We start from the raw sequence: 56376 nt of genomic DNA on the forward strand, positions 1-56376 counted from the left end.
AAAAACCCCAAAAAACCAACATCACACACACCACCGCGGGGTGGAGCAGCCCGGTAGCTCGTCAGGCTCATAACCTGAAGGCCGCAGGTTCAAATCCTGCCCCCGCAACCAGTGTACCAACACTCTCGTGAGCATAGCTCCGGGAGTGTTTCTTTTTTCAGCCGCTCTAGTAAGCTGAAATCATGACAGCCCTCTCTCCAATTCAGTTAAAATCTCCAACCTCAAACCCTGAATAGCAGGACTATCTCGGTGGCGAGGTTGGGCCTCTTCAATCCGAAGGTCGGCAATCGCGCGTGCTGGACGAGGACTGAAGATAATGACGCGTGTAGCCAGAAGAAGGGCTTCTTCCACATCGTGAGTGACCATGAGCGCAGTAAAGCCTTGAGACTTCCAAAGGCGGTAAAGCTCCGCCTGCATGGCCAGACGTGTTAGGCTATCCAGCTTACCGAGGGGCTCGTCCAGAAGAAGAAGGCGCGGATTGTTGATCAGTGCGCGAGCGAGTGCGACGCGTTGAGCCATGCCGCCTGAGAGTTGTTGTGGCCATAGGCATTGCGTGCAGTTGATAGTTTTGTACTACCTGTTGTGTCGTATCCTAGGTTTCAAAGTTTCCTGTTGCTGGGGGAGTGGATAGTAGGGAAGTTCTTAAAAATCTGTCAGTATCATTGAATGCCTTTTACGCGACTTGATCAAAATTTTTGAAATAATCTCTAAACCTAAGATCTTACTTAATATTTTAAAAAACCAATCTTTGTGATTTTCTAGAAAGATATTTGTAGAATTTTAGGACTTATCGTCTCGCTAATATTGTCCTCTTGTTTCTTTCGGCCTGTGTCTGCATAATCCTATTTATTTTCGGACTCACATTTTCTGGAATCTGTATGAGTACTCTCCAATATTGTATTGATAGAATCGATTTTCAGAGAAAGGAAGGTGAGAATTCTGGGGTATGTCTTCATCTTGCGGGCTGGATTTATGATCCTGCTGCGACGATTGAGAAGGTTATGTTTTCCTGTGCTGGTGAAAACTATCCGATTGCCTCCTTTGGTCAGGCTAGTCCGGACGTCGGGAGTATCTTTGGGGCTGGGGCGGGAAACTGTCGCTTCGAAGAAGTGATTGAAACACGAGGCTTCCCTCGCCTTGGGGCTTTTTCTCGTGCGGTGCTCAGAGTTATGCGCTCCGATGGTACCTCTGTTGAAGCCAGCCTGGGCGGCCCTACACCACGGTCTTGGGCAGTCCCGCGCGGCGATTTCGCAAGCTTCAAGGCAAGGGTCGCCATTCTGGCTTCTGATCCAGAAGAATTGGAACAGCAGCTTGCCGCCATCGCTGATTTGTCCCTTTGGGCACAGGCGGGGGTCGTCGTGGGCGAGGGGCACCACGATGCCTTGGAAAAGATAGCTCACAAGTACAATTCGCCTTACATTTCCAAAAGAAGTGACTGTGTTGTTTCTGCAGGTGTGCTTGCAACATTTTATCTGCGCTATGTCATGGATAGTGACATTGTTCTTCTTCTTGATCGTGCTTTGCCACAGAGACAAAACTGGGATCAGAATTGGGTACTGGGTGCTCTGAGCTTCGGGTCTGTTGTGCATACTGAAACAGAAAACGCGCAGAGCCAGTCAGGAGCAGATGGCGCATGGTGGCGTCCATATCGTGTCGCGCCTTCTGTTATGACGTGTTGTCTGGCCTTTAGTCGAACCGATATTGATTATTATGGTCTGCCACAGATGCGGACGCGGGCTTTTGGGGCGACGTCTCAGGATAAGGAATTTGTTCCAGAAGTTTATGCTTTTAGTGAAAGTATTCTCTCATTAGGGACAGCTTCTCTTGATGTGTCTGGTGGAATAAAGGAATGCGGGAGTACTCTAAGTTCTGAGTGGCGCAATGAGATTCAGTCTGCGGTTCTGTCTGCTTCCTTGCCCGGAGAGATCTCTTTTCCTTTGCTAAATCCACCAGAAGATAAAATACTTTTTTCACGCTTTATCAGTTTTGGTGACAACTGCGAGTTTGGCTTGGTCCAACGGAAAATAGGGCTGGAAACTCTGGATCTTCTACGTTTTGGTGGAACCGGAGATAACCAGGAAGGTCTTCTGAGAGCTTTGCAGGAAGATTTTCGAGCTTTTGGTTCACCCGAAGACGTTCACATTTATGAAGTGGGCGGAGAGTGGATATCGGGAAGCCAACGCTATGGCGTGACTTTCCATACGCATCGTCATGTGAAGGATACAGAACGTGACGATGTGCAGACGAGCGAACAAACCAAACTAAAATATCTGGCGCGTAAACTTCTGGAAGACCTGGAAGACGGCGAGAAGATTATTGTCCGTAAGTCTAATCGAGGAATTACGGTCGATGAAATGCGTTCTTTGTTGCAAGGTGTACGGCGTTACGGTGATTGTCCGCTGCTGATCGTGAGTGAAGCGACTGACAATGTGGCTATCAACACAGTCAGAGCCTTAGGCAATGGACTTTTCCATGGAACCATCCGTCGACTGGCACCGTACGAAAATGCCGGGGGCGGTTCAGTTGAAGACTGGCGGCAGATCTGCTGCGCGATGATTGCTCAACTGGAAGAAAAGGGATTGAACTGATGCACGCCCCCAATCTTTTCTGGCTGCCGAGCCTCGGTGAGGATCTGGCGAGAGAGCAATGGAACGAGCGCTTCGCGCAGGTCGCGGATAAGCAGTCCGATTGGGAAGGGCTTATGGCTCTTGCCAATCATGATCTTGATTTTGTGCGCACCATGCGTCTGGATCGTCTTCTCGCGCGTAAGTTTCCTGAACCACCGTCCGGTCTTGCTGTCAAACCCGTACGCCTTGCTGTTCTTGGTTCTTCCACTCTCGATCATCTGACGGCTTCCATTCGCGTGGCTGCGCTCCGCCGTGGGATATGGGCTACGGTCCATGTCGGGGAGTATGGCAGTTACCTGCAGGACCTCAGCGAGGCAAACGACGCGCTTGAGACATTCGCGCCAACAGCATTTCTTCTCGTGCTCGATTCCCATCACATTGCGGGTTATCTTCCGCGCGACGCTGATCAAGCGACAGCCGAAAGAGCTCTTTCCGAGGTCGCGGAAGGGCTGTTGCCGCGCTGCTGGCAGGCGGTAAAAGAGCACTATGGGTGTCCGATTTTACAGACATCTTTCCTTCCTGTTCTGCCGCAATTGATGGGAAGTACGGAACGTCTTCTGCCGTCGTCGCCGGCAGGTTTCATTCAGAAACTGAATGCGACACTGCCTGCGTTGTGCGCAACATATGGTGCAATCCCAGTTGATCTTGCGGGTGCCGCCTCCCAGGCCGGTGTAGCGGCTTGGTACGATCCTTCTCTCTGGTTCCGCGCCAAACAGGAAGTTGCTCCCCGTGCAGCTCCGGCATTTGGAGAATTGGTTGGACGAAGCCTCGCGGGTATGACGGGCAGGACGTCTAAATGTCTGGTTCTTGATCTTGATAATACGCTTTGGGGCGGCGTTATCGGAGATGATGGTTTAAGCGGGATCGAGCTCGGTCAGGGAAGCGCTGTCGGAGAAGCTTATCTTGCCATTCAGGATTATGCTCTGCGCCTGAGTAAGCGTGGTGTTATTCTTGCCGTCTGCTCCAAAAATGATGAGGCCAATGCGCGTGAGCCTTTCCGTGATCACCCGGAAATGCTTTTGCGTGAAAAAGACATTGCCTGTTTTGTCGCGAACTGGAACGACAAGGCAGAAAATATCCGAACCATTGCAGAAAGCCTGAAAATCGGTCTCGACTCTCTGGTTTTTGCTGACGACAATCCGTTTGAGCGTGCGCGTGTTCGTGAGGCATTGCCCATGGTTAACGTGCCGGAATTGCCTGACGAACCTGCTCTTATTCCGGAAACATTGGCCGCTGCAGGGTATTTTGATCTGACGACATTAAGCGCGGAAGACTTTGCCCGTAGCGGTCAATATCAGGCTAATTTGCATCGACAGGTTCTGCAGGAAAGCGCAACGGATCTTGATAGCTATCTTGCAAATCTTGATATGAAGTTGGCCTATGGCCCATTTAACGCGGCCAATCTTCAGCGCATTACGCAACTCGTTAACAAGAGCAATCAGTTCAATCTGACGACCCGGCGTTATGCTCAGGAAGAGCTGGCGGCCATCATGCAGGATGATGCATCGGCCGGGATCTGGTTCCGACTGACTGATCGCTTCGGGGATAATGGCCTGATTGCTGTTGTCATTGTTCGTGACCTGCCAGATACTGCGCTGGAAATTGATACTTGGCTCATGAGCTGTCGTGTTCTGGGGCGTGGAGTAGAAGAAGCTACTCTTGAAGTGATTGTTGCCGAGGCTCAGAAGCGTGGGAAAACGTCTTTACGGGGTGTTTACAGGCCGTCTGCGAAAAATAATATGGTAGCGGATCTCTATGACCGGCTTGGTTTTAGCCTAGCTGAGCAAAAGGATAATGGCGAGAAAATTTATACCTTGTCCCTTGAGACGTGGCATAAAAAATCTGTTCATATCGAATATTTAAAGGAGACCTGAAAATTGAATAATACTGAAATTACAGATCGGCTGACGGGCATATTCCGTGAGGTTTTTGATGACCCAAAATTGGAACTCCATGATGCCATGACAGCAAGCGATATCGCTGGATGGGATTCCGTAGCGATGATCAATATCATTGTGGGTGTTGAAGAACGGTTTCAGATTCGTCTGCGAACGCGTGAGGTGGATGGCCTTAAAACGGTCGGTGATCTGATTACGCTGATTGCTGAAAAGACGGCCTGAAAGTTATTTTAGAGCTGGTAAATATATTCGCGCGTTGAAGGGGAAAGTTTATAGATCTTTATGGCTGGCAGGCCGGGATCTACACTTTTCCCTGATTGCCTGCTTGGTGTCAGGTAAAGAAAGTATCCAAGATTTGAACGGCTGATACTGTCAGCGTCTCTCTTGCAGTCTCCTTGCATCATCTTCTGATGTTAAGCTGTGAATACAGCTTTCATGGTGATCGTAAAGGTAAATGCAATGTCTGAAAATCATATGATTTTTGAATTCGAGCGGGATTTTGCAGGCTCTTTGCGATGTATTCCAATGATCGCACGGCAGAAGCTTGACCTTGTGGGAATCAAAATGACGCTCCGTCAGTGGAGCCGTTTGTTGCGCGAGGAAAGGAGCCGTCTGGTAGAAGCACTATGTGAAACGGCTCAGGAGCAGACCGCCTATCGCACTCTTGTCGAGGATCTGATTGACGTCCGAGCCGATGAGCCTGTCAGTTTCCTTCCGCCGCAGACATTTGAAGACTGGCGAGAGAAGGATCGGATGCCGGAGGCAGTTTCGTCTCAGGCTGAGGCAGACGGCGTTCCATTACCCACACCCGCACAATGGGCCGTGTTAACTCCGCTTCAGCGTTTTGCATTGATCAAGCTCGCCAGATCGAAACATGAGAACGAAAATTTTGTACCTGCGTTGAAGGAGTTTGGCGTCCTTCAAGGGGAGGGTTGATATCGTGAGCAAAGACAGAGAGTCCGAGTTTAAGCCTTATCATCACCCTGCAGGCGGTTGGGGAGCGGCCGGTGCAACCGCGAAGGTGCTGATGGAGCAGAGCGTTCTGGTCAAAGGGTCACGCGGTCTGCTTGCCATGAATCAGCCGGGTGGTTTCAAATGCCCCAGTTGTGCGTTTCCCGACCCGGATCACCGAAAGAAACTTGAATTCTGCGAGAATGGCGCAAAGGCCCTCGCGCATGAGGCTACCAAAGCCCGTGTGACACGAGAGTTCTTTGCAGAGCATACTGTCACGGAGCTCATGGAGTGTAGCGATTACTGGCTGGAAATGCAGGGACGCCTGACCGAGCCTATGCGCTATGATCCTGCGAGCGACAAATATGTGCCGATTGCCTGGAATGATGCCTATGCCCTGATTGGAAAGCACCTTCGGGCGCTGGAAAGCCCTCATCAGGCAGAGTTTTATACGTCCGGTAGAACGGCTAACGAAACCGCTTTTCTTTATTCCATCTTTGTGCGCGAGTTCGGGACCAACAATTTCCCCGATTGTTCGAACATGTGTCATGAGCCGACATCCCGCGGGCTGCCTTCGTCGATCGGGATTGGAAAAGGCACGATCGTCATGGCTGACTTTGACCATGCCGAAGCTATCTTTGTCATTGGGCAGAATACCGGAACCAATTCCCCCCGGATGATGACGAACCTTGTGGAGGCTCGTAAACGCGGCATTCCCATCGTTCTGATCAATCCGATGCCAGAACGGGCGCTGATCCGTTTTACGGAACCGCAGGATATCCTGCAGATGGGTACGTTTGGTTCGACAGCCATTTCCAGTGAATTCGTTCATGTACGGATTGGTGGCGATCTGGCAATCTTCAAGGGGATGATGCGCGCGCTGTTCGAAGCTGAAGATCGCGGCGAGTCAGTGTTGGATCATGCTTTTATTGCTGAGCATACAGTGGGGCTGGAAGCTCTGCGTGCTGACGTCATGTCAGTTTCCTGGGCAGATATCACTCGTATTTCTGGCATATCGGAAGAGCAGATCCGTCGGATTGCCGGGATTTATGCCAAATCCAACGCGACAATCATGTGTTACGGAATGGGAATAACGCAGCATCAGGAAGGGTCCCAACTTGTCCAGCAGGTTGCGAACCTTCTGTTGCTCAAGGGAAATTTCGGCAAGAAAGGCGCGGGCATTGCGCCGATCCGGGGACATTCCAATGTCCAGGGGGACCGCACGGTCGGCATCGATGAAAAGCCAACACAGGCTTATCTTGATCGCGTAAGGGATGTTTTCGGTTTCGAGCCGCCACGCGAGCACGGCCATCATGTGCTTGAGGCTGTTGAAGCGATGGAAGCCGGGACCGCCAAGGTTTTCTTCGGGATGGGCGGGAATTTTGTCCGCGCAATTCCTGATACCGAACGGTCTTATGCTGCCATGGCAAAGCTCGATCTTACGGTGGGGATCGCAACAAAGCTCAATCGCGGGCACCTGATCCATGGCAAGGAAGCCCTTATTCTGCCTGTTGTGGCCCGTTCTGAGATTATCCGTACGTCAGCGGGTGAACAGTTCGTGACCATTGAGGATGCAATGTCGAACGTTACGCCTTCGCGTGGCGTTTTCGAGCCGGTTAGCTCCGATTTGCGGCCTGAGACGGAAATCGTCTGTCGGGTGGCTATGGCCACTCTCCCAGAGTCAAAAATTCCGTGGGCAGACTATATCGAAGATTATACTTTAATCAGGGACAAGATTGCTGAGGTTTATCCGGCGATTTACACGGGGTTTTCGGAAAGAATGAAAGACCCTCACGGGTTTCATCTCGATATTCCGCCTCGTCGTCGTGTCTGGATGACCCCGAATGGAAAAGCGAATTTTCTTGTTTTGCCGGGGCTGACGGTGGACGACGTGATTGATGATCCGGCAATGCTTCGGCTGGCCACAATCCGTTCGCACGATCAGTACAACACGACAATCTACAGCAACAATGACCGGTATCGGGGTGTCTATAACACGCGCATGGTTATCTTCATGAACAAGGAAGATCGTGAAGCGCGGGGATTGGAAAACGGGGCTGTCGTGGGGCTGGAAACCTACAGTGACGATGGATATCGGCGCTATGTCGATGGGCTGACCATTCTGGATTATCCAATGTCTCGTGGATCTATTGCGGGTTATTACCCAGAGTTAAATCCTCTTCTACCGCTGGATTTTTTCGATGAAATCAGCGGTACGCCAGCGGCCAAGGCTATTCCAGTTAAAGTTGTGCCAAGCGTGACGTCCGCAGCCGCAATCCGGATTGCGGGTTAAGTGGGAGCCGTATCGGCAAGAAAGAGCTATGAGAGCATATACAAGCTTTTTCTTGCCGGGAGCGGGCGTTGCACTCCTGACAGGCAGTATCAGTGAGAAAGGCGTATGACGCCATTATTTCAAAGTCGAACGGCAACTCTCCTTAGTTGTCCAGAGGAAGAGATCGTTCTGAATATTGCCGATGAAGTTCCGGTCAGGCTCGTCTTCAATGGCATTGTTCCGCACGGGGTGATGATGATGACCCCGGATCACCTGACGGACTTTGCTTATGGCTACTGTCTCACTGAACAAATAATTACGAATAAGAATCAAATACGCTCAGTCTCGGTTCTGAATGATGAAGATGGTCTGACCTTGGACGTTACGATTTCAGGGGACCGTCTTTCAATTCTGCTACGACGCAGGCCCCGTGCCCAGACCGGGCATTCAGGTTGTGGTCTTTGCGGGACTGATACTGTGTTGTCTGTTGATGCCCATGAAGAGGTGCCTTTTTCCATCAATGCCAAGATTGCGCCGACTGCGATCCTGCATGCCCTGCATGATCTTGAAAAGTGGCAAACCCTGAATGCAACGACACGCATGGTTCATGGAGCAGCCTGGGCAGACCAGAATGGGAAAATCCTTTTAATCCGTGAGGATATCGGCCGTCATAATGCGCTTGATAAGCTGATTGGTGCATGGATGTGCGATGATCGTCTTTTTGAAAACGGATTTTGTCTTCTGACCAGTCGTTATTCATATGAGATGGCACTTAAAACTGTGCGCGCTGGTATGGCGACGGTGATCGCCGTTTCAGCTCCAACGGATCGCGCGTTTCGGTTGTCCCAGAAAATGAATCAGACACTGATTGCAATTGCACGACAGGACAGGCAGTTCGTTTTCTGCGGTGAGGCGCGATTGTCAGGCAGATAATAGTTGTAGGTGGGGCCTGCCACGATTGGCGGTCATGCTTTCACTGTTACTCGTAAAGAACAACTTTGAATCGCATGACCAAAAACTTGAAAAATTGTTTGTCAACGTGACTTAAAGGGAGGGGCGAGCCTCTAGAAGAGTCGCTTAAGTAAAGAGTTTAACCGGTTGATGGACCGACAATTCCGTCAGAGAAATGCGTTCAATAATGACCGCGGATTGTGAAGCTGAAGGTCCTGGGTTCGCCGAAAATCATACCATCGTAGAACCCGGCTTGCCGCACATAGGTCTTGTCCGTCAGGTTGGTGATATTGCCAGCGACATCGAGCCATTTGGTTAGGCGGTACCGAGCCATCAGGTTAATGAGTGTGTAGCCACCAACGCGCAGGTTGGAATTATCATACTTCCCATTGCCGAGCGGACGGCCAGGATTGGTAGCCCATTCGGTGTTCGTCTGGCTGGAAATGCCCCCTCCTATGGTCAGGTGATGTAGAGCGCCCGGGAATGTATAGCTTGTTGTCAGGCGCACGAGGTGGTGTGGATCCTGCCGGTAGCTCAGACCTTTTTCGTATAGGTAACTGTAGCCGAAGAAGACATTCCAGCCCGGCAGAAGTTCGCCAGAGGCATCGAGATCAATACCTTCTGTTTTGACGCCATTGATGGACCTGTAAATGGATTCACCCGTTGTGGTATTAGTGGCACCAGTTGCTTCCGCTACATTGCTCTGTCTGTTCAAATAAAAGGCAAGTGATGCATTCAGACGCTGTTTGAAGAAGGATCCCTTCAGGCCTGTCTCATAACTTTTTCCCATTACGGGGTTGAGGGGCTGGTTGTTCGCATCACGCAGATTGGATTGCGGCGTGTAGATATTGGTGTAGCTACCGTAAATGGACATGGTCTTGGTAAAATCATACACCATACCTGCATAAGGTGTCAGAACAGCGTTCTGACGTCCCGTACCGGTTGCGCCAGAGTACTGATTCTGCACATTGTAGGTTCCGCTATATGCCTCATAGGTACTGACACGGCCACCAAGGATCAGAGAAAGGCCCTTGGCAAGAATAAAGCGCCCGGATGTGTAGGCACCGTAATTGCGTGTAACATCGACTTCGCGTGCCTTTGTTCTGTGCGTAGTAAAATTCGGGTATGAACCATCCCAGGTCTGCCAATTGGCGATAGGGAGGCCTGCCGCACGATATTGACATCCGGAGTACGGCGTAACACCTGCGATGCTACAGTTTCCAAGCGCTTTACTAAATGTGTATTGTGTTAGCTCATCATTATAGCCGTTAAAGCCGAAGACAATCTGATGCTCATGTCCAAGAAAATGCATTGGGCCTGAAATATGAACATCGGCATTGTCGCGCGCGTCAGCATATTCTGCATGAAGGGCATTGAGGTAGGCGCCTGTACCGTCCTGATTCCAGAAACCGGCATAGCCCCCAACATTTCTTGCAGCATTGTTGATTTTGGCGACGCCAAGATTGTTGTAGGAACTACCCTGCGTCCTCATGTACCCGACTTTAAGGTGCCAGCCTGCAGAAAAGTCGTGATCGTAGTTGATGAAAGCCGTGTACTGGTCTCGGGTGGCCTGGCTCCAGTCGGTTGCTGGATTGGTGCTGCGGGACAGATGTGTTCTGGTTCCATCTGCATACCAGATGGGAACATTGGTACCCCATGACGCTCCGTCATTACGGGTTCGTTCATATTGAAAACCGAAATTCAGCGTATCCCGCGCAGAAAGGTCCGCAGCGAAATTGGCAAGGGCCCCTAGACGATTGACGTGTTCACGAACGCGGAATGTGTCTGTGTCATCCCATGTGAAAACATATCGACTACGGATCGTGCCGGAATGATTCAGAGGAGTATTGATATCCGCCATGACGCGGTGTTCATTCCAGTTTCCCAGCCGAAGCAGACCATTGGCTGCGAACTCTTTGGTTGGAGCCTTCCGCTGAAGATAGATGGTTGCGGACGGATCACCTGTCCCGCCCAAAAGACCATTGGCACCACGAACGATCTGCACATTCTCATACAGATCCATATTCATGGACGAACCAACACCCCCAAAACTGGTAGTGGCATCAATCTGCATGCCATCAATCTTGTAGTTGGTGATGTTGAAACCACGGGCACGATAGGTCGTGCGGCCGGCGTTATCGTTGGCGTAAGACGTGACACCGGGTGTTGTGTTGAGAACGTCATCCAGGCTGTTGATCTGCTGGTCGTCCATGACCTGGCGGGTCATGACGGTCACGGTCTGGGGGGTCTCACGCAGACTGAGGGGTAACCCGGTGGAGGCACTGGTTGAAGGCGCAGTATAACTTCCTCGTTCCCATTTCTGGGAATGGACGATGATGTTTTCGGCTGTAGGGGAGGCTTTTTCTTGCTCTGCTGACGTGGCCGTAACTTGGTCTTTTCGCGAGTGCGGTTTCAGCGTTGTTTTTTTTATTTTGGTATCGACACGTTTTTCGGTTTTTTCACGACTCAAAGATTGATCTTGCGTGTCCCCAGCGTGTGCAGAGGCAGGAACAACTGTTGCTAGAAATGTGGAAGCCAAGAGAGTGGTTATGGCGCAACGCGTTACAGGGCGTAGATTCACGTCAGCAATTCCAATTGTATGTTTCAAATGATAATCATTATCATTTATGCGAATAACTGATATCGAATGAGATGAAAAGAAACACAAAAATTACAAAAGATTTCCAAATTTGGTATGGGCGGCCTTTGGGAGAAAGGTTGAGGGGCGGATTTTTCCGTTTAAGAAGTAGGTGAAGGGGATCCGCCATGTTTTCTTTGTGGTTCACCGAATGCAGCGTGCTCAGTGGTCATAACAGCCGGGTGAAAAGGGAGGTTTTTGCGTATACCGACAACAAATAGTCACTCGGTATTGTCAATGCTTTTGGTGTAACCAGAACACTGATCTTCACCGAACCAGCAACAGCTCGACTGGGTTACGCAGAGAACGTTGCTGTGGGTATTTCATCATCTGGAACTTAGTGGCCTCATTGTAAGCCATGAGAGTGGCGAGGCGCTTGAGGCTCAGGCCCCATTGATTTGATTGTGCAATTTTGATTCAGGCTCTGCAAGGAGACTGAAGATGAGCGACTTGTATTGACTGACGGATGAACAGATAAAGTGTTTGCGACCGTTCTTTCCGGAGAGTCGCAGCAAATCGCGCGTTGATGACAGCCGTGTGTTGAACGTCATCATTTTTCTGAACGGCAATGGCCTGCGTTGGTGTGATACACCTCGGGAATACGATCCGCACAGGACGTTCTACAACCGTTGGAAGCATTGAGGCGACGTAGGTATTTTCATGCGGATGATGGATGGTCTGTCTGCTGCGAAGACCGAGCCTCGGGCCATCACGATTGATGCGACGTCTCTCAAGGCACACCGCACGGCTTCCAGCCTGCGGTTAAAAAAGGGGATCCAGGCCGCCGGCCAATCACCGATCAGAACGGACGATCGCTAAGCTTTTTCATGACTGCGGGACAGATCGTGATTATCCCGGTGCCGCTGGCCCTGCTGGACAATTTGACCATGGCACAATGGCTTCTGGTTGGTTCAGGGATGCCTTAGAGGAAAGAGGGATCAGGCCTTGCATTTCAGGACGGCGATCCCGCAGACAGCCGGTCAAATATAACAAGAGAAAATACAAACGGCGCAACCGCATCGAAATCATGTTCGGTCGCCTCAATTTTTCCAACACGGCGAAGGCTGTGAATGAAAGGCTCTCTGAATGAAGGCGGCTGTGTCACCAGTTCGTTTGAATGGCCCCGCAAGAATTGTAGGAGTTCCACCAATGGTCGCTTGTCGTTCTTCACACCAGTAATGATTTCAAGTACCTGGCATTTGATGCGCATGAATACCACTGTCCAGTGATGCCATTCTTAACGCGCGCCAGGGCAGCGGATTTATTACCGGGATGGAGTGTTTCGAGAAGGTGTTTACGCAGGATGCGAATATCCGACGGAATACGGATTTTCGGCTACCAACCGGAGCTTTAGCGGGTCACATAGGGTGTTGCCACGCAGTGTCTTCTCATGTGTCACGGCTATGTGCCACACGCCGAAAAATCTGCAAAAAATTGTTTGGAAAATAAATGACTTAAAGTCATGGCGTCCCATAGGGGATTCGAACCCCTGTTGCCGCCGTGAGAGGGCGGTGTCCTAGGCCTCTAGACGAATGGGACTAGGGCGAGGGGGTTAATAGAAGACCCCCTCAGGCTTGGCAAGCGTTATTTCAGGATTTTTTGGAGAGTAGCGGGCCGAGCGTTGTGCCGCCGAAAAGATGGACGTGGAAGTGCGGGACTTCCTGCCCGGAATTGGCGCCGGAATTGCTGATGAGACGGAAGCCTTCTTTCGTCAGGCCTTCATCTTCTGCGACCTTCGCGACCGCACGCCAGAAGCCGGTGATTTCATCAGCAGGCGCAGTAGCGCTGAAATCTGCGATGGAAACATACGGTCCTTTAGGGATGACTAATACATGGATTGGTGCCTGCGGTGCGATGTCGTGAAAGGCCAGCGCGTAGTCGTCTTCGTACACCGTGCGGGACGGGATTTCCTTGCGAAGAATACGGGCGAAAATATTGCTGTGATCATAGGTCATGCCAGCGCGTCCTTCAGCCGATTTTTTCTTTGGGGCGGGAAGCTTTTTCGGCAATTCCGCTGGTACCTTCGCGACGCTTCAATTCCGCCCAAACATCTTCCGGGGAAACGCCTGCGTCCACCCACATCACAATAAGATGGTACAGAACGTCAGCACTCTCGCCGATGAGTTCCTTGCGATTGCCATTCACGGCTTCAATCAGGCACTCAACGGCTTCTTCGCCAAATTTCTGGGCAATCTTGTTTCTTCCTCGCGCCATCAGACGTGCGGAATGGCTTAACGTCGGGTCCGTACCACGGCGGGACTGAACGGTTTCGAACAGGCGTTCCAGCACATGTTCTCTTGCCGGGGGGGCTTTACGCTCTTCCGGTTTTGCTGCCTTTGCCATTGCCTTATTCTCCAAGTCTGACCGGAAGGCCGGCCTCATTCAGTGCCTGTTTGACGTCCCCAACGCGGAACTGTCCAAAATGGAAAACGCTGGCAGCCAACAGGCCGCTTGCGCCAACCTGCGCCCCTTCAACAAAGTGATGGAGTTCGCCAACGCCGCCGGATGCAACAACAGGGATGGTCACTGTACCACAGACCGCTTTGAGCAGATCCAGATCGAAACCGGACTTCGTGCCATCACGGTCCATGCTGGTAAGCAGGATTTCGCCTGCACCCAGATCCTGCATCTTTTTGGCCCATTCCACCGCATCCAGTCCGGTAGGTTCGCGGCCGCCCTTGGCATAGACTTCCCAGCCCCCACGACCATTCGAGCGCGCGTCAATGGCGACGACTACGCATTGGCTACCAAAGCGCTGCGAGGCTTCGCGGATCAATTCCGGACGCGTGATCGCCGCAGAATTTACGGCGCATTTGTCAGCACCAGCCAAAAGCAGGCGCCGCATGTCTTCACAGGTGCGAACGCCCCCGCCCACCGTCAAAGGAAGGCAGATGGCTTCAGCCGTCCGGCGAACGACATCGAGAATGGTATCCCGGTTCTCGACGCTGGCCGTGATGTCCAGAAACGTCAGCTCGTCGGCACCAGCGGCGTCATAGAGTTTCGCCTGTTCAACCGGATCGCCTGCATCACGAAGGGAGACGAAGTTTACCCCTTTGACGACGCGGCCGTCCTTGACGTCCAGGCAGGGAATGACGCGGAGTTTCAGCATGAACCGAGAACTTCCAAGGCGTCTTTAAGGGCAATGCGGCCATCATAAAGCGCACGGCCGACGATAGCCCCCGAAATGCCAGGAACCGTGCGAGCAATTTCACGCAAGTCCTTCAGGTGATCCAGCGTGCCAACACCCCCACTCGCAATCACGGGAATGGAGAGGCGGCGGGCCATATCGGCGGTCTGTTCCAGATCCAGACCGGCCAGCATGCCGTCACGCGTGATTTCCGTGAAGATGATGGCGGCAACGCCTGCATCTTCCATGCGGAGAGCCAAGTCATTGGCTTCCAGTTCGGATACTTCCGCCCAGCCTTCCGTCGCGACACGGCCCTGACGGGCATCAATGCCGGCGACAATCTGTCCGGGGAATGCACGCGCTGCCTGGCGAACCAGTTCCGGGTCCTTGACGGCGACGGAACCGAGAATGATACGGGACACGCCAGCCTCCAGCCAGCGTTCGATCGCAGCCATATCCCGGATGCCACCACCAAGCTGCACGGGTAGGCTTGTGGCTTTCACGATGGATTCAATAGCGGGAATATTCGTGGATTTTCCAGCGAAAGCGCCGTTCAGATCCACAACATGAACGTGACGACAACCCGCTTCTTCAAACAGGCGTGCCTGTGCGGCCGGATCATCAGAATAATGCGTGGCATCTTCCATCTCACCACGACGCAGACGGACGCAGGCGCCGTCTTTGAGATCAATGGCGGGATAGAGCGTCAGGCCGTGTGTGGCTTTTACGGGCGCTTCGGACGGTGCAGGTGCGCCACCGGCGTCTGGCGCAGCAATGCTGGATTGCCAGCGCGCAGCTTCATGTTCACCGGCGAGAAGTTTGGAGAAGAAAAGTCCGCGCACCGTCTGACCTCCGATCCGTGCATAATAGGGGTGGGTTCCCCAGTGCTCGAAGTCGAGCGACCGGAACAGCCCGATAGCAGCGTCATGCGTCTCACGCACGTCGCAGTTAATAACCTTGCAGCCCATGGCTTTTGCACCCTGGATCATGGCGTTGGCCAGCGCGCGACCAAGGCCGCGACCACGCGCGTAGGGAGCTACGAAAAATCCCGTCAGATTGACGGTGGCGGCATGGGCTTCATAACTGGAGGGTGGTCGAGCCAACTGGCCCGCGCCACAGATCATGCCCTTGTCACGAACAACATAAAGACTGCGTTCCGGAACGAGGAGCATGCCTTCGAAGTAGCGTTCCAGTGCCTGAGAGCCGGGTGGTTGCAGCCACCCGAAGCCACCGCCATCGAGAATAGCGGCTGTTACGGCTTCACACAGGGCTTCCATGTCATCGGGAGACAGGGACGAGACGACGCGTTCACAGGTAACGGTCATGATGTCCACCGCAGGAAGTTGCCCATGATGGTGAGGCCGACAGCCTGACTTTTTTCAACATGAAACTGCGTCCCACAGCGGTTGCCGCGAGCGACGATAGCTGGGACCGAAGAACCATACTGCGCGGTTGCGACCAGTTCGTCAGGGTTGCCGTCATGCAGGGCAAAAGAATGGACGAAATAGCCATGCACGCCGGGTTCCAGCCCTTCTGTCAGAAGATGCGCGCCGGGCGTAAAGTCCAGAGTGTTCCAACCCATATGGGGCAGGCGCAGACCGGCATCGGCGGCTTCGTCCATGCGGCGGATATTACCGGAAATCCAGCCCAGACCTTCGGTGCGACCATGCTCCAGACCATATTCGCTCATGAGTTGCATGCCGACGCAGATGCCGAGAAAGGGTGTGCCGTTGGCGGTTGCTGTTTCCAGCGTATTGCGAAGGTCGGTGCCCAGTCCTTCGGCGCAATCCGCGAAAGCACCCTGACCCGGAAGGATAAGACGATCGGCATTCAGGATCGCATCCGCATCGCGGGTGATGGTGACGTCGGCGTCGATGCCACGAAGGGTGGCGGCCTTGCGGGCGGCCTGAGCGGCCGAGGCAAGATTGCCACCATTATAGTCAATTACGACGACGCGCATGGGAACTCCGGGGGTGAAACGGGAGAAGGCTGCCGATCCGCCCAGCGGAGCAGCGCGATATCCTTGCTGGGGGCAGCAATCGGCGCACCGATCTTGCGCCCGTTAAGGCGCATTTCCCATAGACGGATATCAGACGTGAAAGTGGCCAGAGCGGCATGCAGGCTGACGATGAGAGCCATTTCCCATCGAGCAGTCACCAGAAGATGGAGCAGGATTGAAGCAGCCGCTGCCATCATGGCGGAAATCCAGGTGCCGTAAGTCAGGAGGCCCAGCCAGCCGAAAAACAGAACCCGCCACGAAAACCCGTCCTGCACCATGACGGGCAGGCCGAGCGGTCGGGATGAATTCGGGTCAACGCAAGGTGTGAATAGCTTCACAGGACGCCCTTGGTGGACGGGATGGCCCCTGCCGCACGCGGGTCCATCGAAACAGCGATGCGCAGGGCGCGGGCTACGGCCTTGAAGCCGCTTTCCGCGATATGGTGTGCATTGGTGCCAGCCTTGCAGGTCAGGTGCAGGGCGATATGGGCGGACATCGCAAAAGCACGGAAGAACTCTTCGAACAGTTCCGTATCCATCGTGCCGATCTTCTCGCGCGGGAACGTGACGTTCCAGGCCAGATAGGGGCGGCCGGAAATATCCACTACGGCTTCACACAGGGCTTCATCAAGCGGAACCAGCGCATGACCGAAGCGCTCGATGCCGCGCTTGTCACCGATGGCCTGACGGAACGCCTGACCGAAAACGATCCCCACGTCTTCAACCGTGTGATGCCCGTCGATATGCAGATCACCCTTGGCCACCAGTTCAAGATCAAAGCCGCCATGCTTGGCGAGCGCCGTCAGCATATGGTCGAAAAAGCCGATGCCGCTGTCCACGGTGGAGCGTCCCTGGCCGTCGAGAGACAGGGCCAGAGTGATGTCGGTTTCGCTTGTCGCGCGGTGCAGACGGGCGTGACGGGTTTCGGTCATGGTGGTTCTGCTACACCAGCGTGAGGGGTATTTCCACGCTGTCCCTGAAATGAGTGATGGAAAAGGAGGCTCATAGAGTGCCGCAGAACAGGGTTTCTGTCACCTCTCTTCAAGAGTTTGGGCAAGACTCTGCAAGCCTCTTGGCGGATGCGGTCGATCGCGCCATATCTGAACCTATGGCACATCATCATGCATCCCTCGAATTCCTTCTCTCCCGCGCCTCGACGGATAATCTCGTGGAGCCGCCCCCCAAGGGAGATCAGCTTCGCGATATCCTGTCCGCAGCGCTGCGAGCGCCGGATCATGGCCGTATGCGCCCCTGGCGTTACACGGTTATCAAAGGAAAGCACCGTGAGGCATTCGCTCAGGTTGTGCTCGAAGCCATGGACCGTCAGGAGCCGGATGCTCCTGCCGCCAAGAAGGCCAAGCGCCGGGGCCGCTTTTCCAGCATGCCCATGATCATTGCTCTGGGCATGCATATTGAGCCCGATGGCAAGATCCCGGTCATCGAACAGGAAATGTCTGTGGCCGCCGGAGCCATGAATGTTCTGAACGCGCTTCATGCGGAAGGCTTTGGTGGCGTCTGGGTGACGGGTGCTTTCTCGGAAGACCGTGCTCTGCTGGAAACGCTCGGTCTGAAGGAGCCTCATCGTCTGGCTGGCTTCCTCTTTGTAGGAACGCCGGAAAAGCCGGTCGAGGGACGCAAGCGGGCCGACGTTGATGACTACATGGCCATCTGGAAAGGTGAGCCGGTTACATTTGGCGCAGACGCAGGCTGACACGCATGACGTATGATGTGATTGTGGCGGGCGGTGGCCCGGTCGGGCTTGCCTGTGCCATTTCTCTGGCTCGGGATGGGCGGAAGGTTTGCGTTGTTGAACGGTCTCCACTCTCCGTTCTTGCTGATCCGCCCTTCGACGGTCGCGAAATTGCCCTGACACATCATGCGTCCAATTGGCTGAAGGACACGGGGGCTTGGGACGAAATTCCAGCAGAGTCCATTTGCCCGATGCATACGGCCCGCATTGAAACGGGGGCTGTGGGGAGTCATCCGCTTCTGTTCGATGCCCCGGCTGAGGGACCTGATGCGCTGGGTCATCTGGTTGCCAATCATCTGATCCGCCGTGCGCTGTATCGCGTGGCCGCTCGCACGCCTGGTGTTGAAATCCGTGCGGGCGAGGGAATTGAAACGGCACGGCATGATGCGCGCTCCGTGAGCGTAACCCTGACAGACGGTACGAAGCTGGATGCGGACCTTCTGGTCGCTGCTGATGGTCGCTTCTCGAAACTGCGGAACGCTGCGGGGATTGGCGCGATTGTTCATGATTTTGGTCGGAGCATTCTGGTCTGCCGCATGCATCATCCCGAGCCTCATGCCCATACGGCGCTTCAGTGGTTCGATGAAGGCCAGACCATTGCTTTGCTGCCAATCGCGCCTGATGGGCGGGAAGGAGCTTCGTCCTCACTGGTTCTGACGTTGCCTGATGAAGACATTGCTCGGCTCAAGGCCCTTGAACCGGAAGCATTCAACGCGGAGATCACGGAGCGTACGCACGGCCGTATGGGACCGATGACGCTTGAAAGCCCGCGCTGTTCCTATCCGCTGAAGGCTGTGTATGCCCATCGTTTTCATGCGCCACGCTTCGCGTTGATCGGGGATGCTGCGGTCGGGATGCATCCGATTACCGCTCATGGGTTCAATCTTGGGCTTAAGGGGCAGGAAACGCTGGCTCGGGCTATTCATGATGGGCCGGGTGATGCAGGGGCACCATCGGTTCTGGCGAAGTTTGCCCGGACGCATCGTCTGGCGACGGCGCCCCTTTTTGCAGCCACCAATGCGATTGCCACAGTTTATACGCGCGACGAAGCGCCATTTCTTGCCGCTCGAAAGCTTGGGCTGGCTGTCGCCAATCGCCTGCTGCCCTTCAAATCTGCGGTCACCAATATGCTGATGGATCGTCATTCCTGAGACGTTTGCGGAGTTCCCCATGAAAGCCTTTGGACATACACGTGCCACCCGCCTCGATGAGGCAGATGCATTGGTGGAACTGGATATTCCTGCTCCTGAACCGGGCTCCAGAGACGTCGTCGTTGAAATTTCGGCTGTTTCCGTTAACCCGGTTGATACGAAGCTGCGCTCTATCGCACCTCCGAACGGAGAAGCCCGCGTTCTGGGATATGACGCTGTTGGAACCGTCGTTGCGACAGGGGGGCAGGTTCGGGGCTTCCGAGCCGGAGACCGGGTGTTTTATGCAGGAAGTAGTCTGCGTCAGGGCAGTAATGCGCGGTTTCAGGCTATTGATGAGCGTTTGATTGCGCGTGCTCCTGAAAGTCTGACCGATGAGGAAGCGGCGGCTCTGCCGTTGACAGCTCTGACGGCCTGGGAACTGTTGTTTGACCGGCTGGGATTGCGGGCAGGTGAAATGGAAAGCCCCGACGCACTCTTGATCGTTGGCGGAGCGGGCGGTGTTGGGTCTATTCTGACGCAGATTGCCCGTCGTCTTACGGGGCTTGAAGTCATTGCGACGGCTTCCCGGCCGGAGACGGTCGAGTGGTGTAAGGCCATGGGCGCGCATCATGTGATCGATCATCGGCGGCCTCTGGATCAGGAATTGGCCCGTATTGGCATCCCGCATGTACGGTATGTTGCTGGTCTGACAGCGACAGGTCAGCACAAGGAGGCCATTGTTCGAGCACTGGCTCCACAGGGCGCGCTGGCCATGATTGATGATCCGGGCGAGTTCGACATTATGCCGTTCAAGCGCAAATCCCTGTCTGTTCATTGGGAATACATGTTCGCGCGGCCTGTTTTCGATACGCCCGATATGGCGGTACAGGGTCGTATTTTGGGGCAGGTGGCATCTTTGGTGGATGCCGGCCTTTTGCGGACGACCTTGAAGCAGGTGATCGGACCGATCACGCTGGAAAACCTGCGTAAGGCCCATGAGCTTATGGAGAGCGGCAAAGGGATTGGAAAAGCCGTTCTCTGCGGGTTCTAGGGAAGAGAGAAAGCACCGTTAGAGCGTGGTTATGTGCTCTAACGGTGCTTAAAATTTCAGTTGAAGTGTGTCCGCAGAAGTGGCGTGGGTGAAATACACAGCAGAATGAAACCAAAAATGATCATGACCTTCAGAACGAAGAAGATCATATGGTGAGACATTTCCCCGGCCGTGGCCATCATCATGAAGGGGTCAGGTGAGGGCAGATCTGCCCGTCGGTCCGTTTGCAGGTGCTCCAGAGCGGCGTTGCGCTGGTTGGCGCGTTCCGCGCGGCGGCGCACTTTTTCAGTCCCTGAAATATCTGCTTTTTCATAAAGGACGGAAAGATATGTCTCCAGATCTTCCCGTCTGTAAGCGGGACGTCCATCCGGCGTATGTGTCCTTTCTGGGCCTGCTCCCAGAATGGCGAGAGTTTTGAGGCGGCGCAGGGACAATCCAAGATAAACGGCAGATTCCGGGACAGTTAGCAGTCTTGAGCGCAAAGGCAGGTGGAAGACCTGACCTGTGGAAGAATGCCCGGAAAGATGTGACGGCGGAGTCATGGTCCGTGTCCCGACAGTACAGACAGAAAGACGCTAATGGATGGCTGCCGGAAAAGCGAGATTTTCCGGCAGGTATTGAACCGCCTCAGGCTGTTGTGAGCGTGATGTTCTCTGCGCCAAAACGGCGGAAAACATCAAACAGGATGGCATCCTGAACGCCGCCGCCATCGCGCGCAGACATGATGCGGACACTCAGGCTCATCGTCAGGTTGAAGTTGGACAAGGCACTGACCTTTACGGACGGAGCCGGATTTGACAGCACTTCGGGACGCTGTGCCGCGACCTCGATCAGCAGGGATTTCACCTTATCCAAATCGGCCGTACTGGGCACCTTGAAGTTCAGGGTCAGTACGCTTGTCGAACCGGAAGTGGTGCAGTTCTTTACGCTGGAGGTGATGAACTGGGAGTTTGGCACGATAAGCGTAGAGCCATCGCCCAGGCTGATATCGGTTGCACGGATACTGATGCGTTTAACGTCTCCCTTGGCACCAGCAATCTCGACCAGATCTCCAACGCGAACAGGGCGCTCTGCCATCAGGATCATGCCGGATACGAAGTTCTGGACGATAGACTGAAGACCAAAACCGATACCGACAGACAGAGCGCTCACCACCCATGTCAGATTCTGGACGGATAGGCCGGCAATCGAAAGAATGCCGAGGCCGACGAGGATCCAGGAGCAGTAGGTGAAGATGCTGAGAATGGATGTGGTCGCGCCGATATCCAACTGCGTTGTTGGCAGAAAGCGATCCCGGATCCAGTGCTTTGTCTGGCGGATCAGATAGTAGGCGACAATCACCAGGCCGACACAGAGAACAACGGTGTCGAGCGAGATTTTAACGCCATGGATCGTGTTGCCGACGAACAGAAGCTTCAGCCGGTTTCCGATATCGCCCATGCTGAAGCTGCCATCGGTCTGTGCAATCGAGAAAAGCAGCAGAAGCAGCAGGACGTTGCCCAGTCCGGATAAAATGACACTGATCTGGGTCAGGCGCCGGGATGAAAGGCCAAGCGCATGAAGGCGAACACTGAAGCGCCCTTCCGACTCAAAAACATGATCCAGCACGCTTCGCCAGCACAGGCCAAGCAGAACGACGACGGCCAGACCCGTACCGATTGAGAGCAGCCAGCCGTTCAGGGAGAAGGCAAAAGATACATATCCCAGCAGAATGGCGACCAACGAGATACCGAAGACCAGAGACGATAGTCCAAGCGCGGTGGGGGCGAATGTTTTCGTATCGTCCTGATTGCCCAGGCGTCTGAAAACATCAATCGCGCACAGACCAACCCCTAGGGAGAAAACAATTTCCAGCAGCGTCTGAAGAGTAGGGCCGAAAACGTCCTGCGCCTGAAAGGCCCGAAGCAGGTTCAGAGACAGAATATTGAGTGCCAGCATCCAGTCCACGCCCCGAAGCGCTTTTCGTTCTCCGGGGTTTCCTTCTGCCAGAACACCCTTGCGGCCAAAGACAGGAAGACCAGCGCCGATGATGAAGCCGCAGACAGGAAGGCTTTCTCCAAGCGTCAGGGCAATGGGACCGCCTTCTGTATCAAGGGCCGCCGCACTCCAGATGAGCCAGACAATCCCGCTGAAGATCGCACAGAGAATGCCGTTGAGCGTAATGGCGAGAATACTGCTGGCCAGTGCGTCTTTCACACCGTTTTCGGCGGACGTGCGGAATTTTGCTCCGGCACGGGAAAGGGCTTTCAGCGTAAAAGGCGAGATGACCCCGATCAGAACCAGACTTCCAATGCCGCCGATGAGGAGCATCATCCAGTCTGCCAGAACGCCACCGGGATGGAGGGATGAGCGGTTTTCAGGGCGTTCAGTCAGAAGCGCGTGCCAGAATTTTGGTGCTGCCGGAGAAACGGTGCGTTCTGACAGGGCTGCCTGTTGCAAGCGGGTACGCCGTGTGGCCACAGCTGAATTTAGTTGCTGGGCCTGCAGGTTATAGAGTTTGGCACGCATCAATGCTGATTTGACCGCCTGCGAATTTTGCTGAAGGCGCGTGCGCTGGGCGGTGACGGAACTGTCTTCGTTGTCCGCCGCCTTGGGGCCAAGAATCTTGAGGTAGGAATCCGTTATGTCGTCGTAGGACTGAATCTGGTTCAGGGCGTCCTGTGTATTCTGTTGAACCCGCTGGGTTCGGGCTGACAGATCGTCCAGTTCACTGCTGCCAATATTGGCGTCGGCGCGGTTGAGTGTGGCGAAGATCTGTTTGAGAGTTGCAGAACTGTCTTCAAGCTGCCGATTGATCGTGTCTGAAACAGCACTCCATCCAAGGCCACCATTCGTGTCAGCCGGGATTTTCTGTGGTGTGGTCTGTGCAGCCGAAGGAGGCGCTGCCTGCGTGGCAGAAGGCAGAAGAGGCGTGCCACAAAAGAGCGTTAGGGCAAGGAAGGCACCATTGCGGGTCAGGCGGGTTCGCCCGGTTTTTCTGGGCCTTGTGGGTCTATGCTCTTTCATGTGGCGCTTTCACTCCTAGTGTGGATGATCATGTCAACGATCTGAAGGGGGCAAGGTTCAGGAAGGGCATGTATCCGTATCTGATCTGTCAGAATTTTCTGACGACAAAACAGAAAACGCCCCTGCTACAGGAAACAGGGGCGCTGAAAATGACTGGCTGTCAGGAAAAGGCTGTATCAGGCAGGCTTGGAAGAGCCATGCGCATCAGAAATCGTCTCGAAGCCTTTGCGGCGCATGGCTTCGAGAAGTTCCGTCTTCAGGCGTGCCAGAATGCCGGGGCCTTGGAGCACGAAGGACGAATAGATCTGCACCATATCGGCGCCTGTACAGATGCGGTCGAGAATATCGTCTCCTGTCTCGATGCCGCCGCAGGAAATCAGAGCGATGCGCCCTTTGTTAAGGCGCGAAACGACTTTCAGAACTTCCCGGGAGCGAGGGGCTAGCGGGCGTCCGGAGAGGCCGCCTGTTTCCGTCGCGTAAGAGCTGTGAAGTCCAGCGGGTCGAGCGATAGTTGTGTTTGTAAGAATCAGCCCTTGTGCTCCGCCCGCGATGGCCGCTTCAAGGATGGGCTCATAGGAACTGTCATCCATGTCGGGTGCCAGCTTGACCAGAAGGGGCAGACGGTCCGGATTGCGGGTGTTGATCGCTGCCAGAAGATCCGTGAGCATCTGGGCAGATTGAAGATCGCGCAGGCCCGGGGTGTTAGGGGACGACAGGTTCATCGTCACGTAATCCACATACGGACTGACGCGGGAAACAAGTTCCGGATAATCCCGCAGGGGGGCGGCACCGATCTTGTTGATGCCAATATTCGCGCCCAGAGGCACAGTCGCACCGCGTGTGCGACCATTGGGCATCGGGCGGTGCAGGCGCGCGAGGTTGCGGCAGAAGCGATCAATGCCGCAGCCATTGAACCCCATGCGATTGATGATGGCTCCGTCTTCCGGCAGGCGGAACAGGCGGGGCTGCGGGTTGCCGGGCTGTGGTCGTGGCGTCACGGTACCGGCTTCCACATGACCGAATCCGAGCTTGGCCAGAGGCCGGACGGCACGGGCATTTTTATCGAAGCCCGCAGCCAGACCAATCGGGTTCGGAAAGCGAAGGCCAAATGCGCGGGTCGCGAGGGCCGGAACGTCTTTCGGGGCAGACCCTCCGAGGCCAAGGGCCATGGAGTTTATGGCAAGCTCGTGCGCCGTTTCCGGGTCGAAGCGGTGCAGGAGGGGCGTGGCCAGTTTTCCAAGATCAATCATGGGTCTTTTCCTTACCGCAAACCGGCACATGGTGCACAGGGCTGGGCAGAACGTGATGGCAGAGGGGTTGGCGGCAGCATGGGGACGCGATAGACGCGGAACAATGTGGGAAGAACCCTATCTTGAAACATGCTGCCGCTCGACTCTGCACCGACTGCTGCTTTGCGGCGATGCCGGTCGCCCAACGGGGCTACGTGACCAGCCCTGCCTGGAACGTCTTGAGCGTATGGGGTTTGTGCGTCTGCGTGATGACGGTCGGTTCGTGATTACGGAAGCCGGTCTTGCGCGGCATCGCTTGGAAATCGGCCCGACGGCCTGAGTTCAGCCTTTTTGCCATGCCTGTTCCAGCCCATCCCGAGAGGCTGTAATCAGGTCATTGAGATCACCATCGTAGAGACTGTCTGGCACATCGGATGAGAAGATTTCGACCGTGCAGGCTCCGCGGAAACCGGCTTCCCAAGTGGCATGAAGTAGATCGTGCAGCGGGATCAGCCCGTCACTGGGGATCAGGCGATCCGTAGTGGAAAAAGGTGTGCGCCAGTCACTGACCTGAAGGACGTTGATCTTGTCTCCGGCACGGTAGATGGCGGAGCAGACGTCCTCCTGCTGCCAGATGTTCCAGTAATCGAGACATAATCCCATGGCCGGATGACCGACACCGTCAATAATGTCCATCGCCTGATCAATGGTCCAGATGGCGCTTTCGATATTTACAGAGGTCGGATTCAACGGCTCCAGCGATAGAGAAACGCCAAGATCGGCTGCCAGAGGGCAGAGGTCTCGCAGATATCGGACAGTTTCATCCATGACCCGATGCATGTTGCCGTCTGGTGGTGCGCCCGTGTTGGTGACGAAGACGGTGCCCGGCGCATAAGGCGCGAGCGTCTCAATGCTCTTCTTGAGGCGTGCAACCCTCTGGGCCGGCTCGGAGGGTTTGGGAGCCATTCGGCTCTCAAAGAATGTACGAACTGATGGTTGAATTGCGCTGATGACCATTCCGCTGCTGGCGGCCAGAGTCATCTGTTCATGGATGCGCGCAGGATCCAGCTTCGCTTCACAAATCTCGATGGCCTGAACGCCGGCTGCTTTGTAATGCGCAACGTCTTCTTCAAAAGACCAGGGCTGAGTGGTGAACTCGTTCATGCCGAAGAGGAAAGGCAGGGTCATGGGATCAGCCTTTCAGGAACTCAATGACGGTTCGATTGAACTTCTCAGTTTCATCAATGAACACCATATGAGCACTGTCCTTGAAGAAAACGGCTTCACAGTTGGGCATATGATCTGCCACCCAGGCAGGACCGCCAGCAGGAAGAATCTTGTCTTTCTCGGCGACCATCATAAGGGACCGCAGACTCAAATGCGGCAACACATCCCGCCAGTCCTGCGTCGTATGATCGGCCATCATGGCGGCACGAGCGTAATCGGGGCTTGCTGCCATTTCTCGCAGGAGGAAAGCTTTTTCATCCTGGGGGATTTCATGACTCAGGCAGTCTGCCAGATTGGTCTGGTCAAAATTCTCGGAATCAAGAAAAACCTGCTGCTGAAGGTATGCCAGCCCGGCCTGATCGTAGCAGGTGGCATGGCCGAGCTTCCAGGTCGGTGAATAGTACTGTTTCGGTGTCTGCTGCACGAAGATGGCGCTTCGGAGCCGGTCCTGCCCGAACAGTTCCAGATAGGACCAGATAATCGGACATCCGATGGACCAGCCCAGAACCGTGGTGTCCTGAAGATTCAATGCTCCGATGAGGTCCCGCAGATCAGCAGCAAGACGGGCGATACGGTAGCCATGTTTCGGTTTGTCTGAACGGCCATGACCGCGCAGGTCCATGGTAATGACACGGGCATGTTCTGCCAGGGCTTCTCTGTTGCGGTGAAAGAACCGTCCGGAAAATGTCCATCCGTGAATGAGGACGAGCGGCCGACCGTGCCCCTGCTCGTCGTAGTAAATACGGGTTCCGTCACTGGCAGTGATGTGCGGCATGGAAGGCTCCGGCCCCGCCTTGCAGGGTATGAAAGGGGTGTGAGGCCATAGCGTTTCAAGGGTATTGACGGTTTCGTGGTAAAGGAGCGTTTGCGCTTGCGTGGACGCATCGGTAAATTGGCAGTGTCATGACAGCTTCCTCTCCTTCCGTTCCCCCGAACCGCGTTCTTTCGCCGATTGATCTTGGCCAGGGTGTGGTGATCGAAGACCCGGTGATCCTCGCTCCGCTTTCGGGCGTGACGGATCTGCCGTTCCGTCAGCTTGCGCGCGACCTGGGCGCCGGGCTTGTGGTGTCTGAGATGATCGCGTCCTGGGCGATGATCCGGGAAAATGAGAACACCATGCGTATGGCGCGTCCTGCTGATAATGGCCCGAATGCCGTACAGCTTGCGGGCTGTGATCCGGAAGCGATGGCGCAGGCTGCAAAGATTGCGGTCGATGGAGGAGCTAACCTCATCGACATCAATTTCGGCTGCCCCGTGAAGAAGGTTGCGATCGGGCAGATGGCTGGTTCGGCACTGATGCGTGATGAAGTGCAGGCCGGAAGAATCCTTGAGGCGACGGCACGCGCGGTCAATGTTCCCGTGACGCTCAAAATGCGGATGGGCTGGGATCATAATTCTCTCAACGCGCCACGGCTTGCGAAAATCGCGGAAGAGAGTGGAATCAGGCTCGTGACGGTACATGGGCGTACGCGTCAGATGTTCTACAACGGGACGGCCGACTGGCGTTATGTGAAGACCGTGAAAGATGCTGTCGGTTTGCCGGTGATCGTGAATGGGGACATCAATTCGATCCGCGATGCGCGTGAAGCGTTGCATCAGTCCGGGGCGGATGGCGTGATGATCGGGCGCGGGTGTTATGGGCGGCCGTGGTTCACGGCTCAGGTCGCTCAGTCCCTGAAAACGGGGCAGGATGTTCCTGATCCGGATCTGGCGACGGAAAAATCCATTGCTCTGCGTCACTACCGGATGATGCTCGATCACTTTGGAGAACGTCCCGGTCTGCGGCTCGCTCGCAAGCATGTGTCCTGGTATTCCGCCGGGCTTCCGGGCTCTGCGACATTCCGGTCTGCCATTAATCACGTGGATAACGCGCCGGAAGCGATCGGGATGATGGAAGAGTTCTATGATCGGCACATTGAGGCTGGCGTCGTAAGGGATCGAGAGAATGGTCCTGCGGGGAGTATGCCGCGTGATGGATGCAGTGAGGCAGCCTGAGATCGTGAGGCATCTCTTGTCTGATCGTTGCCTTGATCGTCAGGCATGATGACGCAGGTTGAACCCCTTCTGGCGGATGACGCCTGTCGGCCGGTTTTTCTTTATGGGGCCTCTCGGCTGGATCGGCAGGATGTGGCGCGCCGTCTGCATAGTCACAGCCGTAGAGCCCGGAAGCCTTTCATTGTCGCTGCGTTGACCGCCACCCCCTGCGCTTTACGGGAAGAAGCCCTGTTCGGGGGGCGTGAATCGGGATGGTTTGCGCAAGCTCAGGGCGGCACTCTGCTTGTGGATGAGATCGATTGTCTCGACCCGGCTTTGCAGGCTCGGTTTGTTGAGGAAATCGAACGTCTGGAAGCGGATGTCAGAATTATTGCTGCCAGTCGGCATGACCTGACCCTGTTGCTGCGGCAAGGTGGTTTTCAGGCCGGATTGCATCGTTGGCTGACAGCATTCGAGCCATCCCAGCGTCTCGGGCCAGAACGGATTAGTGCTGTCTGTCGGCTTCCCGGAGCTGGAAATGATCGCCCTCGGGGATTGGCCAGAGCTCTGGAGCGCCCGCTGACCGAGTATTTTGAAACCGGTCTTGAAAATGATGCAGGCGATCTGCATGCCAGCGTGATTGGGGAAGTCGAGCGGCCGCTCATCACCATGGTCCTTCGGCGCACGAGCGGTAATCAGCTTCGGGCAGCGGCCATGCTTGGTCTGAACCGCAACACCCTGCGCAAGAAGATCAGGGAACTGGATATCACGGTTCCAAAGGGAAGTGACGAGTGAGTGTTTTGTCTCCGGGGCGTTTGCTGAGACGACTGACAAGCGCCAACGGGGTGGTTCTTCTCACCGTTATGGCGCTGATTCTGGCGTTTGCGACCTTTGTTGTTCTGGCGGGCGGAATGTCACTGGCGCATCGCCCGCAGGTGCAGGCGATCATTTTCCTGCTCGATTTTATCATGCTCATGCTCATTACTGCAGCGGGCGTGGTGCAGATCGGGCGGATGCTGGCAGAGCGGCGGTTGGGGCTGGCTGGGGCGAGGTTGCATGCGCGGCTCATCACGCTGTTCGGGATTGTGGCAGTTGCACCAACGATTGTTGTGGGAGCCGTGGCGGCGCTGTTTTTCCACTATGGCGTGGAAATCTGGTTTTCCAATCGTGTCAGTAATGCGCTGACAGAAGCGCGGTCTGTCGCGGCTGGTTATCTGCAGGAGCATAACGACAATATCCGGACGGAAGCCTTCGCTCTCGCCAACACGCTCATCCTGATTCAGAACGATGAACTATTCACGCATGGAACAGATCTTTTCCATAATCCCGCCCGTCTTCAGGAACTTCTGGATGACGAGGTCTATGAGCGTGGACTGACGGACGCAGAAGTTTTCGATCCGTTGACCAACAAGGTTCTAGGGGTGGGTGGCTTACTGGGCAATACGGACATGAGTGCCCGGCCACCGCTTCCGCCGAAGTCCGTTGTCGAGATGGCGCGTGCCGGGGACGTCGCCATTCTCGATCGGCCGGATCAGCGGATTGTCCGTGCTGTGGTGTCGCTGGGCGGAAATTCCGGCCTGATGTTGGTGATTACCCGGCCTGTCGATCCGGAAGTTCTGGAGCATATGCGCCGCACGAATGAACTCGTGCAGGACTACCAGCGCATGATCTCCAATCGCGGCAAGACGCAGGTCACGGTCGTGGTGATTTTCGGCTTGATGGGGTTGCTGGTTCTTGCGGTTGGTATGCTGACCGGCCTTGCGTTGGCGAACCGTATTGCCAACCCGCTGGGTCTTCTGATTCTTGCTGCGACACGGATTTCTCAGGGGGACCTGGGTGTCCGCGTGCCGGTTCCCGCAAAATCCAGTCGGGAAAAGGACGATGAGGTTGTGGGCCTGTCCCGTGCGTTCAACCGCATGACGGACCAGCTTGAGAGCCAGCGTTCGGAACTGATGCAGGCTTACGATCAGATCAATGAGCGCCGCCGCTTTACGGAAACTGTTCTGGCGGGTGTGTCGGCGGGTGTGATTGGTCTGGATCGCGGGCAGGTGATTGAACTGCCCAACAGGGCTGCTTCCATAGTGTTGCAGCGCGATCTTCAGCCAGCGATTGGTACAAAGCTCTCAGTCAGCGTGCCGGAGTTTTCGGCTCTGCTCGACAAGGCCCGTCTTGCGCCGGATCGGGTGCATACGGATGAAATTCAGGTGGATACGGACGGGGCGCAGCGTCCCGGGGGGCCGGGTGAAGGCGGCGGTGCTGGAGCAGGTCGGACGCTCCTGGTCCGGGTTGTGGCAGAACTGCGTGGCACGGATGTTGCGGGCTATGTTGTCACCTTTGACGATATTACCGCCCTTCAGTCCGCACAGCGTAAGGCCGCATGGGCCGATGTCGCACGTCGCGTCGCCCATGAAATCAAGAACCCTTTGACGCCGATCCAGCTTGCCGCAGAACGGCTAAAAAGGCGGTTTCTGAAGGAAATCCAGAGTGATCCGGACACTTACACCCAGCTTGTGGATACGATTGTCCGGCAGGTTGGCGACATCGGCCGGATGGTCGATGAGTTCTCAGCTTTTGCGCGGATGCCGCAGCCTGTCATGCAGAATGAGGATTTTTCAAGGATCTGTCGTGAAGCTCTCGTTCTTCAGAGAAATGCCCATCCGGACATTGTGTTTGAAACGGTCGATCTTCCGCCTTCCGGGCCCGTTGTGCGGTGTGATCGGCGACTCATAGGGCAGGCGCTGACAAATCTGCTACAGAATGCTGCCGATGCCATTGTCATGACAGGCCGCGGAAAACCGGGAGAAAATGGTCCTGAGGGGCCGGTGCAGCCAATTGGTCACATTGTGGTGGGCTTGCACATTCGGGACGGGCATGTCCTGCTAGGGATAGAAGATGACGGGATCGGCCTGCCAGCGGGGGAACGCCACCGGCTGACCGAGCCCTATGTTACACACAAGGCAAAGGGCACGGGCCTCGGTCTTGCGATTGTCAAAAAGATCATGGAGGACCATGCCGGGATGCTTCAACTCACCGATCGGGACCCTGATCCGTCCAATGGGCGGCGCGGGACGCTCGTCACGCTGTCTCTGCCTCTGGCGGAGCCGGACGGTGCGGGAGAGAAGGAAGGCCGGATCATGAGGGTGACAGATGGAACATGAGATTCTGATCGTCGATGACGAGCCGGACATCCGGTTCCTGATCGAGGGTATCCTGAACGACGAAGGATACGCGACCCGTACGGCCGCGAACTCCGATCAGGCTCTGGAGCTTTTCAGGGCTAACAGGCCGTCTTTGGCTATTCTGGATATCTGGTTGCAGGGTTCAAAGCTGGATGGTCTTGAACTGCTCAAGACCATGCGGGCCGAAGAGCCGGGAATGCCTGCAGTCATGATTTCGGGCCACGGGACGATTGAAACGGCTGTGGCCAGTCTCAAGCATGGGGCCTATGACTTCATCGAGAAGCCGTTCCAGTCGGACCGGTTGCTGGTTGTGGTGCAGCGTGCCCTCGAAGCTGCGCGTCTTCAGCGGGAAAATGCAGAACTGAAGCTGAGGGCCGGCCCGGAAACGACGCTTTCTGGCGAAGGTGCAGCCATTTCGGCAGTTCGTGCTCAGATCGAGCGTGTAGCTCCCACCAATTCCCGGGTGCTGATTACCGGTCCTGCTGGTTCCGGCAAGGAAGTGGCCGCGCGCATGATCCATGCACGGTCCCGCCGTGCGGAAGGTCCGTTCGTTGCCCTGAACTGTGCCACACTGGCTCCGAACCGCTTTGAGGAAGAACTTTTCGGCCTTGAGGGTAGCGATGGGCAACCAGCGCGCCGGGGCGTTCTGGAGCGTTCTCATCGGGGGACATTGCTCCTTGATGAAGTGGCCGACATGCCTCTGGAGACGCAGGGCAAGATTGTCCGTGCCCTTCAGGATCAGACATTTGAACGGATTGGCGGGAATACGCGCATCAAGGTGGATGTTCGTGTCATCGCGACGACCAACCGGGATCTGCAGTCTGAGATCATGGCGCATCGGTTCCGGGAAGATCTGTATTACCGTCTGGCTGTCGTACCGCTGCGTATTCCGTCGTTGCGCGAGCGCCGGGAAGATATTCCGGGTCTGGCCAAGCACTTTCTTGAGCGCTGTGCCCAGTCTTCAGGACTGCCAATCCGTGAACTTTCCGTAGATGCGCTGGCTGCCTTGCAGGCCTATGAATGGCCGGGCAATGTTCGCGAATTGCGGAACCTGATGGAACGTCTTCTGATCATGATGCCGGGTTCGGGGAGTGATCCCATTCGGGCTGATATGCTACCTTCCAGCATCAGTCAGGGGGCACCTTCCATGACACGGCTGAACTCCGGGGCAGACGTCATGAGCCTTCCGCTCCGCGAAGCACGCGATCTGTTCGAGACCCAGTATCTTCAGGTTCAGTTGATGCGTTTCGGCGGCAATATTAGTCGGACAGCCAATTTTGTCTGCATGGAACGAAGTGCCTTGCACCGCAAACTCAAGCAGTTGGGTGTGACGACACAGGAAGATCGCTCCACTTCTCCTGCTGTCGGAAGTTGAGCACTCTGTGACCTTATTCCCTTTTCTTTTCAGGACCGGCGAGACACCCGCATCGTGACGTCAGAATCTTTCAATTCTCCCGCCGGAACACAGACCGTGCAGGAGGTTTTTCTCCAGCATCTTCATCAGACCGAAGCGCCGGTTACGGTGTTTCTGGTCAATGGTGTGAAGCTTCAGGGGGTTGTGGCCCAGTTTGACAGCCAGACCCTTCTTTTGCGTCGGGATGGGCACGTTCAGCTCATTTATAAACATGCCATCAGTACAATCATGCCGGTGGGAGCGCTCCCACGCTTTGCGGAAAATGAACTTTGAGCGGATTTGATACCAAAAAGCCTGCAACACGCGCTGCGGTCATTCTTCCATGGGAAAAGACTGGACCGCAGGAAGATATTCGGGCTGCTGATGCCCGGCTGGAAGAGGCGGTCGGTCTTGCTGCTTCCATTGGTCTTGTCATTGTCCGTCAGGCCGCGATCCTGTTGCGGGCCCGTCGTCCGGCAACATTGCTGGGGAGCGGGCAGGTGGAGCAGCTTGCCGAGGTTGTGAAGCTCGATCAGGTTGATGTTGTCATCGTTGATGCGCGCCTTTCGCCGGGTCAGCAGCGCAATCTTGAAAAAGCCCTTGGCTGCAAGGTCATGGACCGAACGGGACTCATTCTCGATATTTTCGGTGCGCGCGCGGCGACGCGGGAAGGTGTGCTTCAGGTTGAACTGGCGCATCTGGAATATCAGCGTTCACGGCTGGTGCGCCTTTGGACCCATCTTGAGCGCCAGCGCGGTGGTTTTGGCTTTCTGGGTGGCCCAGGTGAAACGCAGATGGAAGCGGATCGCCGGATGCTGGCCGAGCGGATTGGCAAGATCAAGCAGGAACTGGAGAAGGTGCGGCGGACACGCGGCCTGCATCGAGATGCCCGCAAACGTGTTCCTTTCCCGATTGTGGCTCTGGTGGGATATACGAACGCGGGTAAATCCACGCTGTTCAATGCTCTGACTGGTGCTTCGGTTCATGCCCAGGATCAGCTTTTTGCAACGCTTGATCCGACTATGCGCGCGCTTCGCCTTCCGTCCGGGCGGAATGTCATTCTGTCCGACACTGTCGGCTTTATTAGTGACCTGCCGACAGAACTCATCGCGGCTTTCCGGGCGACACTTGAAGAAGTGTCTCAGGCGGATGTTATCCTGCATGTGCGTGACATCTCCCATCCGGATAGTGCTGCGCAGCGTGCGGATGTGCTGAATGTTCTGGACGGCATGGTGCGTGATGGCATGCTGGATGCCCAATGGCCGGAGCGGACAATTGAGGTTCTGAATAAAGCCGATCTGATGGGCGGCGTTGAAGCTGTTCCAAAGCGGGAAAACGCGGTTGCAATTTCCGCCATTACTGGCGATGGCATTCCAGATCTTTTTGAGACGCTGGACCAGTATCTGACACAGGCCATGCTCGATATCCGTGTCCAGCTTTCGCTCCAGGATGGTTCAGCTCTTGCCTGGCTCTACCAACATGGTGAGGTGGTAGAGCGTCTGGATCATGAAAATGGAATGGACGTGTTTGTGCGTCTGTTTCCCATGGACCGGGAACGCTTTGAACTCAGTTATCCCGGGCGTACGGTTGCCGCCTGAAGAGCCGCATTGGCTCTGGCCGCTTTCGCCTTCTGGCGGGAGCGGTCCAGCGGAACAGCCAGAGCGAATGTCAGGATCAGTCCTAGAACATTGATGATGATCTGAAGTCCGAGGCCCGTGCCGAAGCTGCCAAGGATGAGCCGTCCCAGCAGATCAAGGACTGTGCCGAATGAAAACACTTCCAGCGAGTTGCGGCCCAGAAGGGCCAGAACCTGCCCCAGTTTGTCTGCAGAAAAGCGTCGCAACAGGCTGGAGGATTGCACCAGATAAAAGATCGACATGATGTCGAACAACCGCCAGACGGCGAGAGTGGATTTGCCATTATTCGGCGGTGCAGGAAACAGCCTCAGGCCACCGAGATGCCAGTATTCGTATGGGAAGCACAGGACAAACGCGCCGATCAGATAGCCGCCGCAGAGCACTTTTGCCCAGGTTCTGGCGGGAAGATCGCCATGATGCCGTGAGGCCCAGACGGCGCCTAATACACCCAGAATATAGAGAAACTGCCAGCCGAACGGGTTGAGATACCACCCATTCGGGTCCAGCCAGTTTGGAATGGTAATGCGCGGATCAATATTCGCGACGGCCCAGATCGCAGCACTGCCACCCAGCAGCAGCCAGACGCTCTTTTTAAGCACGGCATAAATCAGCGGGAAAAGCGCCAGAAGAACAATGTAGAGAGGCAGGATATTCAGATAGCTCGGTAACGCATCGAACGTCAGGATCCGCCAGAGCCAGCCATAGCCATGTGCGAGTTGTGGTTCGAGAATATATTCAGGCACAGGTTCATAGTGACGCCAGTGTCGGACGGTCCAGACGAACACAAGCGTCATGGCTGTTTGATAAAGGTATAATTTGGCGCAGCGGGAGAGAATGCGCCTGATGCCGCTGCTCCAGCCTTCCCGGTCAATCAGGCGGCCATAAGCCAGATAAGACGCATATCCTGCCAGCATGACAAAGATTTCTGCGGCATCGGCAAATCCAAAATTTCGGATCGTGATGCGGTTGATGAGGTTATCTGGCACATGGTCTGCCAGCATCATCAGCAGGGCAGCCCCTCGCAACGCATCCACGCGATGATCGCGAGTATGCTTGCGCGGTAAAGATTGCGCATCGGATGAAGAGGCGGGCAACTGCATAGGGGTTTAATACAGTTTTCGCTTAACCAAAGTATGGAGGTTTGCTTACCGCAACATTAAAGATTGTATGGAAAACCGAACAGGCAACATGCTCTCACTCTTGTCATCTGTTTCCTGAGCCCGCGCGACAAAGGTTTTTAATGCTGGAGTTCAAGCAGGACTATTAAATTTTTCGAAGGAAATTAGTGGCGCTGGGTTTGTACATAATCATTGGCTGTAAAAGGTGGGGCAGAAATTGCGTAAAAGGTGAGGGATGAATCTTCTGCTGCGGCGATATGATGTCTGAGGCGGGGGCTGATGCGAACAATATCTCCGGCCTGAACAGAGGATTTATCTTCTCCAAGCCAGACCGTGCCTTTGCCTGAGTGGATGAGATAAATCTCTTCAGAAGCTTTATTGTAGCTCTCGGGGTAGGCGGTTCCAGGGGCTAGAGTGAACAGGGCAATGCTTTGATGGGTCGACAGCAGAACTGAACCGATCCGATCCCTACAAATTCCTGTAATGTGCTTCCCGGTGCTGGATACATGGCAGGAACATGTTCGGGGTGTACGACCTGTGCCGCAGCAAGGCCGGGTGCAAACAGAAGCGCAAAAATGCCGTATCTGAGACTCATTGGGGCTGGTCTTTCGTGCGGGTCAAGGCCGTAATCTGTTTGCGGAATGCGGGATAACGCTGACTGAGGATCTTGCGTTCGCCAAGCCTAAAATCTTCTTGAATAAAGCCAGGCGCCATTGTGGTTCCAACAAAAGACCAGCCTGCTGGTCCTACGGGAGAAGAACCTTGCCAGACATTCTCCGGGACAACATAGGCAGGATGATCGTGGTCCAGAACGACGTTTTCTGCGATGCCATCTGGATGCAGGAGAAGGAGATGAACGGGGTCGCCGGAATAGAAATGCCAGATCTCGGCGGTCTTGAGTTTGTGAAGCGCAGAAAAATCCTGCCGCGTCTCGACAAAAAGAATTGCTGTTGAGAGAGGGTGCGCTATGCCGTCATAGCGGTCTGGGAGAGCTGACCCCGGAATGATTTCGGTTGCTCGCTGGAGTTGCGCAAACCATCCCCCTTCCGCGGGGATACGCTGCATCTTGTAGTGTTTGATAAGCGCCTGAGCCGCAGCAGGAATTGGAGTCGTCGCACTCGATGAGGTCAGGGCAACCGGACGTGCTGTTGCGACGGGAAGAAAACCTGCGACAAGCAGGCCGCCGCACAGAAGGCAGGCATTCAGAAAGCGTAGCATCCGGAAGGAGTATCCTTTGGCGGTCGCGGGGCCAGTCTTTTGTACCCCGCTTCCGGTAGAGATGCGATGGGGCCTGCCAGTAGAATTACATCGCGAGCAGGGCGTTGTCAGACTGCGACGCAATGATGCTGTGCTGGTCCTGCTTCAGACCCATCACTTCTACCGTTCGCCCATGGTTGCGTAGTTTCTCTAGGGTCTTTTCGAGGACCTGAACAGACGTCACATCCCAGAAGCGGGCATGGGTCAGATCCAGAATAACAGTGTCTGCATCTGTCAGATAATCGACGGCTTCGTAGAGGCCATCGGCTGACGCAAAGAAAACCTGTCCCGCGACTGTATAGATTTCCGTCGAGCCATCGCGATGGGTACTGATGGTCAGGAGTGCTGCGGCTCTCCATGCGAAAAAGACGCCTGATAGCAGGACGCCAGCCAGAACGCCTGCTGCGAGGTCATGTGTCAGGACGACGACGACAACTGTGATCAACATGATCAATGTTGAGAGTTTTGGCTGGCGAACAATGTCACGCAGACTGGACCATGAGAACGTACTGATGGACACCATGATCATGATGGCGACGAGCGCGGCCATAGGTACCTGGCCGACCCAGTGATGCAGCAGGACCATCAGGGTTAAAAGAAACGCACCGGCAGTGAAGGTCGAAAGACGTCCGCGGCCACCATAGCGCAGATTGCCGACGGTCTGACCGATCATGCCGCAACCTGCAATGCCGCCAAAAGCGCCAACGAGAATGTTGGAAATTCCGAGCCCTGTGCATTCCATGCGCTGGTTGCCGTGCGTATCTGTCAGATCGTCGACGACTGAAGCGGTCATCATGGATTCAAGAAGTCCAACCGCTGCCATGGCGACAGCATAAGGCAGAACGGTCGACACGGTGGCCCAATCAAAGCTGATATGGGGGAATGTCAGGTGAGGAAGGCCTGTTGGTAGGTCGCCAAGATCCGACACTGTATGAACCGACATCGGATGCAGCATGGTGATGGCTGTCAGCAGGACGATACAGATCAGGGGAGAGGGAATGGCATCCGAGATTTTCGGAAGCAGATAAATAACGACCAGTCCCAGAGCAATAAGGGCGTATGTTTCCCAGCCTACACCGAGCATCTGTGGCACCTGTGCGGAGAAAATCATGATGGCCAGTGCATTGACGAAGCCTGTGCGGACTTCGGCCGAGACAAAGCGCATGACGGTTTGCAGCCTGAGCAGGCCAAAGACAATTTGCAGGGCTCCTGCGATCAGGGTCGCGAGGATCATGGCCTGTACGCCATGAGCATGGACGAGGGGAGCCGCAACCAGAGCAACCGAGCCTGCGGCTCCGGAGATCATGCCAGGTCTGCCTCCAAAAATCGCGATCGATATCGAAATGATGAAAGAGGCGAAGAGGGAAACAGCCGGGGAGACCCCTGCGATATAAGAGAAGGCAATAACTTCTGGAATGAGGGCAAATGTGCCGACCATGCCAGCCAGAACCTCACGCAGCGGGTTTTCACCCCACTGACGGCGGTAGAGAGCGGGTGTCATGTTCAGTCCTTTGAGGATGCAAGGTCAAAAGGGTTGCGACGTATTCGGGCCCGGCGCGGCAATGAGACATTCAGTGTAACGCGACTTGCTTTCTGAATGAAGCGTTTCTGCCAGAAAATGGCAGGTGGTGATTGAACACTCCGTGTTGTCAGGACGTTGGCGTTTCACTGACTATGAGGAGCGTTCTATGAGTAACTATCCGAAACCCCCGTTCGACACGCCTTTGCAAGACCGTATTCCTGGTCAGACGTCCGAGATGACGCCCAAGCCGGATCATGGAGAGCAGAGCTACGTCGGTAGTGGGAAGCTGCGCGGGAAGATCGCCATTATTACAGGCGGTGATTCTGGAATTGGTCGTGCGGTCGCTATTGCGTTTGCTCGTGAAGGGGCTGATGTCGCGCTGTCATTCCTGCCGGAAGAAACAGAAGATGCCCGGGAAACAGCACTTTGGGTTGAAAAAGCGGGGCGTAAAGCGTTGCTTCTGCCGGGGGACATCAAAGAGCGTTTTGTTTGTAAGGAAATCGTGGACAAGACTGTCGCCGAGTTTGGCGAGGTCAATGTGCTGGTCAATAATGCTGCGTTTCAGATTGAGCGGGACTCTTTGGACGAAGTCAGTGAAGATGAGTGGGATCTGACGTTCGATACCAATTCGGGTGCTGTCTTCCGATTGTCGCGTCTTGTCGTTCCGCATATGCCATCGGGTGGCGCGCTGATCCACACGGTCTCGGTCAATGCTGATCGGCCCAAGCCGAAGCTGCTTGCCTATTCAGCCACTAAAAGTGCCATTCTGAATTTCAGTGGTGGACTGGCAGAACTACTGGCTGAAAAGGGTATTCGGTCCAACACGGTTGCACCCGGCCCGATCTGGACGCCTCTGATCCCGGCAACAATGGATGGTGAGCATGTCCGGAATTTTGGCGCGGATGGCCCGATGAAGCGTCCCGGTCAGCCCGCGGAACTTGCAGCCGCCTATGTTTTTCTGGCCAGTGATGAGGCAAGTTATGTCTCAGGGGCGAATATTGCTGTCACGGGTGGTGTGCCCGTCATCTGAACTGAAAAATTTGTAGAAAAGTTTCAGAAAGGGCTGGACGCCTGCTTCGGCTTTCTCTAAAGAACGCATCGCTGTGTGGCGGATGTAGCTCAGTCGGTAGAGCGCCGGTTTGTGGTACCGGTTGTCGCGGGTTCGATCCCCGTCATTCGCCCCAGCATTCTTTTCCAAAATAAAATCAATGAGTTAGTTCTTCAGAGTTTTTCTGGACTCTGACGCTGCGTCATGGGTCGAGCGTCATGCCTTTTGGATCATTCCAAGGGCTTCTGACCATGCACCATTTGACCCTGCGTGGACGCACATATTGCGTTCGCTTCATCATTCCCAAAGACCGTTGGTTTGACGTTGGCAAAGCCACAGGGTCCATCACAGGACGCCGTAGAGACATCGTGCGGACACTCGGGACGCAATGTCGTTTCGAGGCCCTGAGGCGTCGAGATGCGGCCATTTCAGCAATCTGCAATCATCTTAATCGGGTCCTTCAGGAAGCCGATATGGAGCCGCTGGGCTCTGGGTGGGTTCCTCAGTGGTCCAGTGATGCTTCTAACGATGAGCTGCCTCTAGTTACCACCAATAAGGCTTGTGTTCGGTCTTCTTCTTCTTCTTCTGATGCCATTATGACAAAGACGCTTGCACGGCGAGCTTTAGAGAGGTGGCAGAGGCAGGAAGAGCCTGAGTGCTTGGGCGCTCTGCTAACCCGATGGCATCGAGAGCTAGACGGACAGGTTAAGAACGAGCTTTTAGACCGTTACAGGCTTTTCTTCAGGTCTCTTGGAGATTATCTTTTGGGGCAGGAAGCAGGTGGTCGAACGGTCCATTAAGTACGAGCCTCCGACCCTATAAGTGCAAAACGCTAAAGCGTGGTTTGAAAATGCATTTACAAGCTCCTGAAAGAAGCGACAATTCTTGATAAAATTATATCGAAATTGCAACGTATAGGATGGGAAGTTCAGGAACGGAGCATTGTCATGGAAAGAGCGTGGTTCGCAGCGAAACGATATGGCTACGGGACCGGGCGCGCCATTACCTGGGAGGGGCGCGTCACGATTATCGTGTCCATGGGAATTATTGTTTTGACTAATCTGTTCATGATGTGGGCCAAGAGTATCCCGATCATGGTTCTTTCCTGCGTTATTGATCTTGTGACCGTTATTGTGCTGCTTTGGATCTGTTCTGTGAAAACAGAAGGCGGGTGGAAATGGCGCTGGGGCGATGATTAGGCGAACGCTCTTTTTGCTCTGCCAAGGGTTTTATGGCTTCGTCGGGTGTATTCCAGGCGTATGATGTCGGTGCCAGTGATCTTCTAGGGCCATACGTTCGTAGCGAAGCTTTTGCCGGATCCAGTGCAGCATTCCAGAGAGCGTGACGATAACAATTCCTACAAAAGTCCAGCTATCCAGCGGTTGATGAAAGAGCACATAGCTGAAGGCTACGGCCCAGAGCATCTGGCTATACTGGGGTAGGGCGACGCGATTGGCAGGAGCGAGTGCCGTCGCCATCATCATGAAAAGTTGGCCCAAGGCTGCCAGAAAACCGTATCCGAACAGAAGCGCCCAGATTGCAAAGCCATGTGGCCAACTCGCATGTGTCAGCATCAGAAGTCCGTCGCCTATCAAGGGGCCAAAAAGACTTGATCCGAACAGGGAAAGTCGGGCGCTGTTATTCCCCGCCAGTCGGTAGGCAATGACGCTGGTAGCATTGGCTGCGGCTGCAATAACGGCGCATAAATGGCCAAGATGAAAAGCCCGGACGCCGGGGCGCAGCACAATCAGAACGCCCAGAAATCCAACTGCGACGGAAAGCCATGTCCAGCCTGAGACTTTTTCTTTGAGAAGCCCAACAGAAATCAGGGTGACGAAGAACGGCATCAGGAACATGAGTGCCAGGGCTTCAGGCATTGGCAGAAGCATGAAGGCCATGACGCTGGCTGCTGTTGAAACAAAAGTGGAAACCGCGCGCAGCAGCCACATGGATGGCCGGTCAGTTGCAAAAATGTCGGAATAGGGTTCGTGAGGTTTCCGAATGAAGGGGAGGATGAGAAATCCCAGCACACCTCCAGAAAAAGCCACTTCAAAAGGATCGAGGTGTCCTGCCAGTCCTTTGGAGCAGGCATCGCTGATTGAGAAGAGCGCAAAGCCGACAAAGGACAGCATCATGCCTGATGATAGAAACGTTGCTTTCATGTGAGGTGTCCCCCTTTTCGGGCGTGGCCCAGGTGGGGACTATGAAAACCTCATGGGTCAAACCGTCAATGTTTCAGAAGATGAAAAGCTCTGTTCTGCTCAGGTCAGGTGTGCAGGAGGTTCTGATAAAAGCTTCTGCAAGCCGGCCTCAAGCGGTATTGGATCGATGCCAAGTCGTGTCCGCATGGGAGTGATGTCGAAATTCTTGTCTTCCAGTAGTCGGCGGACTTCCTCGGGAGCCACTTTTGGCAGTTTCGGGAGGTGTCGCGTCATATGAGATGCTGCCACCAGAAACCATCCGGGTAACGGGATGATCGGGCGACCTCCGAGACCTGAGAAATACAGGATCATCCGTACGAATGTTCGGTATGAAACGGCATTTGGTCCGGCGATAACGAGGCTCTCTGGTCCACTGACTTTCCCCTCAAGAAGCAGGTGGATTGCCGCAATGATGCTCCGAGTGACGTCCTGCTGATTAATGGGCTGAACGAGCGAGCGGCCACCGCCTGGTAAGGGAATGACCGGCAGCCGTTCCAGAAGAAGAGCCAGACGCTGTACGTTGTCTTCGCCTTGGGCGCCGTAAATCATGGTTGGATGCAGCAGAATGGAAGGACGTCCATCCGTTTGTAATGCAGCTTCCCCAGCCAGTACGCCTCGGCCATGATCATCGAGCCAGCGGGTAAACTTGCGTGTACTGCCCAGAGCAACGATGGGGGCGTTCGTTGCGGCAAGAATGGCGGGTAGATGTCTTGCATGTGCTGTGTTGACGACAACCGCTGCATTTTCGAGCGCGATCGGCAGTGCAACAGGGTCAGTCAGGTCTGCTTGGCGAACCGCGATGCAAGCTTCTGCAAGATCAGGGGCCAGTTTGCCACGATTACGGACAACGGCAATGACCTGATGTCCGCTTTTAATCAGTGCCCGACAAAGAGCTGCACCGGAGCGGCCACTGGCTCCGATAACGCAGATTTTCGCTATTGAGCTGGATGGCAGGGTCATTGAGCAGTGACCGTCAAGGCTTCAGGGGAGAGAAGGGACACAGCGCCAACAGGTGTCGAAGCCAGTGTGGAAAGGGCGGTGAGAGCCATTGGAGGCTTGGGGGCAAAGACGATGGAGAGCGTCCGGTTGTCGGGATTGGCGACGTAGTTGGGGAGGGCAGCGAGAGAAGGGTAGGGTGACAGCGCCATTTCCAGTCCCTGCGCCATAACTGTTTTGGCCTGATCCTGTTCGGTGCCGTTCAGCGGGCGGCCCGCGTTGAGGGATGGGAGAAGCTGTATCAGGCGATCACCATGGATGGTCAGGGTTGTCTGAACCAGTCGAACCGCATCCTGGAGGGGCTGGGACGAAGAGAGTTTGAGTTGCTGATCGGATGGCCCTGTCAGGTCCATGGTAAAATGAAGCTGCGTCAGGTCTGGGACTGCCAGAAGGGCTTGTGCATGGATTGCACCGGTTTCGGCTACGCGCTCCTGTGTATAAGTCAATGTGGAGTGGAGGCCATCGATATGGACCGGTGTTTTGGTTTGAGTGGAATGGAAATGAAATCCCTGACCTTCGAAAGTACTGTTGTCCCTGCCATTTTTCCTTGTCCCCTTCCCGGTCAGCGTATCCAGTCTGAAAGATCGGTCGGAAGAAATGATCTGGGCATTGGAGAGTTTGAGGCTCTCAACGGGCGGAATGGCATAGGATAAGGTGGTATTGCCTGTTTGCTGGGCCGCGACCCAGGCAGAAAATTCAGGCTGTTTGATTTTGAAATCCCGAAGCGACATTTGCAGGGAGATCATGTGCGAGGTTCGGTCTGCCTGAAGCGTCGTGCGAGACACAATTCCCATGACATTCTGAATGGTAACAGTTGCTGTCTGATCTGGCCCGTACCCTTCGATCTGAATGCTGTCACTTGTCAGGCTGTTGAAATGTGTTCCGTTCGGTTGAAGGACTTGGGAGAGATTCTGGACAGACAGATGATCGACAGTCCCGCGATCCAGTGTGACGTGGCCGAAATCCAAGGCCCCAAGACCGCTTTTCCCTGGAGTAGGGGGGGGTGTGACAAGATGTGTCATGTGAGCGCTGTGAGCGCGAATGATACTGTTGGGGGTCTGAAAAGTGGGATCTTCCATGTCCAGATGAGACAGGATCAGGCCGCCATCAGGAGTCGGGATGGGGTGGCCGAGGCGCATGGTATGAGCCCGGAACGTCAGGTTTCCATTCTGTAGAACAACATCTGTCAGGAGTGCGCCACGAGCCAGGATCGCAGGGCGAGCAGAGGCGTAAGTCAAGGTGGCGCCAGCAGGGAGGGCGGCACGAAACCGCGAAATTCCGCGGTCTAGCGCGACGGTGGCGGCATGATTGATGCCAATGGCGCTCATTCCTGCGATGACCGCGAGCAGGCTCGCTGTGAGCCAGGGGCGTTTCACGTTCTTTGATCCCGTTTTTCGTCAGCACAGGGACCGGACGTCATGGTCCCAAAAGGTGGCCGCACGATACCACTCCAGACGTCAGGGGCAAATCAGGGTTAGAAAAAATGTGGTATGATAATACCTCATTGATAAAAATGGCGGGAAACTGCGCCGAATCATCCATCATGATTCGAAAAGATGACTTGACGGAAAGGCGCAGGACCGCAATAAGGCCGCACCTGATCCGCTTTCAGGGGCAATGGTCTTCCTTCGGGACAAGCTATCGCTGCTGGGAGCGCCATCCACGGCGCGGTTCTGCCGCGCCCCAAGCTGGAATGTCACTGATGAAGACCACACGTTCGCTGAAGCCGGCGGAGGTGACGAAGAACTGGGTGCTGATCGACGCCGAAGGGCTCGTTCTCGGCCGTCTCGCCACCATCATCGCTACCCGTCTCCGCGGCAAGCACAAGCCACAGTTCACCCCGCACGTCGACTGCGGTGACAACATTGTTGTCATCAACGCAGAAAAGGTCGTGCTGACGGGTAACAAGGTTGGCCAGAAGCTGTTCCATTACCACACGGGTCATCCGGGTGGCATCAAGGAGCGCACCATCACGCAGCGTCTCACGGGCAAGAACCCGGGTCACGTTGTCGAGAAGGCTGTCGAGCGCATGATCACACGTGGTCCGCTGCAGCGCGCTCAGATGAAGCACCTTTATGTTTACGCTGGTTCCGAGCACCCGCATGACGGCCAGAAGCCTGTCAAGCTGGACGTGGCTGCCCTGAACCGCAAGAACACCATCTCACACGAGTCGTAAGGCCTGACCATGTCCGAGACCCAAGAGCGCACCGGCACGCTGCAGGACCTTGCGAGCGTTGCTCCTGCAGTTGCCACCAATGCCGCCCCGGTTCACGAAGTAAAGCGTGACGCACAGGGCCGTTCCTATGCAACCGGTCGTCGTAAGGACGCCGTGGCCCGCGTATGGATCAAGCCTGGCAAGGGTGACATCATCGTCAACGGCCGTCCGGTCACGACGTATTTTGCCCGTCCGGTTCTGCGTATGCTCCTCACGCAGCCGTTCCTGATCGCTGATCGTTACAACCAGTTCGACGTGTATTGCACGGTTGCTGGTGGCGGTCTGTCCGGTCAGGCTGGTGCAGTTCGTCACGGTATCTCCCGTGCACTGACGCATTACGAGCCGAGCCTCCGTGGTATTCTGAAGGCTGCTGGCTTCCTGACGCGTGACAGCCGTATTGTCGAGCGTAAGAAGTACGGCCGTGCGAAGGCACGTCGTTCCTTCCAGTTCTCGAAGCGCTGATTTTTCAGCTTTTCGAAGCTTTGGGGAAGCCCCGGTCATTTTGTGGCCGGGGTTTTTTCATATCTGAATTCTGAATTTAGTGTCTAAAAATACCTCGTTTTAGAAATAATATTTCCCTATCGCCACTCCGGAACTCCTGTGGCAGAGTGCCCGCACGTTTATCAGACCAGCTTGCGGAAGTTCTTTTCCATGACGACCTTTACCATTGAAAAAACCGATACGCCCACCGATCCCGCTCGCCGTGCGGAACTGCTGGCCAGCCCTGCGTTCGGTCGTGTCTTCACCGATCACATGGCGGTCATTCGCTATACTGAAGAAAAAGGCTGGCATGATGCCAAGGTGACGGCACGTCGCCCGCTTAGTATCGACCCGGCTTCTACGGTGCTGCATTATGGTCAGGAAATCTTCGAGGGCATGAAAGCCTATCGGGAAGCTGATGGGCATGTGGCGACCTTCCGTCCGCAGGCCAATGCATCGCGCTTTGCTGCATCCGCAAAACGAATGGGCATGGCTGTTCTGCCGGAAGATTTGTTCATTCAGGCCGTGGATGAACTGGTTCGTGTGGATCAGGATTGGGTCCCCTCTGGCGATGGGCAAAGCCTCTACCTGCGCCCATTCATGATTTCGAATGAAGTCTTCCTCGGTGTGAAGCCCGCGACGGAATATCTGTTCATTGTCATTGCCTGTCCGGTCGGTGCGTATTTCAGTTCCGGGTGTGTGTCTGTCTGGGTCTCCGAATTCTATACGCGTGCTGCGATCGGCGGGACGGGTGAAGCCAAGTGTGGCGGCAATTATGCGGGAAGTCTGGTGGCTCAGGCTGAAGCCAAGGAAAAGGGCTGCGATCAGGTTCTGTTCCTTGATGCCCGTGAGCGTCGCTTTGTCGAGGAAATGGGTGGCATGAACGTCATGTTCGTCCGAAATGACGGCAAGATTGTCACGCCTCCGCTGGGTGGCACTATTCTTCGTGGCATTACCCGGGACAGTCTGATCAAGCTTGCTTCGGACCACGGCATTGAAGTTCTTCAGGAACCAGTGGAAATTGATGAACTGTTCGCTGGCGCTGCGTCTGGAAAGTATACGGAGGCATTTGCCTGCGGGACGGCCGCAGTCCTGTCGCCTATTGGCAAGCTGATCCGTCCTTCAGGGGAAGCGGTTTTCGGTGATGGCAAGACGCCAGGCCCTGTTGCGATGAAGCTCAAAACGCTTCTGACTGATATTCAGGGGGGGCGGACAAATGATGTGCATGGTTGGGTGCATCGTATCGTCTAAGGGGTAACAAGATCCTGCTTTTGGCGAGGTTTTAACTTGAGGGGCCGGGCATGTCGCGGAATGTGACAGAGTTTGCCCGGCTCTTTTCGCTTCGTATTTCTGCACAGATCCGACTTGCCTTGCGTAAGTGTAAGCTGGCACATCCTACCGATACTTTGTGACCACAAGACCCGGAAATGGTTTCGACGTTCCCGTGAAATCCTTTCGTGCGGTTGAAAGAATATCTGCTCTATGGTTCAGCATGTCGTCCCGGTAATCCTGTCAGGTGGATCAGGAAGCCGTCTCTGGCCTGTTTCGCGCAAGAGCTATCCCAAGCAGTTCTGGCCTCTTTTGAATGAAAAAACACTCATTCAGGAAACTGCGCTACGGGGGCAGGGCGCTGGTTTTTCCGACCCGATTATTATCTGTAATTCAGAACACCGTTTTATCGTGGCTGAACAGTTGCGGGATGCTGGAATCCATAAAAGCCGGATCGTTCTGGAGCCTGTGGGGCGAAACTCTGCACCTGCTATTGCAGCGGCAGCCTTCATGGTTGCGGAGCAGGACCCGGAAGCGATCCTCTGGATCATGGCGGCAGATGCGGCGATTACGGATGAAGACGCGCTGCGTGGTGCGCTTGTAAAAGCGATTGATGCAGCAGAGAGCGGGCGGATTGTCACATTTGGCATGACGCCGACGCGACCCGAAACCGGTTACGGTTATATTGAAGTCGGTGCTGAACTGAAAACTGTTCGGGGGGTCTACGATGTTTCCCGGTTTGTTGAAAAGCCAGATGCCGAGAAGGCCCTAACGCTTTGCAGCTCCGAGAAGTATCTCTGGAATTCTGGCATGTTTGTCGTGAAGGCTCGTGTCTTTCTCCAGGAAACCGAGCGCTACGAGCCGCGCATTTATGAAGCCGTTGGTCAGGCAGTTCGCAGCCGTCACACGGACATGGATTTTGAGCGGCTTGAAGAAAAGAGCTTCGCTGCGGCACCAGATATCTCGGTTGATTACGCGATTGCTGAACGGACTGAACTTGCAGCTGTTGTGCCGGGTAGTTTCGGATGGTCTGACATTGGAAGCTGGGATGCGCTCTGGGATCTGAGTACCAAGGACGCAGATGGTAATGCGGCTATTGGTGATGTCTTTCTGGACGGGGCGAAGAACTGCTACGTTCGATCTGACGGAATTGTCGCGACGGTGACGGGTGTCGAGAACCTGATTGTGGTTGTTACGCCGGATGCGGTCATGGTCTCACATCGGGACCGGGCACAGGACGTCAAGCACATGGTGTCCCGTCTGGTGCAGGCCGGGCGTAAGGAAGCAACTTCCCATAACCGCTGTTATCGTCCGTGGGGCTTCTACGAAAGTCTCATTCAGGCGGATCGTTTTCAGGTCAAACGGATTGTGGTGGAACCCGGAGCGAAGCTTTCCCTTCAGAAACATTTTCATCGGGCAGAGCATTGGGTTGTTGTCGGTGGCACGGCGCTTGTGACCCGTGATGATGATCTGGTTCTGGTAAGGGAAAACGAGAGCGTTTATCTGCCTCTTGGGTGCGTTCACCGTCTGGAAAATCCTGGAAAAATTCCGTTGACGTTGATTGAGGTGCAGTCTGGCCCGTATCTCGGGGAAGACGATATCGTTCGTATCGAGGATGTCTACGCACGGAGTTGAGCGATCTTGCGATCAGGCAGGTTGGTCTATCCAGCCCGCTCTGATCGCTTCTGTCAGTTGCTCGGGTGTATCGAGATCGTCCAGAAGTTCTGGAGCAGTTATTTTCAAAGGGAGATTGTTCTTCCAGAGATCCCGAAAGCCCTTGTCTCCCTGAAGTTCTGATGCTTTTGCAAGTGTGTCCGCCGTCAGACGCACAGGAATGCCCAATGCGCCTGGTCTGTATTCCGAAACGATATTATTGCGTTCTCCATTCTCAAGCAGTTGATTTAAGCGTGCGAGCGTCAGGCACGGCTGATCTGTTCCTGCGATCAGGACAGGCTCGGAGTGTCTTTGCAATGCTTGCGCTGCCACCTGAAGGGAACTGGCGAGGCCGGTCTCCCAGTCTGGGTTGCGGCAGATTTTAATAGGCAGATCAGTGAGTGTTGCTTCAACAACTTCAGCGCTTCCGCCTGTAACAATGATCAGTCGATTGGGACGGGTCTGTAGCAGCAGATCAGCAATATACCGTACAAGCGGCATCCCCTGTTTGAGGAGCAGTTGTTTGGGTTGCCCAAGACGTCTGCTGCCGCCTGCGGCCAGAAGAACGGCATTATGAGACATCACGACGGTCGATATGCTGTGACTTGAGAGAGAATTGACAGGGCAATTTCCATTGGGTTGCGGGCATTGATGTCCATACCAGCAGGTAAGTGAAGTTTTTCAAGAGCGTCAGTCGCAATGCCTGCAGCTTTGAGAGCGGCGAGGCGGCCAGCTATTTTGCGGCGGCTTCCGAGAATACCGACGCAGAAAGCATCGGAGTTCAGAGCGTTGGTGGCAATGGTCAGATCGGTATGGGCATCGTGGGTCAGAGTATAAACGGCTGTCCAGCGATCAAGGGTGAGATCGGAGAGAGCCTCTGTCAGGCGTCTGCGATCATAATGCTCTGCATCGACCATGCTGGGAGGGACGGCGGGTCCCAGCGGACGGAGCAGGACAGTCTCGATATTGAACTGTGGGGCCAGTTTCAGAAGTGCAAGCGTAACGGGGTCTCCCCCGGCTACGACAATCCTCAGTGGTGGGGAATAATGCCGCACAAATATTTTTCCCTCTTCGGATAAGGGCTGGGTGTGCGTGAAATGCATTATTCCTGTTTGCAGGTCCGTTACGAGGGCGATGGCCTGACGGCCAGCGCGGGCGTTCCGTAAGGCTTCGACATGCGTTGCCAAGTTTGCAATTGGCCGCACAAAAATACTGATCCGTCCTCCACAGGTGAGTTGGATATCCAGAACAGGACTGCCTGCGCCATAATCCAGAAGGCGAGGGATACGGTCTTGCAGGCATTGCAGGGCTTCGGCCGCAACTGCGGCTTCAACACAGCCCCCAGAAACATATCCCTGAACGTCTCCGCTGCTGGAGATGGCCATTTCACTGCCGAGGGGGCGGGGTGAAGATCCGGTAATGGACACGAGTGTGGCGAGGGCAGCCTGCTTGCCCTGTGCAAGCCATGTTTCCAGTATGGGAAGGAGATCATCTGTCAGGCCGTATTCCGGCCATTGGGGAAGGGGTGCAAGCCTGTCCGGCCCCATCATGAAATATCCTTTCCTTTACGAGCGCGAGAGACTAATCCCAAATACGATTATGACATAGCCTGTCATGAACAGGAGTTGATCCGCCCCGTAGTAGGTTTATATCGGCAGGGATAATCATTGGAGCAGAAATTGGTCGAACTCCTGAGTGTCGCACAGGCGGTGGATCTGGTTCTGGGGTATGCAGGTCACTTTGGGACTGAACAGGTTCCTCTGGCTGAGGCCTCAGGGCGTATTCTCCAGCACACCATCAGTGCGGAGCGTGCCCAACCTCCTTATGATCGTGTCATGATGGATGGCATTGCCTATCGCTATGGAACTGGTTCTGTTCTTGAGTGCCGGGGTGTTCAGCGTGCTGGCGTGCCGGGGCAGGAGCTTGCGGAAGGGGCTGTCTGCCTCGACGTCATGACAGGCGCGGTTTTGCCTCAAGGGGCAGATACTGTTGTTCCGGTTGAGCGTCTGCTTCGGAATGGAAAGCAGGTTCAGTTCGAAGAGGGCTACACTCCCGAGAAGGGCCAGTTTATTCATCGTAAAGGCTCTGACTGTGCGGCGGGGCATGAGCTGCTATCCCGGGGGCTACGGCTGAATGGGCCGGCCTTGGCCGTTCTGGCCGGGAATGGACATGCGACTGTTGAGGTCGCTGCTCGTCCCTCCATCGGAATCATCGCGACGGGCGATGAACTGGTTGACGTCGATGCTTCGGTGCGAGACTGGGAAATCCGGCGTTCGAACGAATACGCTCTGACAGGGGCTCTGGTGTCTCGAGGGTTCACCCGTCTTGAACGATCGGTTGTGCCTGATGATCTTGCCAGGACGATTCTGGCACTGGAAAAACAACTCGCCAGGCACGACGTTCTTGTCCTCAGTGGGGGTGTTTCCATGGGACAGTTCGACCATGTGCCGAAAGCATTGATGAAGCTCGGGGTGGAGCGTGTTTTTCATAAGGTCGCGCAACGCCCCGGTAAGCCTCTTTGGTTTGGTGTTGGTCCTGAAGGTCAACGTGTTTTTGGGCTACCCGGTAATCCCGTTTCCGCGACATGCTGTGCGACGCGCTATGTCATTCCCATGCTTCTGGCGGGACAGGGTGTTGTGCGTCCTGAAACATATTCCGTACAACTGGCGGCAGAAGCCTCCCGCGTTCCAACGTTGACCCGGTATCTGCCTGTTCGAGTAACGCATGATGAGGCCGGGCGCGCGATGGCGATGCCACATCCGATGCCGACTTCAGGCGATTTCAGTTTTCTGGCTGCAACTGATGGCTTTGTAGAGTTGGCGCCCGGCGAAGGCTTGGCTCCTGCTGGATCCAACGCTGTTTTTCATGGCTGGTAGCACGCCTTTGACATCTGTTCGGGATCGCTTTCAGCGGCCTCTGCATGATCTTCGGATCTCCGTCATGGACCGGTGTAATTTCCGGTGTCCGTACTGCATGCCGGAAGCAACGTATCATGAGCATTTTCGTTTTCTTGAGCCTAAGGAAAGGCTGAGTTTCGACGAAATCGTGCGGGTTGCTCGGGCGGCGGTTGCGTTGGGCGTAACGAAGTTGCGTCTGACGGGTGGTGAGCCGCTGCTGCGACCTGACCTGCCGTCTCTGGTCCGTCGTCTGGTGGAGATTCCTGGCGTTGAGGATGTGGCTCTGACGACGAATGGCGTTCTGCTGGACCGTCATGCTGTCGCTCTCAGAACTGCAGGGTTAGGGCGGGTTACAGTCAGTCTTGATAGTTTGGACCCTGCGATTTTTTCCCGCATGAGTGGTGGGCGCGCGCAGCTTGAACCGGTGCTCTCTGCGATTGAACAGGCAAATGCGCTTTCGTTCCCAGGTGGTGTGAAAGTGAATACTGTTGTGCAGCGTGGTGTGAACGATACGGGTGTGGAGGATCTTGCTGCCCGATTTCGGCATACTGGCGTTATCGTGCGTTTCATCGAATATATGGATGTTGGAACGCGTAATCATTGGGAACTGAAAGAAGTTGTTCCTTCCCGTGATCTTGTAACGCGATTGAATAAATTATGGCCTCTGGAGCCGCTAGGTGCCCAGTATCAGGGTGAGGTGGCCCGTCGCTACCGTTATCAGGATGGTGGTGGCGAAATCGGGTTTATTTCATCTGTGACGGCGCCCTTCTGTGGGGACTGTTCCCGTGCCCGTCTGTCTTCGGATGGGAAAATCTATACGTGTCTGTTTGCCTCTGAAGGTACGGATCTGCGCAGTCTTTTGCGGAGTGATGTTAGGGATGAGGCACTCCGGGAGCGGTTGGCGTCCGTGTGGCGGGCGCGGACGGACAGATATAGTGAAGAACGTGTTGCAGGTGAGACCAATTCGGCGTCACGCCGGATCGAGATGAATTATATCGGTGGTTAGATCGGGAGGCCGGGACAGATGAAAACGCTTACCCATGTCAATGAGCGTGGAGAAGATCCGCGGATGGTGGACGTCAGCGGCAAGACCGTGACGGAGCGCACGGCTCATGCGCAGGCGCGTGTTCTGTTTCCGACGGATGTGGCGAAGACCCTGAGCGATGCGGGGTTCATGACAAAGAAGGGCGCTGTTTTGACTGTCGCGCAGATTGCGGGCGTGATGGGCGTGAAGGCGACGTCCCAGTTGATCCCGCTTTGCCACCCGCTGTCTCTCAATGGATGTCGCGTTGAGATTACAATGGAAGGGGACGAAGCCGTGATTGATTGTCGTGTCTCCTGCCAGGGGAAGACCGGCGTGGAGATGGAAGCCCTGACCGGGGCCTCTGTCGCTGCACTGACGATCTATGACATGTGCAAGGCGCTTTCGCACGATATGGTCATCCGGGATGTTCGACTGATGGGAAAGGCCGGAGGAAAACGCGATTTCCAGCGGATCGAAGCATGAGACCGCTTTACGGGCTGGTTCTGGCTGGCGGGGTCAGTTCCCGCATGGGGCAGGACAAGGCTGCGCTGACCTATCATGGGGAACCGCAGCTTCGGAACGCTTTCGATGTGTTGTCTCCGCTAGTCGAGCGGTGTTTCATATCGGTTCGGCCTGCACAGAAAGACGAGCCTCTGCGTGCGGGGTTTCCTCAGATCGTTGATGCGGTCGATGTAGATGGTCCGGCTGCGGGTCTTCTATCTGCCCATCAGGCCTACCCTGAGGCCGCATGGCTGGTTTTGGCCTGTGACCTGCCCTTACTGGATCGTGTCACGTTGGAGACCCTTATCGGTGCTTGTCAGCATCAGCATACGGCGGTGGCTTATCGCAGTGAGCATGATGGTTTGCCTGAGCCGCTCTGTGCAATCTGGGAGCCTACGGCTCTGGAGGCTTTGGCGCGACAGGTGGCGGGCGGTCGGAACTGTCCGCGGAAACTTCTGATCAATAGCGATACCCTGCTTCTGTCTCCGCAGACGCAGGGGGCATTGGATAACATTAACACCCCTGAGGAACGCGAAAGCGTGACCCGACGGTTGGGAGGCCAGATGATCCGCCTCGAAGTGGAATATTTTGCTCAGATGAGAGAGTTAGCGGGGCAGAAGACCGAAACGGTAGAGACCGCTTTTGGGACTGTTGGGCCGCTCTATGAGCAGCTGAAGGAAAAATATGGCTTTCCCTTTGAGGCTTCTCGCCTCCGAGTTGCTCTGAACGGGGATTTTGCATCTTGGACACAACCCTTGATGACCGGAGATCATGTTGTGTTCATTCCCCCGGTGACGGGCGGATGACGCACTTTCTGATGGCGGATGCGCCAGTCGATCTGAATGCGTTGCGGGATGGTTTGCATCTGGCGGAAGCCGGAGGGTTCTGCACGTTTGAGGGATGGGTGCGGAACAGCAATGAGGGCCGCGCTGTGGATGGTCTTGAATATGAGGCTTATGCCGCGCTGGCCGTAAAGGAGGGCGAACGGATCATCGAGGAAGCTTTGGCCCGTTTCGAGATCAGCCACGCTGTGGCGATGCATCGCACGGGAACACTTCGGATCGGGGATGTGGCTGTCTGGATCGGTGTATCTGCGCCGCACCGGGATGCGGCTTTCCGGGCCTGTCGGTACATTATTGACGAGATCAAGCATCGCGTTCCGGTTTGGAAGAAAGAGCATTACCTTGATGGTGATGCCGAATGGGTTGCCTGCCATCACTGTCAGACGGCTCCTCGGGCCAGTGATGAATCGCATGACCATGGACATCATCACGATCACGGTTCCTGCGGTCATCAGCATTGAGTGTTTGCCCGATGACAATTGCTCAAACGTCATCGGGCACTGTTGTGCTCTTTCTTCGGAGATGAATGTGCGCCCTCTCTACTGAGGAATGGGCAGGACAGATTGTATTTTTAGATTGATATTGCAAATCATTCTCAACTAATGTGTCTCCGGTTCTGCTGATTCGGAGATTGATCATGACACGGACACCACTTTTCCTGTCTGACCTGTGCTGCTGTGAGCGTCTGGCGCTCTGGAGTATCCGGTGTCTGGTCAGTCGTTATCGACTGCCTTACTGCCATGAGACGCGCACGACGGATGGCATGTTCCCAGCGTCGTTCCGGCCTGTGCTGGATGCGGCCGAGCGGGCGTTCGAGGATGCCAGTCAGCATCTGAAAGCGATGGGAGCACCGCCTCTCGATATCAATCCGCCAGGATCGCAGGGCTTGAGCGCTATGGAAGAGCGTTTTCTTCAAGGCATTCAGACTGTTCAGAACGAAGGGCAGAAAGAAGTTTTCGCTCTTTTGGCGGATCTGTTTCCCGAACGCCTCATGCAGGGCTACGTCGTGACAGCCCTTGCGCTGATTTCGGATTGTATGGCTGGGATTGGCCACTGGCTTCCACGGCATGAACGGAAAACGGCTGGGGCAGGCGCATTGTCGTCTCTGGCCCGCTGGAAGAAGATTCATCCCGCAGACATGCGCGTTCTCTGGCCGCGTGATGTGCCTCCGTCATGGGCGGGAAGAACGCTGCATTAAACTGGCAGGTGTGAAGATGAGAAATACTTCTTACACACGCGGAGAGCTTGAAACAGCAGCGGTTTCGCTTTTGCTTCTCAGTCTTGGGATTCTGAGTTTCAGTTGGATTGCATGGATAGGTTTTGACCTGACCTTAGAAGAAATTCTGAATGCTTTCTGGGGACAGGGACAGGTCTGGTCGATGTTCAGGGAGTAGGGGATCAGTCTACCCCGACCATCACGCTGGAGGCCTTGATCACGGCATAGGTATCTTTACCAACGGCAAGACCAAGTTCATCAACGGCTTCGTTCGTGATGGCGCTTTTAATGATCGTGCCATTCACGTCGATCGTGATGTGAGAGGTGGTTGCACCTTTCACAATACTGGTGATGCGGCCTTTGAGCTGATTACGTGCACTGAGTTTCATGGGTCTGTCCTTGCTGATGGGGTTTCCTCAAGGTGGATAACGATCCAGTCAGGCACAAGATTGGCCCGAGAGTTGGCAAAGCCAGATCTCTCGGTGCGGAATCTTTCAGATGTAATGTTCACTCAGTGGTGGAAAGCCGTTGAACCCAACGGAGCAATAAGTCGAGACATAGGCTCCCGTTGCCAGAATCTCGATCCGGTCACCCGACTTCAGACTGTTGGGCAGTGGAATGCGGTTCTTCTCATAAAGAATATCCACACCATCGCAGCTTGGTCCGGCTACGACGCAAGGGGAGCGCGAACTGTCCGTTTCGTCATGGGGGGTGCGGAACGTGTAGCGAATGGCTTCGCCTTCTGTTTCTGCAAGTCCACCAAAACGACCAATATCCAGATAGACCCAGCGTGGATCTTTCTCGGCACCACCGCGGCGGCTGACGAGAATGACTTCGCTGGAGACCACGCCAGCCTGACCTACCATATAACGGCCTGGCTCAAGCAGAACCTCTGGCTCTCCATCCGGAAAGTGTTCGGCGAGTGCACCGCGGATAGCCGTACCGAACTCCTGCACGGACGGAATGTTTTCCCGATAATGCGTTGGGAAGCCACCGCCCAGATTGATCATCTGAAGATCGAGACCCTCCGCGCGCAGCTCATGATAAAGTGCTGCGGCTTTGGCGATAGCATGCTGATAGGCCGCGATGCCCGTCTGCTGGCTGCCGACATGAAAGGAAAGGCCGTAAGGGTGCAGGCCAAGCTCTTTCGCGCGTCGCATGAGATCGCCAGCATGGGCGATTGTCGTGCCGAATTTGCGTGAGAGAGGCCAGTCAGCACCTTCGTTTTCAACGGCCAGACGGCAGAAGACACGGGCTCCGGGCGCATTAGCGGCGATTTTCTCAAGCTCTTCCATGCTGTCCAGCACGAAGAGATCAATGCCCATCGCACGGGCCTCGCGGATCGCACTGACCTTCTTCAGCGTATTGCCGTAGGAGATGCGGTCCGCCGTTGCGCCTGCATCGAGGCACATACGGATCTCTTCCAGGGAGGCGGCATCGAAAGATGAACCAAGTGCGACCAGGCGCTTCAGAATAGCCGGGGCCGGATTGGCCTTGATGGCGTAATAGATCTTGCCCGACGGCAGCGCGTCATGAAGAGCACGATAGTTGTTTTCCACAACATCGAGATCAACGACGAGGCAAGGAGTTGCCGGCTGCTGCTCGGCAAGAAAACGGGTGATTTTGGGAGTCATGACACTCATTCCCAGAACCGGACTCGTCAGGGAAGAATGACACCCTGCGAGTGTGTTGCGAAACGGTCGAACGGACCAGCGAATAGCGGGGACCCAAACAAGCGGGACCCGGAAGGCCAGAACGCTTGACGTCGTTGCGTAACCTCGAGAGGGCCAGTGGCACGTGCGTTGCTGCGTGACGGGGCGTATGAGACCAAAGCCTTATCGTTGCAAGGGGTATTTTTGCATTATCTGCATTTAGGAAATAATGATGGCTGCGAAATCAGGGCAAATTCGGAACGTAGAAGGCTATTTCTGCGTATGAGCAGGGCTGATCTTTAAGTTTGAAGAGCAGCTCACTTTACAGTCTGCCCATAACAGGAACTGCCGAGGACCCCTGCGTGAGCCTATTCCCCGATTCTGCGTCATCTTCGGAACCTGACCGGAAAACAATCCAGAACGATATGGAGCGTGTCAGACAACTGA

54 protein-coding genes, 3 tRNA genes and 2 pseudogenes (1 of these 59 only partly in view) are annotated in these 56376 nt (G+C 55.1%); 32 read left to right on the forward strand and 27 right to left on the reverse strand.

The window, feature by feature from the left end:
• Positions 1-34 precede the first annotated feature (34 nt).
• Positions 35-111: transfer RNA gene (locus HKD32_RS09320), tRNA-Met, on the forward strand.
• 69 nt (positions 112-180) lie between these two features.
• On the opposite strand, the pseudogene HKD32_RS09325 reads toward HKD32_RS09320, so the two are convergent.
• Positions 181-543 (reverse strand): annotated as a pseudogene (locus HKD32_RS09325) (ATP-binding cassette domain-containing protein); the annotation flags it as partial.
• Positions 544-878: 335 nt separating this feature from the next.
• Between HKD32_RS09325 and HKD32_RS09330 the strand changes: the two are divergent.
• The 6 genes from HKD32_RS09330 (at position 879) to fdhD (ending at position 8681) form a co-directional block, all read left to right on the forward strand.
• Positions 879-2588 (forward strand): hypothetical protein, encoded by a 1710-nt coding sequence (locus HKD32_RS09330; RefSeq protein ID WP_061932174.1) that lies wholly within the window; start codon positions 879-881, stop codon positions 2586-2588.
• Positions 2588-4501, forward strand: coding sequence for an HAD-IIIC family phosphatase (locus HKD32_RS09335; protein ID WP_061932176.1), 1914 nt, complete (start codon positions 2588-2590; stop codon positions 4499-4501). The genes HKD32_RS09330 and HKD32_RS09335 overlap by 1 nt, the downstream gene beginning before the upstream one ends.
• Positions 4502-4504: 3 nt before the next feature.
• On the forward strand, positions 4505-4747 hold the full coding sequence (locus HKD32_RS09340) for an acyl carrier protein (RefSeq protein ID WP_061932178.1): 243 nt from the start codon (positions 4505-4507) through the stop codon (positions 4745-4747).
• Positions 4748-4999: 252 nt separating this feature from the next.
• Positions 5000-5461 (forward strand): nitrate reductase associated protein, encoded by a 462-nt coding sequence (locus tag HKD32_RS09345; RefSeq protein ID WP_061932496.1) that lies wholly within the window; start codon positions 5000-5002, stop codon positions 5459-5461.
• A gap of 4 nt (positions 5462-5465) precedes the next feature.
• Complete coding sequence (locus tag HKD32_RS09350; RefSeq protein ID WP_061932180.1) at positions 5466-7769, forward strand: FdhF/YdeP family oxidoreductase; 2304 nt, start codon at positions 5466-5468, stop codon at positions 7767-7769.
• Between the two features lie 105 nt (positions 7770-7874).
• Positions 7875-8681, forward strand: a complete 807-nt coding sequence (gene fdhD / locus HKD32_RS09355) for a formate dehydrogenase accessory sulfurtransferase FdhD (RefSeq protein WP_061932182.1) — start codon at positions 7875-7877, stop codon at positions 8679-8681.
• 199 nt (positions 8682-8880) lie between these two features.
• On the opposite strand, the gene HKD32_RS09360 is transcribed toward fdhD, so the two are convergent.
• Positions 8881-11280 (reverse strand): TonB-dependent siderophore receptor, encoded by a 2400-nt coding sequence (locus HKD32_RS09360; RefSeq protein ID WP_337905511.1) that lies wholly within the window; start codon positions 11278-11280, stop codon positions 8881-8883.
• 516 nt (positions 11281-11796) lie between these two features.
• Between HKD32_RS09360 and HKD32_RS09365 the strand changes: the two are divergent.
• Positions 11797-12379: pseudogene (locus tag HKD32_RS09365) on the forward strand (transposase); the annotation flags it as partial.
• A 421-nt stretch (positions 12380-12800) separates the two neighbouring features.
• On the opposite strand, the gene HKD32_RS09370 reads toward HKD32_RS09365, so the two are convergent.
• The 8 genes from HKD32_RS09370 to hisB all read right to left on the reverse strand — a co-directional run bounded on the left by HKD32_RS09370 (position 12801) and on the right by hisB (position 17394).
• Positions 12801-12876 (reverse strand) — tRNA-Glu (locus HKD32_RS09370).
• Between the two features lie 50 nt (positions 12877-12926).
• Complete coding sequence (locus HKD32_RS09375) at positions 12927-13292, reverse strand: histidine triad nucleotide-binding protein (RefSeq protein WP_061932188.1); 366 nt, start codon at positions 13290-13292, stop codon at positions 12927-12929.
• Between the two features lie 13 nt (positions 13293-13305).
• Complete coding sequence (locus tag HKD32_RS09380; protein ID WP_061932190.1) at positions 13306-13680, reverse strand: phosphoribosyl-ATP diphosphatase; 375 nt, start codon at positions 13678-13680, stop codon at positions 13306-13308.
• Between the two features lie 4 nt (positions 13681-13684).
• Positions 13685-14446, reverse strand: a complete 762-nt coding sequence (hisF, locus tag HKD32_RS09385; protein ID WP_061932192.1) for an imidazole glycerol phosphate synthase subunit HisF — start codon at positions 14444-14446, stop codon at positions 13685-13687.
• Positions 14440-15789: a 1-(5-phosphoribosyl)-5-[(5-phosphoribosylamino)methylideneamino]imidazole-4-carboxamide isomerase gene (hisA, locus tag HKD32_RS09390; protein WP_194257914.1), complete on the reverse strand. Its 1350-nt coding sequence runs from the start codon at positions 15787-15789 to the stop codon at positions 14440-14442. The genes hisF and hisA overlap by 7 nt, the downstream gene beginning before the upstream one ends.
• Positions 15786-16424, reverse strand: coding sequence for an imidazole glycerol phosphate synthase subunit HisH (gene hisH, locus HKD32_RS09395; protein ID WP_007284037.1), 639 nt, complete (start codon positions 16422-16424; stop codon positions 15786-15788). The genes hisA and hisH overlap by 4 nt, the downstream gene beginning before the upstream one ends.
• Positions 16409-16801: a hypothetical protein gene (locus tag HKD32_RS09400; RefSeq protein ID WP_061932196.1), complete on the reverse strand. Its 393-nt coding sequence runs from the start codon at positions 16799-16801 to the stop codon at positions 16409-16411. The genes hisH and HKD32_RS09400 overlap by 16 nt, the downstream gene beginning before the upstream one ends.
• A complete protein-coding gene (gene hisB, locus HKD32_RS09405) occupies positions 16798-17394 on the reverse strand; it encodes an imidazoleglycerol-phosphate dehydratase HisB (protein ID WP_010502335.1) in 597 nt (198 codons plus the stop codon). The genes HKD32_RS09400 and hisB overlap by 4 nt, the downstream gene beginning before the upstream one ends.
• Before the next feature lie 77 nt (positions 17395-17471).
• On the opposite strand from hisB, the gene HKD32_RS09410 reads away from it, so the two are divergent.
• The 3 genes from HKD32_RS09410 to HKD32_RS09420 are packed head-to-tail and all read left to right on the forward strand — an operon-like array spanning position 17472 to position 20393.
• Entirely contained in the window at positions 17472-18173 is a 702-nt protein-coding gene (locus tag HKD32_RS09410; protein ID WP_194257915.1) for a nitroreductase family protein, read from the forward strand.
• Between the two features lie 5 nt (positions 18174-18178).
• Positions 18179-19363 carry a 5-demethoxyubiquinol-8 5-hydroxylase UbiM gene (gene ubiM, locus HKD32_RS09415; RefSeq protein ID WP_061932198.1) on the forward strand — a complete coding sequence of 395 codons (1185 nt, stop codon included), beginning with the start codon at positions 18179-18181 and terminating at the stop codon, positions 19361-19363.
• A gap of 19 nt (positions 19364-19382) precedes the next feature.
• On the forward strand, positions 19383-20393 hold the full coding sequence (locus HKD32_RS09420) for a zinc-binding alcohol dehydrogenase family protein (RefSeq protein ID WP_061932200.1): 1011 nt from the start codon (positions 19383-19385) through the stop codon (positions 20391-20393).
• A gap of 56 nt (positions 20394-20449) precedes the next feature.
• On the opposite strand, the gene HKD32_RS09425 is transcribed toward HKD32_RS09420, so the two are convergent.
• From HKD32_RS09425 to HKD32_RS09435, 3 genes are all read right to left on the reverse strand, one after another.
• Complete coding sequence (locus tag HKD32_RS09425) at positions 20450-20935, reverse strand: hypothetical protein (RefSeq protein ID WP_061932202.1); 486 nt, start codon at positions 20933-20935, stop codon at positions 20450-20452.
• An 85-nt stretch (positions 20936-21020) separates the two neighbouring features.
• Positions 21021-23399, reverse strand: coding sequence for a DUF3772 domain-containing protein (locus HKD32_RS09430; RefSeq protein WP_194257916.1), 2379 nt, complete (start codon positions 23397-23399; stop codon positions 21021-21023).
• 176 nt (positions 23400-23575) lie between these two features.
• A complete protein-coding gene (locus tag HKD32_RS09435) occupies positions 23576-24649 on the reverse strand; it encodes a quinone-dependent dihydroorotate dehydrogenase (RefSeq protein ID WP_061932204.1) in 1074 nt (357 codons plus the stop codon).
• Positions 24650-24752: 103 nt separating this feature from the next.
• On the opposite strand from HKD32_RS09435, the gene HKD32_RS09440 reads away from it, so the two are divergent.
• The gene (locus HKD32_RS09440) at positions 24753-24968 is read left to right on the forward strand and encodes a hypothetical protein (protein WP_026017469.1); all 216 of its coding nucleotides are present in this window, start codon (positions 24753-24755) and stop codon (positions 24966-24968) included.
• 2 nt (positions 24969-24970) lie between these two features.
• On the opposite strand, the gene HKD32_RS09445 is transcribed toward HKD32_RS09440, so the two are convergent.
• Positions 24971-25816 (reverse strand): sugar phosphate isomerase/epimerase family protein, encoded by an 846-nt coding sequence (locus HKD32_RS09445; protein ID WP_061932206.1) that lies wholly within the window; start codon positions 25814-25816, stop codon positions 24971-24973.
• Between the two features lie 4 nt (positions 25817-25820).
• On the reverse strand, positions 25821-26630 hold the full coding sequence (locus HKD32_RS09450; RefSeq protein WP_061932208.1) for an alpha/beta fold hydrolase: 810 nt from the start codon (positions 26628-26630) through the stop codon (positions 25821-25823).
• 128 nt (positions 26631-26758) lie between these two features.
• Between HKD32_RS09450 and dusB the strand changes: the two genes are divergently transcribed.
• Genes dusB through hflX form a run of 6 tightly spaced genes read left to right on the forward strand, consistent with a single transcriptional unit; the run spans position 26759 to position 33999 of the window.
• On the forward strand, positions 26759-27850 hold the full coding sequence (gene dusB, locus HKD32_RS09455) for a tRNA dihydrouridine synthase DusB (protein ID WP_061932210.1): 1092 nt from the start codon (positions 26759-26761) through the stop codon (positions 27848-27850).
• Positions 27851-27895: 45 nt separating this feature from the next.
• A complete protein-coding gene (locus HKD32_RS09460; RefSeq protein WP_010502321.1) occupies positions 27896-28624 on the forward strand; it encodes a sigma 54-interacting transcriptional regulator in 729 nt (242 codons plus the stop codon).
• Entirely contained in the window at positions 28621-30987 is a 2367-nt protein-coding gene (locus HKD32_RS09465) for a sensor histidine kinase NtrY-like (RefSeq protein WP_061932212.1), read from the forward strand. The genes HKD32_RS09460 and HKD32_RS09465 overlap by 4 nt, the downstream gene beginning before the upstream one ends.
• On the forward strand, positions 30977-32383 hold the full coding sequence (ntrX, locus tag HKD32_RS09470; protein ID WP_010502315.1) for a nitrogen assimilation response regulator NtrX: 1407 nt from the start codon (positions 30977-30979) through the stop codon (positions 32381-32383). The genes HKD32_RS09465 and ntrX overlap by 11 nt, the downstream gene beginning before the upstream one ends.
• Positions 32384-32437: 54 nt before the next feature.
• Positions 32438-32695, forward strand: coding sequence for an RNA chaperone Hfq (gene hfq, locus HKD32_RS09475; protein ID WP_010502314.1), 258 nt, complete (start codon positions 32438-32440; stop codon positions 32693-32695).
• Positions 32692-33999 (forward strand): GTPase HflX, encoded by a 1308-nt coding sequence (gene hflX / locus HKD32_RS09480; RefSeq protein ID WP_194257917.1) that lies wholly within the window; start codon positions 32692-32694, stop codon positions 33997-33999. The genes hfq and hflX overlap by 4 nt, the downstream gene beginning before the upstream one ends.
• Here hflX and HKD32_RS09485 read toward each other — a convergent pair.
• The 5 genes from HKD32_RS09485 to HKD32_RS09500 form a co-directional block, all read right to left on the reverse strand.
• Positions 33972-35138: an OpgC family protein gene (locus HKD32_RS09485; protein WP_061932216.1), complete on the reverse strand. Its 1167-nt coding sequence runs from the start codon at positions 35136-35138 to the stop codon at positions 33972-33974. The genes hflX and HKD32_RS09485 overlap by 28 nt on opposite strands.
• 182 nt (positions 35139-35320) lie before the next feature.
• The gene (locus tag HKD32_RS15220; RefSeq protein ID WP_337905527.1) at positions 35321-35641 is read right to left on the reverse strand and encodes a cupin domain-containing protein; all 321 of its coding nucleotides are present in this window, start codon (positions 35639-35641) and stop codon (positions 35321-35323) included.
• A complete protein-coding gene (locus HKD32_RS15225; protein ID WP_228118931.1) occupies positions 35566-35751 on the reverse strand; it encodes a hypothetical protein in 186 nt (61 codons plus the stop codon). Before HKD32_RS15225 ends, HKD32_RS15220 begins: the two co-directional genes overlap by 76 nt.
• Positions 35748-36374 carry a cupin domain-containing protein gene (locus HKD32_RS09495; protein ID WP_194257918.1) on the reverse strand — a complete coding sequence of 209 codons (627 nt, stop codon included), beginning with the start codon at positions 36372-36374 and terminating at the stop codon, positions 35748-35750. Before HKD32_RS09495 ends, HKD32_RS15225 begins: the two co-directional genes overlap by 4 nt.
• 85 nt (positions 36375-36459) lie before the next feature.
• Positions 36460-37914 carry a SulP family inorganic anion transporter gene (locus HKD32_RS09500; RefSeq protein WP_061932220.1) on the reverse strand — a complete coding sequence of 485 codons (1455 nt, stop codon included), beginning with the start codon at positions 37912-37914 and terminating at the stop codon, positions 36460-36462.
• 187 nt (positions 37915-38101) lie between these two features.
• Between HKD32_RS09500 and HKD32_RS09505 the strand changes: the two genes are divergently transcribed.
• The 3 genes from HKD32_RS09505 to HKD32_RS09515 all read left to right on the forward strand — a co-directional run bounded on the left by HKD32_RS09505 (position 38102) and on the right by HKD32_RS09515 (position 40182).
• The gene (locus tag HKD32_RS09505) at positions 38102-38965 is read left to right on the forward strand and encodes an SDR family oxidoreductase (RefSeq protein ID WP_194257919.1); all 864 of its coding nucleotides are present in this window, start codon (positions 38102-38104) and stop codon (positions 38963-38965) included.
• 78 nt (positions 38966-39043) lie between these two features.
• Positions 39044-39119: transfer RNA gene (locus tag HKD32_RS09510), tRNA-His, on the forward strand.
• A gap of 811 nt (positions 39120-39930) precedes the next feature.
• Positions 39931-40182 carry a hypothetical protein gene (locus HKD32_RS09515; RefSeq protein ID WP_061932225.1) on the forward strand — a complete coding sequence of 84 codons (252 nt, stop codon included), beginning with the start codon at positions 39931-39933 and terminating at the stop codon, positions 40180-40182.
• 30 nt (positions 40183-40212) lie between these two features.
• Here the strand turns inward: HKD32_RS09515 and HKD32_RS09520 are convergent, their stop codons facing one another.
• From HKD32_RS09520 to HKD32_RS09530, 3 genes are all read right to left on the reverse strand, one after another.
• The gene (locus HKD32_RS09520; protein ID WP_061932227.1) at positions 40213-41145 is read right to left on the reverse strand and encodes a DMT family transporter; all 933 of its coding nucleotides are present in this window, start codon (positions 41143-41145) and stop codon (positions 40213-40215) included.
• 99 nt (positions 41146-41244) lie between these two features.
• Positions 41245-42144: an SDR family oxidoreductase gene (locus HKD32_RS09525; protein ID WP_061932229.1), complete on the reverse strand. Its 900-nt coding sequence runs from the start codon at positions 42142-42144 to the stop codon at positions 41245-41247.
• Positions 42141-43556: a hypothetical protein gene (locus tag HKD32_RS09530; RefSeq protein WP_061932231.1), complete on the reverse strand. Its 1416-nt coding sequence runs from the start codon at positions 43554-43556 to the stop codon at positions 42141-42143. Before HKD32_RS09530 ends, HKD32_RS09525 begins: the two co-directional genes overlap by 4 nt.
• 326 nt (positions 43557-43882) lie before the next feature.
• Between HKD32_RS09530 and rplM the strand changes: the two genes are divergently transcribed.
• From rplM to HKD32_RS09550, 4 genes are all read left to right on the forward strand, one after another.
• Complete coding sequence (rplM, locus tag HKD32_RS09535) at positions 43883-44356, forward strand: 50S ribosomal protein L13 (protein ID WP_010502300.1); 474 nt, start codon at positions 43883-43885, stop codon at positions 44354-44356.
• 9 nt (positions 44357-44365) lie between these two features.
• The gene (rpsI, locus tag HKD32_RS09540) at positions 44366-44857 is read left to right on the forward strand and encodes a 30S ribosomal protein S9 (RefSeq protein ID WP_010502298.1); all 492 of its coding nucleotides are present in this window, start codon (positions 44366-44368) and stop codon (positions 44855-44857) included.
• Positions 44858-45046: 189 nt separating this feature from the next.
• Positions 45047-46126, forward strand: a complete 1080-nt coding sequence (locus HKD32_RS09545) for a branched-chain amino acid aminotransferase (protein WP_010502295.1) — start codon at positions 45047-45049, stop codon at positions 46124-46126.
• A gap of 231 nt (positions 46127-46357) precedes the next feature.
• Positions 46358-47779 (forward strand): mannose-1-phosphate guanylyltransferase/mannose-6-phosphate isomerase, encoded by a 1422-nt coding sequence (locus tag HKD32_RS09550; protein WP_194257920.1) that lies wholly within the window; start codon positions 46358-46360, stop codon positions 47777-47779.
• Between the two features lie 12 nt (positions 47780-47791).
• Here the strand turns inward: HKD32_RS09550 and HKD32_RS09555 are convergent, their stop codons facing one another.
• Complete coding sequence (locus HKD32_RS09555; protein ID WP_061932235.1) at positions 47792-48379, reverse strand: nucleotidyltransferase family protein; 588 nt, start codon at positions 48377-48379, stop codon at positions 47792-47794.
• Positions 48379-49347, reverse strand: a complete 969-nt coding sequence (locus HKD32_RS09560; RefSeq protein WP_061932237.1) for an XdhC family protein — start codon at positions 49345-49347, stop codon at positions 48379-48381. Before HKD32_RS09560 ends, HKD32_RS09555 begins: the two co-directional genes overlap by 1 nt.
• A 117-nt stretch (positions 49348-49464) precedes the next feature.
• Between HKD32_RS09560 and HKD32_RS09565 the strand changes: the two genes are divergently transcribed.
• The 6 genes from HKD32_RS09565 to HKD32_RS09590 all read left to right on the forward strand — a co-directional run bounded on the left by HKD32_RS09565 (position 49465) and on the right by HKD32_RS09590 (position 54259).
• Entirely contained in the window at positions 49465-50673 is a 1209-nt protein-coding gene (locus HKD32_RS09565) for a molybdopterin molybdotransferase MoeA (RefSeq protein ID WP_061932239.1), read from the forward strand.
• The gene (gene moaA / locus HKD32_RS09570; protein WP_082905351.1) at positions 50663-51700 is read left to right on the forward strand and encodes a GTP 3',8-cyclase MoaA; all 1038 of its coding nucleotides are present in this window, start codon (positions 50663-50665) and stop codon (positions 51698-51700) included. Before HKD32_RS09565 ends, moaA begins: the two co-directional genes overlap by 11 nt.
• A gap of 18 nt (positions 51701-51718) precedes the next feature.
• A complete protein-coding gene (moaC, locus tag HKD32_RS09575; protein ID WP_061932241.1) occupies positions 51719-52201 on the forward strand; it encodes a cyclic pyranopterin monophosphate synthase MoaC in 483 nt (160 codons plus the stop codon).
• Complete coding sequence (locus HKD32_RS09580; RefSeq protein WP_061932243.1) at positions 52198-53025, forward strand: NTP transferase domain-containing protein; 828 nt, start codon at positions 52198-52200, stop codon at positions 53023-53025. Before moaC ends, HKD32_RS09580 begins: the two co-directional genes overlap by 4 nt.
• On the forward strand, positions 53022-53522 hold the full coding sequence (locus HKD32_RS09585; protein WP_061932246.1) for a molybdenum cofactor biosynthesis protein MoaE: 501 nt from the start codon (positions 53022-53024) through the stop codon (positions 53520-53522). The genes HKD32_RS09580 and HKD32_RS09585 overlap by 4 nt, the downstream gene beginning before the upstream one ends.
• 176 nt (positions 53523-53698) lie before the next feature.
• Positions 53699-54259 (forward strand): hypothetical protein, encoded by a 561-nt coding sequence (locus HKD32_RS09590; protein ID WP_010502278.1) that lies wholly within the window; start codon positions 53699-53701, stop codon positions 54257-54259.
• A gap of 200 nt (positions 54260-54459) precedes the next feature.
• Here the strand turns inward: HKD32_RS09590 and HKD32_RS09595 are convergent, their stop codons facing one another.
• Both HKD32_RS09595 and HKD32_RS09600 read right to left on the reverse strand, forming a co-directional pair.
• Positions 54460-54666 carry a TOBE domain-containing protein gene (locus HKD32_RS09595; RefSeq protein ID WP_194257921.1) on the reverse strand — a complete coding sequence of 69 codons (207 nt, stop codon included), beginning with the start codon at positions 54664-54666 and terminating at the stop codon, positions 54460-54462.
• Between the two features lie 105 nt (positions 54667-54771).
• Positions 54772-55911 (reverse strand): type III PLP-dependent enzyme, encoded by a 1140-nt coding sequence (locus tag HKD32_RS09600; RefSeq protein WP_194257922.1) that lies wholly within the window; start codon positions 55909-55911, stop codon positions 54772-54774.
• Between the two features lie 380 nt (positions 55912-56291).
• Here HKD32_RS09600 and HKD32_RS09605 point away from each other — a divergent pair, with 380 nt between their 5' ends.
• On the forward strand, positions 56292-56376 hold the 5' end (the start) of the coding sequence (locus HKD32_RS09605) for a YihY/virulence factor BrkB family protein (RefSeq protein ID WP_026017465.1). It continues 1037 nt past the right edge of the window; the window shows 85 of its 1122 coding nt (coding positions 1-85); its start codon is at positions 56292-56294; its stop codon lies off the right edge, out of view.

The organism is Gluconobacter japonicus (assembly GCF_015244665.1).
GTDB classification, from domain to species: domain Bacteria; phylum Pseudomonadota; class Alphaproteobacteria; order Acetobacterales; family Acetobacteraceae; genus Gluconobacter; species Gluconobacter japonicus.

Excerpts from the sequence above, each read along its gene's own strand:
- HKD32_RS09430 (WP_194257916.1), bottom strand. The coding sequence starts at position 23,399 with ATGAAAGAGCATAGACCCACAAGGCCCAGAAAAACCGGGCGAACCCGC.
- HKD32_RS09335 (WP_061932176.1), top strand. The coding sequence starts at position 2,588 with ATGCACGCCCCCAATCTTTTCTGGCTGCCGAGCCTCGGTGAGGATCTG.
- dusB (WP_061932210.1), top strand. The coding sequence starts at position 26,759 with ATGACAGCTTCCTCTCCTTCCGTTCCCCCGAACCGCGTTCTTTCGCCG.
- HKD32_RS09600 (WP_194257922.1), bottom strand. The coding sequence starts at position 55,911 with ATGACTCCCAAAATCACCCGTTTTCTTGCCGAGCAGCAGCCGGCAACT.
- rplM (WP_010502300.1), top strand. The coding sequence starts at position 43,883 with ATGAAGACCACACGTTCGCTGAAGCCGGCGGAGGTGACGAAGAACTGG.
- HKD32_RS09425 (WP_061932202.1), bottom strand. The coding sequence starts at position 20,935 with ATGACTCCGCCGTCACATCTTTCCGGGCATTCTTCCACAGGTCAGGTC.
- HKD32_RS09545 (WP_010502295.1), top strand. The coding sequence starts at position 45,047 with ATGACGACCTTTACCATTGAAAAAACCGATACGCCCACCGATCCCGCT.
- hisB (WP_010502335.1), bottom strand. The coding sequence starts at position 17,394 with ATGACCGAAACCCGTCACGCCCGTCTGCACCGCGCGACAAGCGAAACC.
- HKD32_RS09485 (WP_061932216.1), bottom strand. The coding sequence starts at position 35,138 with ATGCAGTTGCCCGCCTCTTCATCCGATGCGCAATCTTTACCGCGCAAG.
- HKD32_RS09590 (WP_010502278.1), top strand. The coding sequence starts at position 53,699 with ATGACACGGACACCACTTTTCCTGTCTGACCTGTGCTGCTGTGAGCGT.
- moaA (WP_082905351.1), top strand. The coding sequence starts at position 50,663 with ATGGCTGGTAGCACGCCTTTGACATCTGTTCGGGATCGCTTTCAGCGG.
- HKD32_RS09595 (WP_194257921.1), bottom strand. The coding sequence starts at position 54,666 with ATGAAACTCAGTGCACGTAATCAGCTCAAAGGCCGCATCACCAGTATT.
- HKD32_RS09520 (WP_061932227.1), bottom strand. The coding sequence starts at position 41,145 with ATGAAAGCAACGTTTCTATCATCAGGCATGATGCTGTCCTTTGTCGGC.
- HKD32_RS09505 (WP_194257919.1), top strand. The coding sequence starts at position 38,102 with ATGAGTAACTATCCGAAACCCCCGTTCGACACGCCTTTGCAAGACCGT.
- HKD32_RS09380 (WP_061932190.1), bottom strand. The coding sequence starts at position 13,680 with ATGGCAAAGGCAGCAAAACCGGAAGAGCGTAAAGCCCCCCCGGCAAGA.
- HKD32_RS09450 (WP_061932208.1), bottom strand. The coding sequence starts at position 26,630 with ATGCCGCACATCACTGCCAGTGACGGAACCCGTATTTACTACGACGAG.
- ntrX (WP_010502315.1), top strand. The coding sequence starts at position 30,977 with ATGGAACATGAGATTCTGATCGTCGATGACGAGCCGGACATCCGGTTC.
- HKD32_RS09435 (WP_061932204.1), bottom strand. The coding sequence starts at position 24,649 with ATGATTGATCTTGGAAAACTGGCCACGCCCCTCCTGCACCGCTTCGAC.
- HKD32_RS09330 (WP_061932174.1), top strand. The coding sequence starts at position 879 with ATGAGTACTCTCCAATATTGTATTGATAGAATCGATTTTCAGAGAAAG.
- moaC (WP_061932241.1), top strand. The coding sequence starts at position 51,719 with ATGAAAACGCTTACCCATGTCAATGAGCGTGGAGAAGATCCGCGGATG.
- HKD32_RS15225 (WP_228118931.1), bottom strand. The coding sequence starts at position 35,751 with ATGAGTCTCAGATACGGCATTTTTGCGCTTCTGTTTGCACCCGGCCTT.
- HKD32_RS09375 (WP_061932188.1), bottom strand. The coding sequence starts at position 13,292 with ATGACCTATGATCACAGCAATATTTTCGCCCGTATTCTTCGCAAGGAA.
- HKD32_RS09560 (WP_061932237.1), bottom strand. The coding sequence starts at position 49,347 with ATGATGGGGCCGGACAGGCTTGCACCCCTTCCCCAATGGCCGGAATAC.
- fdhD (WP_061932182.1), top strand. The coding sequence starts at position 7,875 with ATGACGCCATTATTTCAAAGTCGAACGGCAACTCTCCTTAGTTGTCCA.
- hisA (WP_194257914.1), bottom strand. The coding sequence starts at position 15,789 with ATGACCGTTACCTGTGAACGCGTCGTCTCGTCCCTGTCTCCCGATGAC.
- HKD32_RS09580 (WP_061932243.1), top strand. The coding sequence starts at position 52,198 with ATGAGACCGCTTTACGGGCTGGTTCTGGCTGGCGGGGTCAGTTCCCGC.
- HKD32_RS09585 (WP_061932246.1), top strand. The coding sequence starts at position 53,022 with ATGACGCACTTTCTGATGGCGGATGCGCCAGTCGATCTGAATGCGTTG.
- HKD32_RS09420 (WP_061932200.1), top strand. The coding sequence starts at position 19,383 with ATGAAAGCCTTTGGACATACACGTGCCACCCGCCTCGATGAGGCAGAT.
- hisH (WP_007284037.1), bottom strand. The coding sequence starts at position 16,424 with ATGCGCGTCGTCGTAATTGACTATAATGGTGGCAATCTTGCCTCGGCC.
- HKD32_RS09525 (WP_061932229.1), bottom strand. The coding sequence starts at position 42,144 with ATGACCCTGCCATCCAGCTCAATAGCGAAAATCTGCGTTATCGGAGCC.
- HKD32_RS09345 (WP_061932496.1), top strand. The coding sequence starts at position 5,000 with ATGATTTTTGAATTCGAGCGGGATTTTGCAGGCTCTTTGCGATGTATT.
- HKD32_RS09550 (WP_194257920.1), top strand. The coding sequence starts at position 46,358 with ATGGTTCAGCATGTCGTCCCGGTAATCCTGTCAGGTGGATCAGGAAGC.
- ubiM (WP_061932198.1), top strand. The coding sequence starts at position 18,179 with ATGACGTATGATGTGATTGTGGCGGGCGGTGGCCCGGTCGGGCTTGCC.
- HKD32_RS09555 (WP_061932235.1), bottom strand. The coding sequence starts at position 48,379 with ATGTCTCATAATGCCGTTCTTCTGGCCGCAGGCGGCAGCAGACGTCTT.
- HKD32_RS09445 (WP_061932206.1), bottom strand. The coding sequence starts at position 25,816 with ATGACCCTGCCTTTCCTCTTCGGCATGAACGAGTTCACCACTCAGCCC.
- rpsI (WP_010502298.1), top strand. The coding sequence starts at position 44,366 with ATGTCCGAGACCCAAGAGCGCACCGGCACGCTGCAGGACCTTGCGAGC.
- hisF (WP_061932192.1), bottom strand. The coding sequence starts at position 14,446 with ATGCTGAAACTCCGCGTCATTCCCTGCCTGGACGTCAAGGACGGCCGC.
- HKD32_RS09440 (WP_026017469.1), top strand. The coding sequence starts at position 24,753 with ATGTGGGAAGAACCCTATCTTGAAACATGCTGCCGCTCGACTCTGCAC.
- HKD32_RS09460 (WP_010502321.1), top strand. The coding sequence starts at position 27,896 with ATGATGACGCAGGTTGAACCCCTTCTGGCGGATGACGCCTGTCGGCCG.
- HKD32_RS09500 (WP_061932220.1), bottom strand. The coding sequence starts at position 37,914 with ATGACACCCGCTCTCTACCGCCGTCAGTGGGGTGAAAACCCGCTGCGT.
- HKD32_RS09495 (WP_194257918.1), bottom strand. The coding sequence starts at position 36,374 with ATGCTACGCTTTCTGAATGCCTGCCTTCTGTGCGGCGGCCTGCTTGTC.
- HKD32_RS09515 (WP_061932225.1), top strand. The coding sequence starts at position 39,931 with ATGGAAAGAGCGTGGTTCGCAGCGAAACGATATGGCTACGGGACCGGG.